Origin of the sequence: Nitratireductor sp. CH_MIT9313-5 (assembly GCF_037029545.1) — a bacterium.
Classification (GTDB): Bacteria; Pseudomonadota; Alphaproteobacteria; order Rhizobiales; family Rhizobiaceae; genus Chelativorans.
Genome location: NZ_JAYMER010000017.1, coordinates 75073 through 132358 on the forward strand (window position 1 = coordinate 75073; position 57286 = coordinate 132358).

Annotated in this window: 57 protein-coding genes and 1 pseudogene (1 of these 58 cut by a window edge); 43 read left to right on the plus strand and 15 right to left on the minus strand. The window is 59.7% G+C overall.

Annotated elements, in window-relative coordinates; all coding sequences use genetic code 11:
* The 25 genes from WA367_RS14385 to WA367_RS14505 form a co-directional block, all read left to right on the plus strand.
* Positions 1-676, plus strand: a 676-nt coding sequence (locus tag WA367_RS14385) for a flagellin (RefSeq protein WP_336057469.1), incomplete at its 5' end; no start/stop codon positions are given.
* A 261-nt stretch (positions 677-937) separates the two neighbouring features.
* Complete coding sequence (locus tag WA367_RS14390) at positions 938-1858, plus strand: flagellin N-terminal helical domain-containing protein (RefSeq protein WP_336057470.1); 921 nt, start codon at positions 938-940, stop codon at positions 1856-1858.
* Between the two features lie 184 nt (positions 1859-2042).
* On the plus strand, positions 2043-2915 hold the full coding sequence (locus WA367_RS14395) for a flagellin N-terminal helical domain-containing protein (protein WP_336057471.1): 873 nt from the start codon (positions 2043-2045) through the stop codon (positions 2913-2915).
* A gap of 120 nt (positions 2916-3035) precedes the next feature.
* Positions 3036-4685 carry a flagellar basal-body MS-ring/collar protein FliF gene (gene fliF, locus WA367_RS14400; protein WP_336057472.1) on the plus strand — a complete coding sequence of 550 codons (1650 nt, stop codon included), beginning with the start codon at positions 3036-3038 and terminating at the stop codon, positions 4683-4685.
* On the plus strand, positions 4685-5221 hold the full coding sequence (locus WA367_RS14405) for a hypothetical protein (protein WP_336057473.1): 537 nt from the start codon (positions 4685-4687) through the stop codon (positions 5219-5221). The genes fliF and WA367_RS14405 overlap by 1 nt, the downstream gene beginning before the upstream one ends.
* 77 nt (positions 5222-5298) lie before the next feature.
* Positions 5299-6603: a MotB family protein gene (locus WA367_RS14410; protein WP_336057474.1), complete on the plus strand. Its 1305-nt coding sequence runs from the start codon at positions 5299-5301 to the stop codon at positions 6601-6603.
* Complete coding sequence (locus tag WA367_RS14415) at positions 6603-7829, plus strand: chemotaxis protein (protein ID WP_336057475.1); 1227 nt, start codon at positions 6603-6605, stop codon at positions 7827-7829. The genes WA367_RS14410 and WA367_RS14415 overlap by 1 nt, the downstream gene beginning before the upstream one ends.
* Positions 7826-9139, plus strand: a complete 1314-nt coding sequence (locus WA367_RS14420) for a flagellar hook-length control protein FliK (protein WP_336057476.1) — start codon at positions 7826-7828, stop codon at positions 9137-9139. The genes WA367_RS14415 and WA367_RS14420 overlap by 4 nt, the downstream gene beginning before the upstream one ends.
* Positions 9105-9656 carry a transglycosylase SLT domain-containing protein gene (locus WA367_RS14425; protein WP_336057477.1) on the plus strand — a complete coding sequence of 184 codons (552 nt, stop codon included), beginning with the start codon at positions 9105-9107 and terminating at the stop codon, positions 9654-9656. Before WA367_RS14420 ends, WA367_RS14425 begins: the two co-directional genes overlap by 35 nt.
* A 139-nt stretch (positions 9657-9795) precedes the next feature.
* Positions 9796-10467: a response regulator transcription factor gene (locus WA367_RS14430; protein ID WP_336057478.1), complete on the plus strand. Its 672-nt coding sequence runs from the start codon at positions 9796-9798 to the stop codon at positions 10465-10467.
* A gap of 87 nt (positions 10468-10554) precedes the next feature.
* On the plus strand, positions 10555-11790 hold the full coding sequence (locus WA367_RS14435; RefSeq protein ID WP_336057479.1) for a flagellar hook protein FlgE: 1236 nt from the start codon (positions 10555-10557) through the stop codon (positions 11788-11790).
* 44 nt (positions 11791-11834) lie between these two features.
* A complete protein-coding gene (flgK, locus tag WA367_RS14440; protein ID WP_336057480.1) occupies positions 11835-13292 on the plus strand; it encodes a flagellar hook-associated protein FlgK in 1458 nt (485 codons plus the stop codon).
* A gap of 2 nt (positions 13293-13294) precedes the next feature.
* On the plus strand, positions 13295-14341 hold the full coding sequence (locus WA367_RS14445; RefSeq protein ID WP_336057481.1) for a flagellar hook-associated family protein: 1047 nt from the start codon (positions 13295-13297) through the stop codon (positions 14339-14341).
* A 23-nt stretch (positions 14342-14364) separates the two neighbouring features.
* Positions 14365-14712 (plus strand): flagellar biosynthesis regulator FlaF, encoded by a 348-nt coding sequence (gene flaF, locus WA367_RS14450; RefSeq protein WP_336057482.1) that lies wholly within the window; start codon positions 14365-14367, stop codon positions 14710-14712.
* Positions 14709-15146, plus strand: coding sequence for a flagellar biosynthesis repressor FlbT (gene flbT, locus WA367_RS14455; protein WP_336057483.1), 438 nt, complete (start codon positions 14709-14711; stop codon positions 15144-15146). The genes flaF and flbT overlap by 4 nt, the downstream gene beginning before the upstream one ends.
* Before the next feature lie 4 nt (positions 15147-15150).
* Positions 15151-15540 (plus strand): flagellar hook assembly protein FlgD, encoded by a 390-nt coding sequence (gene flgD / locus WA367_RS14460; RefSeq protein ID WP_336057484.1) that lies wholly within the window; start codon positions 15151-15153, stop codon positions 15538-15540.
* Positions 15541-15549: 9 nt separating this feature from the next.
* A complete protein-coding gene (gene fliQ / locus WA367_RS14465; RefSeq protein ID WP_336057485.1) occupies positions 15550-15816 on the plus strand; it encodes a flagellar biosynthesis protein FliQ in 267 nt (88 codons plus the stop codon).
* A gap of 113 nt (positions 15817-15929) precedes the next feature.
* A complete protein-coding gene (gene flhA / locus WA367_RS14470; RefSeq protein ID WP_336057486.1) occupies positions 15930-18020 on the plus strand; it encodes a flagellar biosynthesis protein FlhA in 2091 nt (696 codons plus the stop codon).
* Positions 18021-18266: 246 nt separating this feature from the next.
* Positions 18267-19028, plus strand: coding sequence for a flagellar biosynthetic protein FliR (gene fliR / locus WA367_RS14475; RefSeq protein WP_336057487.1), 762 nt, complete (start codon positions 18267-18269; stop codon positions 19026-19028).
* Complete coding sequence (locus WA367_RS14480) at positions 19028-19420, plus strand: hypothetical protein (protein WP_336057488.1); 393 nt, start codon at positions 19028-19030, stop codon at positions 19418-19420. The genes fliR and WA367_RS14480 overlap by 1 nt, the downstream gene beginning before the upstream one ends.
* A gap of 71 nt (positions 19421-19491) precedes the next feature.
* Positions 19492-20076, plus strand: a complete 585-nt coding sequence (locus WA367_RS14485) for a rod-binding protein (RefSeq protein WP_336057489.1) — start codon at positions 19492-19494, stop codon at positions 20074-20076.
* Positions 20077-20120: 44 nt separating this feature from the next.
* On the plus strand, positions 20121-20525 hold the full coding sequence (locus tag WA367_RS14490; protein WP_336057490.1) for a hypothetical protein: 405 nt from the start codon (positions 20121-20123) through the stop codon (positions 20523-20525).
* Positions 20522-21007, plus strand: a complete 486-nt coding sequence (locus WA367_RS14495) for a hypothetical protein (RefSeq protein ID WP_336057491.1) — start codon at positions 20522-20524, stop codon at positions 21005-21007. The genes WA367_RS14490 and WA367_RS14495 overlap by 4 nt, the downstream gene beginning before the upstream one ends.
* 241 nt (positions 21008-21248) lie before the next feature.
* Positions 21249-21812: a MarR family winged helix-turn-helix transcriptional regulator gene (locus WA367_RS14500; protein ID WP_336057492.1), complete on the plus strand. Its 564-nt coding sequence runs from the start codon at positions 21249-21251 to the stop codon at positions 21810-21812.
* Between the two features lie 114 nt (positions 21813-21926).
* Positions 21927-22208: an SCP2 sterol-binding domain-containing protein gene (locus tag WA367_RS14505; RefSeq protein WP_336057493.1), complete on the plus strand. Its 282-nt coding sequence runs from the start codon at positions 21927-21929 to the stop codon at positions 22206-22208.
* A 62-nt stretch (positions 22209-22270) separates the two neighbouring features.
* Here the strand turns inward: WA367_RS14505 and WA367_RS14510 are convergent, their stop codons facing one another.
* The gene (locus WA367_RS14510) at positions 22271-23167 is read right to left on the minus strand and encodes a LysR substrate-binding domain-containing protein (RefSeq protein ID WP_336057494.1); all 897 of its coding nucleotides are present in this window, start codon (positions 23165-23167) and stop codon (positions 22271-22273) included.
* A gap of 117 nt (positions 23168-23284) precedes the next feature.
* Between WA367_RS14510 and WA367_RS14515 the strand changes: the two genes are divergently transcribed.
* Entirely contained in the window at positions 23285-23956 is a 672-nt protein-coding gene (locus tag WA367_RS14515) for an FMN-dependent NADH-azoreductase (RefSeq protein ID WP_336057495.1), read from the plus strand.
* A gap of 39 nt (positions 23957-23995) precedes the next feature.
* On the opposite strand, the gene WA367_RS14520 is transcribed toward WA367_RS14515, so the two are convergent.
* Together WA367_RS14520 and odc2 are read right to left on the minus strand one after the other, a co-directional pair.
* A complete protein-coding gene (locus tag WA367_RS14520; RefSeq protein ID WP_336057496.1) occupies positions 23996-24574 on the minus strand; it encodes a GNAT family N-acetyltransferase in 579 nt (192 codons plus the stop codon).
* Between the two features lie 71 nt (positions 24575-24645).
* Positions 24646-25779, minus strand: a complete 1134-nt coding sequence (gene odc2 / locus WA367_RS14525; protein WP_036478780.1) for an ornithine/lysine decarboxylase — start codon at positions 25777-25779, stop codon at positions 24646-24648.
* A gap of 610 nt (positions 25780-26389) precedes the next feature.
* Here odc2 and map point away from each other — a divergent pair.
* From map to WA367_RS14550, 5 genes are all read left to right on the plus strand, one after another.
* Positions 26390-27145 (plus strand): type I methionyl aminopeptidase, encoded by a 756-nt coding sequence (gene map, locus WA367_RS14530; RefSeq protein WP_336057497.1) that lies wholly within the window; start codon positions 26390-26392, stop codon positions 27143-27145.
* 66 nt (positions 27146-27211) lie between these two features.
* Positions 27212-28423, plus strand: a complete 1212-nt coding sequence (locus WA367_RS14535) for an amidase (protein ID WP_336057498.1) — start codon at positions 27212-27214, stop codon at positions 28421-28423.
* Positions 28411-29316 carry a LysR family transcriptional regulator gene (locus WA367_RS14540; RefSeq protein ID WP_336057499.1) on the plus strand — a complete coding sequence of 302 codons (906 nt, stop codon included), beginning with the start codon at positions 28411-28413 and terminating at the stop codon, positions 29314-29316. The genes WA367_RS14535 and WA367_RS14540 overlap by 13 nt, the downstream gene beginning before the upstream one ends.
* A gap of 66 nt (positions 29317-29382) precedes the next feature.
* Positions 29383-30045: a DUF1007 family protein gene (locus WA367_RS14545; RefSeq protein ID WP_336057500.1), complete on the plus strand. Its 663-nt coding sequence runs from the start codon at positions 29383-29385 to the stop codon at positions 30043-30045.
* A gap of 1 nt (position 30046) precedes the next feature.
* Positions 30047-31096 carry a nickel/cobalt transporter gene (locus WA367_RS14550; protein WP_336057501.1) on the plus strand — a complete coding sequence of 350 codons (1050 nt, stop codon included), beginning with the start codon at positions 30047-30049 and terminating at the stop codon, positions 31094-31096.
* A gap of 1 nt (position 31097) precedes the next feature.
* Here the strand turns inward: WA367_RS14550 and WA367_RS14555 are convergent, their stop codons facing one another.
* Together WA367_RS14555 and WA367_RS14560 are read right to left on the minus strand one after the other, a co-directional pair.
* A complete protein-coding gene (locus tag WA367_RS14555) occupies positions 31098-31301 on the minus strand; it encodes a hypothetical protein (RefSeq protein WP_336057502.1) in 204 nt (67 codons plus the stop codon).
* 47 nt (positions 31302-31348) lie between these two features.
* Positions 31349-32032, minus strand: coding sequence for a GNAT family N-acetyltransferase (locus tag WA367_RS14560; RefSeq protein WP_336057503.1), 684 nt, complete (start codon positions 32030-32032; stop codon positions 31349-31351).
* An 82-nt stretch (positions 32033-32114) separates the two neighbouring features.
* Here WA367_RS14560 and WA367_RS14565 point away from each other — a divergent pair, with 82 nt between their 5' ends.
* Both WA367_RS14565 and WA367_RS14570 read left to right on the plus strand, forming a co-directional pair.
* The gene (locus tag WA367_RS14565; protein WP_336057504.1) at positions 32115-33287 is read left to right on the plus strand and encodes a pyridoxal phosphate-dependent aminotransferase; all 1173 of its coding nucleotides are present in this window, start codon (positions 32115-32117) and stop codon (positions 33285-33287) included.
* A gap of 69 nt (positions 33288-33356) precedes the next feature.
* Positions 33357-33758, plus strand: coding sequence for a DUF1801 domain-containing protein (locus WA367_RS14570; protein ID WP_336057505.1), 402 nt, complete (start codon positions 33357-33359; stop codon positions 33756-33758).
* Positions 33759-33763: 5 nt separating this feature from the next.
* Here WA367_RS14570 and WA367_RS14575 read toward each other — a convergent pair whose 3' ends face one another.
* From WA367_RS14575 to trhO, 6 genes are all read right to left on the minus strand, one after another.
* Entirely contained in the window at positions 33764-35545 is a 1782-nt protein-coding gene (locus tag WA367_RS14575; protein ID WP_336057506.1) for an SLC13 family permease, read from the minus strand.
* 275 nt (positions 35546-35820) lie between these two features.
* On the minus strand, positions 35821-37440 hold the full coding sequence (locus tag WA367_RS14580; RefSeq protein WP_336057507.1) for a TRAP transporter large permease: 1620 nt from the start codon (positions 37438-37440) through the stop codon (positions 35821-35823).
* Positions 37441-37443: 3 nt separating this feature from the next.
* A complete protein-coding gene (locus tag WA367_RS14585) occupies positions 37444-38139 on the minus strand; it encodes a TRAP transporter small permease (RefSeq protein WP_336057508.1) in 696 nt (231 codons plus the stop codon).
* 112 nt (positions 38140-38251) lie between these two features.
* The gene (locus WA367_RS14590) at positions 38252-39247 is read right to left on the minus strand and encodes a DctP family TRAP transporter solute-binding subunit (RefSeq protein ID WP_336057509.1); all 996 of its coding nucleotides are present in this window, start codon (positions 39245-39247) and stop codon (positions 38252-38254) included.
* 211 nt (positions 39248-39458) lie between these two features.
* Complete coding sequence (locus WA367_RS14595) at positions 39459-40154, minus strand: tellurite resistance TerB family protein (RefSeq protein ID WP_336057510.1); 696 nt, start codon at positions 40152-40154, stop codon at positions 39459-39461.
* A gap of 77 nt (positions 40155-40231) precedes the next feature.
* On the minus strand, positions 40232-41179 hold the full coding sequence (trhO, locus tag WA367_RS14600; RefSeq protein WP_336057511.1) for an oxygen-dependent tRNA uridine(34) hydroxylase TrhO: 948 nt from the start codon (positions 41177-41179) through the stop codon (positions 40232-40234).
* A gap of 133 nt (positions 41180-41312) precedes the next feature.
* Here trhO and WA367_RS14605 point away from each other — a divergent pair, with 133 nt between their 5' ends.
* Both WA367_RS14605 and WA367_RS14610 read left to right on the plus strand, forming a co-directional pair.
* Positions 41313-42212 (plus strand): N-acetylmuramidase domain-containing protein, encoded by a 900-nt coding sequence (locus WA367_RS14605; protein WP_336057512.1) that lies wholly within the window; start codon positions 41313-41315, stop codon positions 42210-42212.
* Between the two features lie 73 nt (positions 42213-42285).
* Positions 42286-42930 (plus strand): 2-dehydro-3-deoxy-phosphogluconate aldolase, encoded by a 645-nt coding sequence (locus WA367_RS14610; protein WP_336057513.1) that lies wholly within the window; start codon positions 42286-42288, stop codon positions 42928-42930.
* Between the two features lie 76 nt (positions 42931-43006).
* Here WA367_RS14610 and WA367_RS14615 read toward each other — a convergent pair whose 3' ends face one another.
* Positions 43007-44926, minus strand: a complete 1920-nt coding sequence (locus WA367_RS14615) for a DUF882 domain-containing protein (protein WP_336057514.1) — start codon at positions 44924-44926, stop codon at positions 43007-43009.
* A 257-nt stretch (positions 44927-45183) separates the two neighbouring features.
* Complete coding sequence (locus WA367_RS14620) at positions 45184-46686, minus strand: sigma-54-dependent transcriptional regulator (protein ID WP_336057515.1); 1503 nt, start codon at positions 46684-46686, stop codon at positions 45184-45186.
* Positions 46687-46805: 119 nt separating this feature from the next.
* Between WA367_RS14620 and WA367_RS14625 the strand changes: the two genes are divergently transcribed.
* From WA367_RS14625 to WA367_RS14635, 3 genes are read left to right on the plus strand one after another with little or no spacing between them, the layout of a single operon-like run.
* Positions 46806-48686 (plus strand): M3 family oligoendopeptidase, encoded by a 1881-nt coding sequence (locus WA367_RS14625; protein ID WP_336057516.1) that lies wholly within the window; start codon positions 46806-46808, stop codon positions 48684-48686.
* Positions 48679-49836, plus strand: coding sequence for an aminodeoxychorismate synthase component I (locus WA367_RS14630; protein ID WP_336057654.1), 1158 nt, complete (start codon positions 48679-48681; stop codon positions 49834-49836). The genes WA367_RS14625 and WA367_RS14630 overlap by 8 nt, the downstream gene beginning before the upstream one ends.
* Before the next feature lie 19 nt (positions 49837-49855).
* Positions 49856-50140 (plus strand): YciI family protein, encoded by a 285-nt coding sequence (locus tag WA367_RS14635; RefSeq protein WP_336057517.1) that lies wholly within the window; start codon positions 49856-49858, stop codon positions 50138-50140.
* A gap of 1 nt (position 50141) precedes the next feature.
* Here the strand turns inward: WA367_RS14635 and brnA are convergent, their stop codons facing one another.
* Together brnA and WA367_RS14645 are read right to left on the minus strand one after the other, a co-directional pair.
* The gene (brnA, locus tag WA367_RS14640; RefSeq protein ID WP_336057518.1) at positions 50142-50357 is read right to left on the minus strand and encodes a type II toxin-antitoxin system BrnA family antitoxin; all 216 of its coding nucleotides are present in this window, start codon (positions 50355-50357) and stop codon (positions 50142-50144) included.
* Entirely contained in the window at positions 50344-50607 is a 264-nt protein-coding gene (locus tag WA367_RS14645; protein ID WP_336057519.1) for a BrnT family toxin, read from the minus strand. The genes brnA and WA367_RS14645 overlap by 14 nt, the downstream gene beginning before the upstream one ends.
* 161 nt (positions 50608-50768) lie before the next feature.
* Here WA367_RS14645 and WA367_RS14650 point away from each other — a divergent pair, with 161 nt between their 5' ends.
* From WA367_RS14650 to hemH, 5 genes and pseudogenes are all read left to right on the plus strand, one after another.
* A complete protein-coding gene (locus WA367_RS14650; RefSeq protein WP_336057520.1) occupies positions 50769-52214 on the plus strand; it encodes a homospermidine synthase in 1446 nt (481 codons plus the stop codon).
* Positions 52215-52292: 78 nt separating this feature from the next.
* Positions 52293-52667 carry a hypothetical protein gene (locus WA367_RS14655; RefSeq protein ID WP_336057521.1) on the plus strand — a complete coding sequence of 125 codons (375 nt, stop codon included), beginning with the start codon at positions 52293-52295 and terminating at the stop codon, positions 52665-52667.
* Between the two features lie 120 nt (positions 52668-52787).
* Positions 52788-54041 (plus strand): phenylacetate--CoA ligase family protein, encoded by a 1254-nt coding sequence (locus WA367_RS14660; RefSeq protein ID WP_336057522.1) that lies wholly within the window; start codon positions 52788-52790, stop codon positions 54039-54041.
* A gap of 240 nt (positions 54042-54281) precedes the next feature.
* Positions 54282-55976 (plus strand): annotated as a pseudogene (locus tag WA367_RS14665) (bifunctional metallophosphatase/5'-nucleotidase); the annotation flags it as partial.
* A 917-nt stretch (positions 55977-56893) separates the two neighbouring features.
* Positions 56894-57286, plus strand: partial view of a ferrochelatase gene (hemH, locus tag WA367_RS14675; RefSeq protein WP_336057523.1) — the start only. The gene runs 672 nt beyond the window's last position; only the first 393 of its 1065 coding nucleotides appear in the window; it begins with the start codon at positions 56894-56896; its stop codon lies off the right edge, out of view.

Genomic DNA, 57286 nt, shown 5'->3' on the forward strand with positions numbered 1-57286 from the left:
GATGAACGACGCCATCGGCGTTGTTGACCAGATCAAGGAAAAGGTTCTGCTTGCAAAGACGGCAAGCACGGAAGACCGCGCCAAGATTCAGACCGAAATTTCAGCGCTTCAGTCCCACCTGACGGACTCCATCGGCAGCGCTTCTTATGCCGGCGAAAACCTGCTTCAGACGGACCCGGCTGGCGCGACCAATCTCAGCGTCATTTCTTCCTACAACCGTGACTCCGCCGGTGCGGTGACGACCGGCACGATCGACGTGGCACTCTCAGATGTTCGCCTGATCGATTCCGTTGGTGACACCGGCATTCTAGACACCACCTTCACCACCACCGGTACCGGTGCAGTCACGCAGTCAGTCCTGACGCTCGACGTCACGGCAGCAAATCTCGACAGCACCGATTTTGATGAGATGCTGACGGGTATTGAATCCGCACTCAGCGACATGGCCACGGGTGCTGCTTCGCTCGGTGCCGCAAAGTCGCGCATCGACCTGCAGAAGGAGTTCGTCTCCAAGCTGTCCGATGCGATCGACCGCGGCGTCGGCACGCTTGTTGACGCTGACATGAATGAAGAGTCCGCTCGCCTTTCTGCTCTGCAGGTACAGCAGCAGCTTGGCGTCCAGGCACTCTCCATCGCCAACTCGAACGCACAGAACGTTCTCTCGCTCTTCCGCTAACAGGATTGAGCTGCAACACGTTCAGAAGGGCCGCATCTGCGGCCCTTTTTCGTTCGCCGCTCATATCAGGCGGTTGTATTCAACTCGCCTATAACGGGAAAAACCTAATAGTTTTCGTATGTTAGCACTTTGATAGGAACTTGCCCCCAAAGTGCTCCTGCATGACGAAGTGACCAAAGCAGTCATAGGCATGATGCCTTCCTCGTCAAACCGGACGGCCCGGTATGTCCTGTTAGTTTCAGTAAAAGGACGTATGCCAAAATGGCTAGCATCAACACCAATGCGTCGGCGATGACCGCGCTGCAGACCCTCAACACCATCTCCAAGAACATGGCGACGACCCAGTCGCGCATTTCGACCGGTCTGCGCGTCGCAGAGGCTTCTGACAATGCCGCTTACTGGTCGATTGCAACGACCATGAAGTCGGACAACAAGGCCAACTCGGTCGTTCAGGACGCAATGGGCCTGGGTGCGGGCAAGATCGACACTGCCTACACCGCCATGAACGACGCCATCGGCGTTGTGGACCAGATCAAGGAAAAGGTTCTGCTTGCAAAGTCTGCAAGCACCGAAGACCGCGCCAAGATCCAGTCGGAAATTTCCGCCCTTCAGTCGCACCTGACCGATAGCGTTGCCAGCGCTTCCTATGCCGGCCAGAACCTGCTGCAGACGGATTCCACCGCGACCGCGACCGACCTCAGCGTCATCTCGTCCTACAATCGTGACTCGACCGGCGCTGTGACCACCGGCACCATCGACGTCGCCTATGACGACGTGCGCCTGATCGACACGAATGCTGCAGACGCTGGCATTCTTGATAAGGTTGGCACCGCCTCCGGTGTTTCGGTTCTGACGCTCAACGTCTCCACACTGGCAGGCGTGACGGGTACTACGGAAGATGCCCAGTTCAACAACCTGCTCACCGACATCGAAACCGCGCTTGGCGACATGGCCACGGGCGCAGCTTCGCTTGGTGCCGCAAAGTCGCGTATCGACCTGCAGAAGGAGTTCGTCTCCAAGCTGTCCGATGCAATCGAGCGCGGCGTTGGCACGCTTGTTGACGCTGACATGAATGAAGAGTCCGCTCGTCTTTCCGCTCTGCAGGTTCAGCAGCAGCTCGGCACGCAGGCACTCTCCATCGCCAACTCCAACTCGCAGAACATCCTGTCGCTGTTCCGCTAAGAGTAGCGGCCGGCACGCCGGCCAGCTGAAAGCATTGAAGGCCGCTCGGGAAACCGGGCGGCTTTTTTCGTTAATGCCCATTAACCAGTCGTTAACCATAGGTTTCTTAACTAAGCTTAACCAAAGGTTGAGGCGATTCTCTCTTTAGCCTTTGGAACCAAACTGGGGTTAAAGGGGCAGACACGTGTCGAGCATCATGACAAACGCATCCGCAATGGTTGCGCTTCAAAGCCTGAAGATGACCAACAAGGCGCTGGATGTAACGCAAGGTCGGATCTCGACCGGTTACCGTGTGGCGGAAGCAAGCGACAATGCCGCCTACTGGTCCATTGCGACAACCATGCGCTCGGACAACAAGGCGCTCTCCGCTGTCCAGGATTCGCTTGGTCTGGGTGCAGGCAAGATCGACACTGCCTACACTGCCATGAGCAACATCATCGACCAGGTCGACGAAATTAAATCCAAGGTCCTGAGCGCACGCGGTGCAAGCGGCGAGAACCAGAAGAAGATCCAGTCCGAGATCGCGGTTCTTCAGGAGCATATCCGCAGCGCCGCCATTGGCGCCAGCTATGCGGGCACCAATATACTGGCAACCGATTCCACGGCTGACCTCGAGATCGTGGCCGGTTACAATCGTGCCTCCAACGGCACTGTCTCTGTCAGCTCCATCACGATCTCCAACACCAATATCCGCCTCTTCAGCGCAGACGGCCTGACCGGCACCACAATCACCACGGACATCATGGCCATCGATGTCGACGGCGCCACCGACGCCACAATTGACGGCTTCCTGACCGATGTTGAAGCTGCCATGAGCGCGATGGCCAATGCGGCGGCAGAGCTGGGTGCAGCAAAGACACGCCTTGATCTCCAGACGGATTTCATCTCCAACCTGATGGACTCGATCGAACGCGGTGTCGGCCAGCTTGTTGATGCGGACATGAACGAGGAATCCACCCGCCTTCAGGCCCTGCAGGTCCAGCAGCAGCTTGGCATTCAGGCGCTGTCCATCGCAAACCAGAACGCACAGAGCATCCTGTCCCTGTTCCAGGGCTAAGCTCTACCCCACCCAGTGTAATTTCAGATGGGTCGCCCCTCACCGGGCGGCCCATTACATTTTCGCACAAGCTTCAGCGCCTATGGTCGCTTCGTAACCTGCCGGGGAGCTTGTAGACTTTTGCCTGAGCAACTGCAGACCGTAGTCGAGAACCTGAAAACTCTGGGACCGCGCCGCCTGATGATGATGGGCGGCATGTTCGCACTTGTCATGGCGTTGATCGTGACCGGGGCCATCTATCTCAACAAGCCTGCCTATGAGACGCTTTATGTCGGGCTGGAACGTTCCGACGTGAACCAGATCGGCCTCGTTCTGAACGAGTCGGGCATCTCCTTCGACGTGGACTCAGGCGGTACCTCCGTGCTTGTGCCTGCCGGAACGACGGCACGCGCCCGCATGCTGCTTGCTGAAAAGGGCCTACCGACCTCTACAAATGCGGGGTATGAGCTTTTCGACAATGTCGGCTCCCTCGGCCTGACGACCTTCATGCAGGAAGTCACCCGCGTCCGCGCTCTTGAGGGCGAGATCGCGCGCACGATCCAGTCCATCGCAGGCATCAAGGCCGCGCGCATTCACATCGTGATGCCCGACCGTGGAAATTTCCGCCGCGAGGAACAGGAACCTTCCGCCTCCGTCGTAATCCGAGCGCAGGGCATTGATGCCACAGAAAAGGCCGCCTCGATTCGTTACCTGGTTTCTGCTGCTGTTCCGGGACTGAACGCCGAGAAGGTTACCGTTCTGGACTCCTCCGGCACCTTGCTTGCAGCCGGCGATGATCCCGCCAACAATTCCGCCCAGCGCTCCATCGGCATTGAGCGCACCGTGGAGTCGCAGGTCGAAGAGAATATCCGCCGCGCACTCGCACCTTATCTTGGGCCGGAAAACTTCCGCGCAAGCGTCAAGGCCAATGTAAACACCGACGCCCGCCAGGTCGAGGAAGTCATCTTCGATCCGAATTCGCGTGTCGAGCGCTCGGTGCAGGTGGTCCGCTCCAGCGAGAACGCGACCCAGGAAACGGCGACGAGCCCGACCACCGTGCTTCAGAACCTTCCGCAGGAAGAACCGGCCTCTCCCGATCGCCCCCGGTCCTCCGAGGAGAGTGAACGGCGTGAGGAGACCACGAATTACGAGCTGAACACCAAGCGTGTGGCCACCACCAGCAATGGCTATCAGGTGACAAAGCTCTCCATCGCAGTTGTCGTGAATGAAGAGCGCATCAAGAGCCTTCTCGGCGAGAATGCAACGGCAGATCAGGTCAATGATCGCATCGCCGAGATCCAGTCTGTTGTCGCATCCGCCACGGGATATGACGAGACACGTGGCGACGTGATCAAGGTGGCCGCAGTGGAGTTCATTGATGGCCTGGATGGCGTGGAGATCTCCGAGCCCGGCATTCTCGACAGCATGTCCACTCACATCGGCACTGTCATCAATGCTGCAGCATTTGTGCTGGTTGCCTTTCTTGTTACCTGGTTCGGCCTGAAGCCCATGAGCCAGGCACTGCTCGGCAATGCGGCAGCCAATGCCGAAGCCCAGATGCAGGCGGCCCTCCCCGCCCAGTCCGGTGCCCCGCAGATCGCGGCTGCTGGCGGTACCGGCGTTGAACAGGCTTACGCCGAAAACGACGAGGATGAAGAGGGTGCCGACGAACCGCTCAAGCTGCGCCCCGCTCCGCAGGACCGGTTGGCCCGCATGGTCGACCTTTCCGAAGAGCGGACGGCAGAGATCCTGCGCAAATGGGCGCGCGCTGAAAGCGAGGCACTCGGCTGATGACACCTCCATCCCTGGCAGATGCACTTCCCGACTTCGCACATTCCATTCCGGTCGCAGCACCTGCTCCGGCCTTGAAGGTGCCGCAGCCGGTACGCAACGAGGCAGCACTGGCCGAAAAGCGCCTGGAGGAGGCCGTAACAAAGGCGCGCGAGGAAACCGCCGCCGAATTGACCGCAAAACACGAGGCGGAACTTGCCGCCGCGCGCGCACGCCATGAGGAAGAACTTGCCCAGCTCCAACAGCAGCTTGGGGCGGAAATGGCCGTGGCTCTCATCAACAGCCTGCAGACAGCAGAGCAGCGCGTCATGGATGCCGCTGGCGAAATGACCGCGCGCATTCTCGGGCTGGCGCTGACCGACAAGCTGCAGGAAAAGGCGCTTGAGGAGTTTCTGGCGCGCCTTCAGGACGCACTGAAGGATGACGACACCCTGCGCATACGCATCGAAGGAAATGCGGTCATGCTTGAAGCGCTACGCACCCGCCTCGGCAAGCGTGCGCACCAGTTCGAACTGGTTCAGACAACCAGCCCTTAGCTAACAGCCGAAATCAATGAGACCCTGCTCGAAACGCGGCTGCATGAATGGTCGCGCCAGTTGGCGGAGCTTCTGGCATGAGCGCGGAAGATACCGAACGCCCCCAGGAAATCATCATCGTACGACGCGGTGGTGGCGACGAGGATGATGGCCATCACGGCGGTGCATGGAAGATCGCATTCGCTGACTTCATGACCGCGATGATGTGTTTCTTCCTCGTCATGTGGCTGATCAATGCCTCCAACGAGGAAACACGTGCGGCGCTTGCCAGCTACTTCAATCCGGTGAAGCTGATCGATCGGAACACCAACCGCAAGGGGCTGGAAGAGATCGGTCAGGGGCCGCAATCCACCTCCACCAATGAAGAGGTAGAAGACGGCAGCGCCGCACCGGCTGGTCGCAACGACAAGACCTCCGGTCCGGCAGATTTCAAGAACGCGACCGAAATGTCCGAGGTGCAGAAGTTTTCAGACCAAAACTTCTTCGCCAACCCCTATGCGGTTCTGGCCGAGATCGCTGCTGATGTCGGCCGCGATCAGAACATCTCCGCCAAGGGCGAAGGCGGCGCACAGCTTTCCGGCCCCTCCTCCGGCGCATCAGGCGGCGAAGCCTATCGCGACCCATTCGCACCCGACTTCTGGTCGCAGCAGGTCGCTGAGCCAAAGATCGGTGTGGAAGGTGATCCGGACAATGTCCGCCAGCAACCCTCCGGCGCAGACCAGCGCGCGATCGAGACCGGAGCATTCGAGCTTGCCGAGAATGGTCAGGTCGAGCGCATCGAAGGCGCAGACAGCGACAAGCCGGATAAGCCCGCTTCCGCGCCCCTACGCCGCGACGTGGCAGAGCTACAGCCCCTTGAACCCGTAGCCGAGCCTGAACCGCAACCCGCGAAAGCGCAAGAGACTCAGGACACGCCGCAGCCCGAAATACAGGAAGCAGCAGCGCGCGTGCGCCAGGAACTTGCTCGCGCCCTTGAAGGCGAAGGTCTGGCGGCATCGGTTTCAGTGACTGCAGGGCAGCAGGGCGTTCAGATCTCCGTCACCGATGATCTGCGGGAAGCCATGTTCGACATCGGATCGGCAGTTCCCCAGCGCACTCTTGTCTCAGCCATGGAAAAGATTGGCCGCACCCTGGCAGCCCAGGGCGGATCCATCCGCATCCACGGACACACCGACGGCCGACCGTTCCAGGCAGGCGACTATGACAACTGGCGTCTGTCCACCGCCCGCGCTCACGCAGCACAATACATGCTGGTTCGCGGCGGCGTACCGGAAGACCGTATTTCCGAAGTGGCCGGCTTCGCAGACCGCAAGCTCAAATTGCCCGACGATCCCTACGCGGATGCAAATCGGCGGATCGACATTTTCCTGGAGGTTGAGTGATGCCGCGCAGTGCGCAGCGCATTGCAGCTCTTCTTGGATGCGTAGGCGTAGCGGTACTGGCCGGACGCCTTCCCGCCCATGCGTCGGGGCTTGAGCCCTATCAGATGATGCGCTCGCTGCAGGTCGTGCAGGACAGGATTGCCGATGGCGATCATGCAGCACTACCGATGCAGACCAAGCTTTTGAACATCATCGACGCGCGCTTGCGCAACGCCCCGCGCGAAGCTTATTCCGATGCGCGCAATCTGAATGCACTGCTCGCCTATGCATCCAGCGGCGGCAATCCGAGCACGATACGAGACGTGTTTGCCACCCTCAGTCTTGAAGGCGACATGCGGGCCATCGCTGATGGACTGTTGAGCTATGCGCTGGGTGATCATGCCCGCGCGCGCGCAGCTCTCGGCGGTGTGAGCCCGCTTGACCTGCCTCCGGCAGTCGGTGCGCCTTTGGGGCTTGTATCAGGCTCGCTTCTGATGCGCGATACGCCCCTGCGTGCACTACAGCTATTTGACGAGACGCGCCTTGTTGCACCGGGCACGCTTCTGGAAGAAGCAGCTTTACGGCGTACATTGGATGCGACAGCAATATTGGGCGATGCCGAACGCTTCACCCGCGCCGCACGGCAATATGTGACCCGATTCATCCATTCGCCCTACGCCAGCCAGTTCGCCGAAAGCCTCGTCGCCGGCATCGTCACCATGCGCGACAAGATTGATCTTGATGAGGTTGCGCAGATCGCCGACCGCATGAGCGATGAGCAGGCGCGCGTCATCTATCTGCGCATTGCCAGGCAGGCGGCGATTGATGGTCATGACGGCCTCCTCGCATTCGCTTCTGAGCAGGCCGCCAAGAAGCCCTCCGATCCGCAACAAGCCGAACCGCTGGACCCGCGGGCCGTGCTTTATGCCAGCGCAGCGTCAGTGACCAAGGAGAATGTCACCGAGGTCCTTGAGACCTTGCGATCAATCGATGAAAAGCGCCTGTCGGCAAGCGACAAGGAGCTTCTCAGAGCGGCGAAAGCCATAGCACGCAGCGTGATAGAGCCGCCTGTTATCACCGTCGAAGCAGAACGGGCTGCCGAACCGGCCGTGCTGGGCGATAGCGGGCAGATCACCCCTGCCACCGCTGCGACCGAGGCTCCAGCGACTGATAATGAGGCCAGTTTCGTGCAGAGCGCGCGTGAAAAACTCGAGGCGGTTGATCGCCTTCTGGAGGCAAAGCGATGAACTCCCTGATGTCCACTCTCCTTGGCAACCTCCCCTCCAGATCGGCAAAACCCGCCATCGCACAAGATGCTGATGGCAAAAGTGCAAGACAATTATTTCAGGACGCACTGAAGCTGAAAAGCGATGATGACGCAGCCGCTATTCCCGTCGATCTGGCACCGGCCAAAGGCGCTGATATTGTCGGCGAGTCAGGCGACGCAGGCGTCAGCACGCGCCTGAGCGATATTCTTGACCGGCTTGCCGCGAAGATCGAAGCGGGGCCGCTGTCGGGGCATGGTCCTGAAGGGCAGAAGGACGTGATGACGCCGGACTTGAAGCCGGAGACGCCGGAGGGCGCGGCAGAAGGAGCGGAAGAACCCGCGCAGGGCCTGCAATCTGCTCCTGCCGCAGCGCCAGCCGAACACGCTTTGCAAACCAAGACCATACGCGGCAAAGACAATGCCACCGGCGACCCCATGCCCGATCCGGCGGACGCTGCCGATGAGCAGGCGCCCCGAACATTCGCTGCTTCCGCACCTGGCGAAGTGAGCAAATCCGAGATCGTCCGTGAGGGCGAAAAGCAGGCAACCACACAGGCCCAGCCCGCACCGCGCGAGACCGCGACCGCGACCGCGAAACAAGGTGCAGCCGTGGCGGAGAAACCGTCTGTTGCACAGACCGCTGATGCGTCTGCTCGAAATGACAGCGGCGAAATGGGCGGCGGCAAGCGCGATGAACAGGCCGCAAGGCCCTTCAAGACCGTTAGCGTAAGCACCTCACCACAGCCCGTGATGGGCAATTTCGCCAGTCATTCTGCCCTGGGCGACCAGGTGACATCCGCACTTTCCAGCGACAAGGCATTCCAGGCTGCTGCTTCGGCCGCGCCTAGGGAAATTTTTAAGGCAAATTCAAGTGCACCAGATGTCTTGCACACAATTAAGATTCAGCTCCGTCCTGCCGAACTTGGCAATGTAACCGCAGTCCTGAGAGGCAGCGGAGATCAACTATCAGTTGAACTTCAGGTGGAGACGGAAGCCGCAAGAAACAAGCTCTCGGCCGACGGGGATTCGATTGCGAAGGCACTGCGCTCGCTGGGCTATGAGGTCGACCGCATCACCATCCAGCAAACTTCTGCAAGCGGCTCCACAAACGCACAGCATTCCTCCACTCACGGACGAGGTCAGGGGTTTGAAAATGCGTCACCTGATGGCCGTTCAGGCTCCGGAAACCAGGGCAATTCCCACACAGGCTCCGACGGTTCCGGCCAGCGCTCGTCTTCCGCGCAGGGCCCGCAAAATGCTGCTACGGATACTGACAGCATCTATATTTAGCATCACTGCCTCGGGCGCATTTGCCAGCCCAAATCCATGCGAAGGAGAAATCCTGGCAGCAGCGGAGAAATATGCGATTCCGCCAGGGATTCTCTACGCTGTAGGCCTTACCGAAACCGGCGTGAAAGGCAGCCTCCAACCCTTTGCCCTCAACATTGAAGGCAGGACTTTCTACGCCCGGAACCGCACAGAGGCCGTGCATGCTTTCCATACTGCGCGCAAGCAGGGAAAGAAGCTGATCGATCTCGGCTGCATGCAGATCAATCACCATTACCACGCGGCCGAATTTGACAGCGTCAGCGACATGCTCGACCCGCATCTCAATGTCGAATACGCCGCCCGTTTTCTCAAGCGCCTGAATGACCGTCACAAGAGTTGGTCCATGGCCGTCGCCCGCTATCACGCAGGACCCGACAACGACCCGGCTCAGAAGCGATATTTGTGTAGGGTGATAACCAATCTTGTGGCTACAGGCTTCGGCAGATGGACACCGGCCGCACGATCCTTTTGCAACTAATTGGTGCATGATCGAATGGGTAGCCGTGCAGATGAGTCACAGCTGCTCCTGAAATATTTATAATTGAAAATATATGTTGTCAGCGATTCCGCCCACCGGTTACTTCTTGGTTAACAAGTGATTCGGAAGGGGGCTCTTCATGATCGTTGTGGTGGACGAGCGTGAACTTGTAACCCAGGGGTATAATTCTCTTTTTGGCCGCGAAGGTGTGGCTACGGCGGGATTTGGTCCGGGCGAGTTTGGTGAATGGGTAGACAGTGCGGCAGATGACGACCTCAAGGCCGTCAGCGCATTTCTGCTCGGCAAATGCGACCAGGCCGAAATGCCTGCAAAGCGCATTCGTGAGCGATCCAATGCTCCGGTAATTGCGCTTGCCGAACAGCAGTCGCTGGAAGACACGCTTCGCCTCTTCGAGGCCGGTGTCGACGATGTGGTGCGCAAGCCGGTGCATGTTCGCGAGATCCTCGCCCGCATCACCGCAATCAGCCGCCGCGTGGCCCAGCAGCAGCCAAGCTTCACCCAGATCGGGCCGATGCGCATCTTCGCTGATGGCCGGGACCCCGAGATTGACGGCGAACCGCTGCCACTGCCGCGCCGCGAGCGCCGCATTCTTGAATATCTGGCGAGCAACGCATCCCGCCGGGTGACAAAGTCGCAAATCTTCAACGCGATCTACGGCATCTTCGATGAAGACGTCGAAGAGAACGTCGTGGAGAGCCATATTTCCAAGCTGCGCAAGAAGCTGCGCGCGAAGCTGGGTTTCGATCCAATCGATTCAAAGCGCTATCTCGGCTACCGGCTGGTGGAGTAGCGCGCGACGGCAGGCGACAGGCTCGTGACCAGCTTCGCGCAAGTCACGACGGTTATCCTCCCATCAGCGTAACGAGGAGAAATCCGCATGAGCCTTTATGGAATGATGAGAACCGGCGTGTCGGGCATGAATGCCCAGGCCAACCGGCTCTCCACCGTCGCCGATAACATCGCCAATTCCAGCACCAATGGATACAAGCGGGCGAAGACGGAGTTCTCCACGCTGGTCATCCCCAGCACCCAAGGATCCTACAATTCCGGTGGCGTGCAGACGACGGTGCGCACCTCCATCTCCACCCAGGGCGTACTGCAATACACGACTTCGGTCACGGATCTGGCAATCAAGGGCGATGGCTTCTTCGTCGTCCAGAACCCATCGGGACAGCCACTTCTCACCCGCGCCGGCTCCTTTGTCCTCAATTCCGAGGGCGAGATGGTGAACGCCGGTGGCTTTCGGCTACTCGGCTACAGTTACGCAAACGGCGACCCCGCAGCGACTGCCAACGGCTATGCGGGCCTTGAACCGGTAAAGATCACCCAGGCGGAGCTGATCGCAACACCGACAGCCAACGGGTTCCTGAAGGGCAATCTGCCCGCGGATGCTCCAGTGTTGACCGGCGCCCCGAGCGCCACGAACTACACGCAAAAGACCTCCCTTGTCGCCTATGGGACGATGGGCGAAGAAATGCTCTTCGACGTCTATATGTCCAAGACAAGCGCGTATGATTCCTCGACCGGCACGGGCGTCGATGAATGGCAGGTTGAGGTCTATGACCGCGCCACGGGAACCCTCGTTCCTGGCGGTACGGCGACAATGACCTTCGACAATACCGGCGCGCTAACGGCTCCCGCAACGGCGAGCCTTGCTCTTGCGTCCGGACAGACGATCGAGCTTGACTTGAATGACATGACACAGCTCGGCGCTCCCTTCGACATTGCGGATGCCGCAATGGACGGTGCACCGCCAAGTACGATCGAAAGTGTCGAGATCGGCACCGACGGTGTTATCTACGCTCAGTACGCAGACGGCTCATTCAAGCCGCTCTACCGCATCCCGGTGGCAAGCGTGACAAGTCCGGACCAGCTACAGGTTCTGGCGGGCAACGTCTTCACTGAAAGCCCCAATTCCGGCCCGGTGCGTATCGGCTTTGCCGGCAATGGCGGCATGGGCGACATCGTTTCCGGTGCCGTCGAGAATTCCAATGTCGATATCGCGCAGGAGCTGACCGAGATGATCGAGTCCCAGCGCAGCTACACCGCCAATTCGAAAGTGTTCCAGACCGGCTCCGACCTGATGGAGCTTCTGGTCAATCTGAAGAGATAGTGACCGTTCATTGATCGGCTCGTGGGGGGCCGGAAAGAGGAGTAATGTCGCTTACATCTGCACTCAGTATCGCTCAGTCTGCGCTGTTCAACACATCGCGCCAGACGAGTGTTGTTTCGCGAAACATCTCCGACGCATCCAACCCCGATTACGCACGACGGACGTCAATCTATTCAAGCACCAATGGTGGCGCGCGCATCAGCGAGATCAGGCGTGCCACCAATGAAGCCCTTTTCCGCCAAAATCTGACCGCCCTCTCCGGATGGCAGGCGCAGGCTTCAATGTCGGGTGGGTTGGATACGCTGCAATTGCGTGTCAACGGGCCAGACAATGCCACCTCACCTGCGGCGAAGCTGGGTGTCCTGCAAGAGGCACTTCAGACCTTCGCTGCAACACCATCCAACGTGACGCTCGGCGAAAATGCCGTGGAGGCGGCACGCGGTCTCGTTCGCTCTCTCAACAATGGCACCCAGGCCATCCAGAGCTATCGCGCCGAACTGGACGCAGAGATCAAGGTCTCGGTCGATGATCTCAACCGCCTGCTGGCGGAGTTCGAGACCGTCAACAAGGAAGTGGTCAAGGGCACGCGCGCAGGCTCCGACATTTCTGATGCGATGGATGCGCGCGACAGTCTTCTAAAGAAGATTTCCCAATATGTTCCTGTCTCGACGGTCAACCGTCCGGACAATGACATGATGGTGCTGACTGCTGACGGCGCAACCTTGTTTGAAACCATTGCGCGTCCGGTCACTTTCACCGCCAACACGACCTATACCGCCGCAATGACCGGCAATGCCATCTATGTGGACGGTGTTCCGCTTGCAGCAGGCACCGGCGGCAATACGACAGCCATGGGCAGCCTGGCAGCGAAGCTGCAGATGCGTGACGTTGTGGCTCCCCAGATGCAGCGTCAGCTTGACGAGACAGCGCGCGGACTTATCGAAGCCTTTGCCGAAACCGACTCTTCTGGCGCCAATCCTCTGGCTGGCCTGTTCACGTGGCCCGGCGGCCCGGCGCTGCCGACATCCGGCACTCTCGTGGAAGGTCTTGCAGGACGCATCACCGTCAACGCGGCGGTCGATTCGGAGAAAGGTGGCGATCCCAAGCTTCTCCGCGATGGCGGCATCAATGGCGCGGCCTATGTGAAGAACACCTCGGGGGCAGCGTCCTACTCTTCGACGCTCATCGCCTATACCCAAAAGCTCGACGAACCGATCGCCTTCGACCCTGCAGCAGGCATCGCTTCTCCACGCAGCCTGACGGGTTACACGGCCGATTCTATCGGCTGGCTGGAAGCATTGCGCCAGGATGCTGCGCGCGGTGCGGAAGCCAAGGAAGCGCTTTCGGTTCGTACCGCTACAGCACTTTCCAACGAGATCGGCGTCAACATGGACGAGGAAATGGCGCTGCTGCTCGAACTAGAGCATTCCTATGAAGCGTCCGCACGCCTGATGAGCGTCGTAGACGAGATGCTGGCCACCCTGATGTCGATTGCGAGATAAAGATGAAGACCTCCTTCATTTCATCCAACGCCATAGCCCAGACCATGCGCAACCACATGATGCGCATGCAGGTGGAACTGGTGCAGCGCCAGCAGGAAGTTACAACGCAGCGCCTGGCCGATCCCGGCAAGACGCTTGGCGCGCGCGCCGGTTTTTCCTTTTCCATGGCGCGGGATATCGAGCGGCTGGAAAACCTACTGGATTCCAACGGTCTTGCGGCCAACCGCCTCAGCGCGACACAGAACGCGCTCGAGCAGTTCTCGAATGTGTCGCAGGACCTGCTTTCCACGCTGACCGCCGCGGTCTCGGGTGTCAGTGATACCAGCATCGTTCGGGCGGCCGCTACGCGCTCGCTCGAATCCGTGACGAGTATCCTCAACACCAATATGAACGGCGAATATCTGTTCGCCGGAATAAACACCGACGTGAAGCCGGTGAACGAATTCACCGCACCGGGCTCGCCCAACCAGGCGCAGTTCGACAATTACTTCCAAACCCATTTCGGCTTCACGCAAACCGATCCCGCGGCTGCCAACATCACGGCTGCCCAGATGAATGACTTCATCGACAACACCTTGATCCCAGGCTTCATGGGCACGGATTGGCAGGCAGCCTGGTCGAATGCATCCGATGAGACGATCACCAGCCGTATCACGCTGAATGAGACGGCTCAGACCTCCACGACCGCCAACAGCATCGGCATGCGCAAGGTGGCGCTTGCCACGGCCATGACCTCGGATCTCCTGAAAATACCGCTCTCGGAAGAAACGCAGAAAGCGCTCTACACCAAGGCCACCTCTCTCGTGGGTGAGGCCGTCGCCGATGTGGCGCGCATCCAGTCGGAAGTCGGCGTTTCGGAAATCCGCGTGAAGGACGCCACCGATCGCGTGGAAGCGCAGATCGACCTCTCGAAGTTGTTCGTCAATGAAATGGAAGGCGTGGACCCATACGAAGCTTCAACCAAGCTCAATGAGCTTCTGACACAGATAGAGACGTCTTACGCTCTGACCGCCCGAATTCAGCAGCTCAGCCTGCTTCGCCACCTCTGATTAAACGAGAAGACAGCCGGCCCATGTATCAGTTTTCCTACAGCGAGGTTCAAACGGACTCCATCGCCGACGCCAAGGATCGCGAGCAGCAGCTTCTGTCCCGATCCATCGATCTTCTGATCGAGGCGCGCGATGCCGGTCCGCAGTCGCGAGAGGCCATTGAGGCGGTTCTTTTTATGAACCGCGTCTGGACCGCGCTGATCGAAGATCTCGGAGACCCGGAAAACGAGCTTTCCCAGGAGCTGCGCGCCAATCTCATCTCCATCGGGCTTTGGCTTCTGCGCGAGGCAGAGGAAATCCGTCAGGGCCGCTCCAGCAATTTTGACGGCCTCATCGAGGTATCGCAGATCATCAGGGACGGCTTGAGATGAAGAACACGCTGAAAATCTCGCTCAAGGCCGGCGAGAAGATCTATGTGAACGGCGCTGTCATAAAGGTCGACCGCAAATGCCAGCTGGAATTCCTGAACGACGTACAGTTCCTTCTTCAGAACCATGTGCTGCAGCCTGAAGAGGCGGTCACCCCGCTGCGCCAGCTTTATTTCGTGGTGCAGGTCATGCTGATGAACCCGGAATCCCGGGAGCAGACCATGGGCCTTTATCGCACCACCATGAACAACCTGCTCAGCGCCTTCCGCAACGAGCAGATTCTGGCAGGCCTGAAGCATGTGGATGAAATGGTTGTCGAAGCGCAGGTCTATGATGCGCTGAAGGCCATCCGCCAGCTCTATCCGCTCGAGGAAGAGATCGTGGGCAAGCCGTCCACCTCACCCGTCACCGAATTCAAGAAGGCCGTGGGAGCCTGATATCATGATCGTGAATAGCGCCACAGCCGCCACGACCAATCCGACCGCAGCCTCCTCGGGCACGGCGGTGGACTACCAGTCATTCCTGAAGCTGCTGGTCGCGGAAATGAAGAACCAGGACCCGACAAGCCCGATGGAATCCACCGACTATGTCGCCCAGCTCGCCACCTTTTCGCAGGTCGAGCAGTCGGTGCAGATGAATGCGAAGCTAGACCAGCTTCTCGCTGCTTCCTCTCTCGCACAGGCCGGTTCTCTGGTCGGTCGTGAGCTGACCTCCGCCGACGGAACCGTTACCGGCACTGTGAAAGAAGTGAAGCTGTTCTCAGACGGTATCGTTGCAGTTCTCGGGTCGGGCAAGGAAATTGTCGTGGGGCCAGGCGTCTCGGTACGCTAAACTATACCCATGAATGAAGCCGACGCCCTTGATCTCGTTCAGTTCGCCATCTGGACCGTCCTCATCGCCTCCGGCCCTGCCGTCTTCGTGGCGATGGTCGTGGGCGTGGGCATCGCATTGGTGCAGGCCCTGACGCAGGTGCAGGAAATCACGCTCACTTTCGTGCCCAAGATCGTCGCCATCCTGCTGACGGTCGCGCTTTCCGGTCCATTCGTCGGCTCGCAGATTTCATCCTTCACCACCGTGATCTTCCAGCGCGTGCAGGACGGGTTCTAGGGCGGCCTTCGCCAAATATCTGACGCAGCCCCCTCCGCGCGCCGCGCCTCTCCCCCCTCCCCACCTTCGCACAAGTTTCACGCCCTATTCTCCGCACCGATACGGAGGCATGAATGGCGCTGAGTGAAACGACACCGGTTGGATTGGTCCCACGCAAGCATGGCCGCGACATCGGCTTTGCCCTGGGTATCGTGGCGATTCTTGCGATTCTGTTCCTGCCGATCCCGGCATTCCTGATTGATATCGGCCTGGCCTTCTCTATCGCCTTTTCGGTTCTGATCCTGATGGTGGCGCTGTGGATCCAGAGGCCGCTCGACTTCTCGTCATTCCCGACGATTCTGCTGGTCGCGACCATGATGCGGCTTTCGCTGAATATCGCGACCACGCGCGTCATTCTCTCCGAGGGTCACGAAGGCACGAATGCCGCGGGCTATGTGATCGGCGGCTTTGCCAAGATGGTGATGAGCGGCGATTTCGTCATCGGGCTCATCGTCTTCATGATCCTTGTCGTGGTGAATTTCGTCGTTATCACCAAAGGCTCGACCCGTATCGCGGAAGTCGGCGCACGCTTTACGCTGGATGCCATTCCCGGCAAGCAGATGTCGATTGATGCCGATCTGTCCGCGGGTACCATCGACGACAAGGAAGCCCAGCGTCGCCGCCGCGAGCTGGAAGAGGAAAGCTCCTTCTTCGGCTCCATGGATGGTGCCTCGAAATTCGTTCGTGGCGACGCCATCGCCGGTCTCATCATCACCGCGATCAACATCGTCGGTGGCATTGCCATCGGTGCAACCCGCCACGGCATGAGCATCGGCGAAGCTGCTGACGTTTTCACCAAGCTGTCGGTGGGTGACGGTCTCGTCTCGCAAATCCCGGCCCTGATCGTCTCGCTGGCAGCTGGCCTTCTTGTCTCCAAGGGCGGCACGCGCGGTTCGGCAGATCAGGCCGTCTTCGGTCAGCTGGGTGCTTATCCGCGCGCCCTTTTCGTGGCAGCCATGCTGCTGATGGTGCTTGCGCTGACGCCGGGTCTGCCAGCCCTGCCCTTCATGGCTCTGGCTATCGTCATGGCAAGCCTTGGCTATGCACTTCCACGCCGCGCAGCACGTGAGCAGGCTGAATTGGAAGCTGAGGAAAAGGCCAAGCAGCAGTCGAAGGTGGAGGAAGAACAGGATTCGGTGAAGGCATCGCTGCGCACGGCAGAGATCGAACTCCTTATCGGCAAGCAGCTTTCCACGCGCCTGTTGTCTTCGCATCAGGAACTGGCCTTCCGCATGAACAAGATGCGCAAGAAATTCGCATCTCAATATGGTTTCGTCGTGCCGGAAGTGCGGCTTGCGGACGACTTTTCGATCCAGCCGAAAAACTACCAGATCAAGATCCACGGCACCGTCGTGGCCGAGCATCAGTTGCGCGTCGGAGAACTCATGGTGCTTCTGGGCGCCAAGCCGATGCCGGACCTGCCCGGCGACGAGGTGAAGGAACCCGCCTTCGGCATGCGCGCCTTTTCGGTGCCGGAAATGTTTGCCGAAGACCTGAAGCGCCTGCAACTGCCGCACGCCGACAACATGTCCGTGCTTCTCACGCATCTGTCTGAAGTCATCCGCAACAACCTGCCGCAGCTTCTTTCATACAAGGACATGAAGGCGCTGATCGAGCGGCTTGACCCGGAATACCGCAAGCTGACGGAAGAGATCTGCACGTCGCACATTACTTATCCGGGTCTGCAGGCCGTTCTGAAGCTGCTTCTGGCGGAGCGCATCTCGATCCGCAACCTGCATCTGATCATTGAGGCCATCGCAGAAATCGCACCCCACATCCGTCGTACGGAGCAGATCGTGGAACATGTGCGCATTCGCATGGCGCAGCAGATTTGCGGCGATTTGAGCGAAGGCGGTGTCTTGAAGGTGCTGCGTCTTGGCAACCGCTGGGACCTCGCTTTCCACCAGAGCCTCAAACGCGATGCCAAGGGCGAGGTGCGCGAATTCGATATCGACCCGCGCCAGCTGGAAGAATTCGGCAAGGAAGCAGGCAAGGCCATCCAGGCACAGCTTGATGCTGGCGAGCGCTTCGTCCTCGTCACCGCGCCTGAGGCTCGCCCCTATGTTCGCATGATCGTCGAGCGGCTCTACCCGACCCTGCCTGTGCTCTCTCACGTGGAAATCGCCAAGGGCGTGGAGCTCCGCGTGCTCGGCGCGATCTCTTGAGAGTGATGGGGTGAGTGTTCGTGCCACCCATCGTCGTCGCAGATGGAAGCGTTCCTTCGCGCCCCCCTCTGCCCTTCCGGGCATCTCCCCCACGAGGGGGGAGATCACGCGCGACAATAGCGGTGCGCAGATTTTCTGGGCAAGCGGAAGCATCTATGAGGGCCAATCTCCCTCCTTGTGGGGGAGATGTCCGGCAGGACAGAGGGGGGTAGGCACGCGCATGCAGTGGCCCACCGCAATCATCCCATGCTAAGCGCCGTCGTTCTCAACACCGCGATCCTGACCGCCTTCCTTGCATTCTGTCGCATCGGGGCCTGCTTCCTGTTCCTGCCCGGCCTTGGCTCCGCGCGTGTGCCGATGCAGGTGCGCCTGTTCGTTGCCGTGGGCGCGAGCCTGGCGCTCACGCTCCCGCTTTGGGATGCAATCGCGCCCCATGTGGGATCGAGCCCCACGCGCCTTCTCTTCCTCATCGGTTCGGAACTGTTGATCGGCGCGCTGATTGGCCTCGTTGCCCGCTTCTACCTCTTGTCGGTGCAGTTCATCGCCGCGGCAATTGCCATGATGTCAGGCTTCGGCATGGCGGCCGGCGGCGTGGCGATCGAGGAGAACGAACCGCAACCCGCACTCTCCGCCCTGATTTCCTTCTCCGCTCTGCTTCTGCTCTTCGTGCTGGACTTTCATCACGCAGTGGTCCAGGCGCTCGCGGCCTCCTATCGCGTCGCGCCCGTGGACGCGCTCTTCAACGCGCAGACAGCACTGATCGATCTGACGGATACGCTGGCCGAATCCTTCTTCATCATGCTGCGGCTTGGCAGCCCCTATCTCGCCTATGCGATCTTGGTGAATCTGGCTATCGGCCTCCTGAACAAGCTGACGCCGCAGATCCCGATCTACTTCATCTCCCTCCCCTTCGTGATCACCGGCGGGCTGATCCTCACCTATTTCGGCATTACGACCTTCCTCTCACTCATGGCCGACGGCTTTCTGCCAACCACATTGGGACGCTGATGGACAAGCGACGCGAAAAGCGCCTGGCGCGACTGGTCGATCTGCAGGGAAAGCTGAAGCGCCTGCACGAAACCCGACAGGCCGCGCATTTGCGCGCTGCCGATGCGGCGACCAGCGAGGCTGCTGAAATCGCGAAACATTTCGAAGCTGAGGATGGACTGTCCAACCTCTTCCCCGAGCTCTACCACCGCCGGATTGGCGCGGCGCTTGACAGGGCCGGCAAGGCCAAGGCAGCGGCACAGGTGGAAGCTGGCCATGTGGTGACGGCAAAGACGCGCGCACAGACGGCCGAGAAGAACCGGCGCGTTATCGCAGCCCAACTGGATCGTGATGATGAAGAAAAAGCGCTGCTCGAACTGCTTCAGACGCTCGAAACCGGGAAAGCCGGCTAGAGATGCTTCGCAAGCCTGCCACAAGCTTTCCCTGCCATAGTGTTTATCAGCAACAACAGGATTGAATATCCGTGGCCATTAAACCACCCGGCGACATTCTGATGGAAGTGGCAAAGGCTGCCGATCCGGCCAAGCTTCAAGCCGCGCGCGAAAAGCTGCAGGCGCAGTCGTCGCAGCGCACGGCACGCAGCAGCCAGGCAAGCGCTTCCGCCTTGAGCTTTGCCGCCGATTTCCGCGCCAATTCGATGTCCGCCAAGCCGGACACTTCAACAGACAAGGTTGCAACACGGCCGCCGGAGCATTTCGTCAAATTCGAGGCAATGGTCCTGCAGAACTTCCTGAAGGCCATGATGCCAGAGGATACGCAGAGCGTTTATGGCGAAGGACTGGCCGGAGAGATGTGGCAGGGACTGCTTGCCCAACAGGTGGCCGAATCCATAGCGACCCGTGGCGGCATCGGCATCGCCGAGCGCGTTCTCTCCGCCCATTACATGGATGGAGAGAAAAAAGTGGCCGTGGCTGGAATATCCGGCAAGTCGGAAGATGCTCGCCTGCAGGAAGATCTTTCCGAAGCACTGGTTGAAGAGATTGAACGCCAGGCTGCGAAAGCGCTGGATATGGACATGGCGGCGAAGGCCAACAGCGCCAAGCCCTGAGACTTTGAGAATTGGAACCCGCAATGAATCAGGACAGATTTCCAATGAACGCTGGCAACGCATCCGCACCGGTCGACACCTCTACCGGACCGGAAGCCGGTTTGCTCAATCTCGTCGCCCGCATTGAAAGCTTCATTGATGAAGAGACGGCGGCCATCAAGGGCAATCCGCAATATGACCTAAAGACGTCGAACACCCGCAAGAGCCGCTATCTCTACGAGCTTGGAAAAGCCTTCCGCGCGCTCGGCAGCAGCGAGCCGTCTCAGGCGGTTGTGGATGCGGTGACGCATATGCGGGAGCGCCTGACCATCAACGCCCGCGCCATCGAGATGCATCTGGGTGCTGTCGGCGAGATCGCCGAACTGGTTCAGGATGCTATCGAGCGGGCGCAGGCAGACGGCACTTACTCAGCGCGTGAATTCGCCAGCGCGGCACCGGCAGGCGCATGATCAAGTTTGCTTTTGCCGCATTGTGGATCTGTGCCGCTTCGCTGGGAGCCGTCTTCTACGGCTTCAAGACGGCGCAGGCTGAAAAGGTGGCCGAGCCCCCGCCCGCATTTTTCGGCGGTCTGGACTACGTCAATACGGGTGTGATTTCGGTGCCGGTCATCAAGGAAGGGCAGGTATCGGGCTATTTCCTGGCGCGCCTCGTCTACACGGTTGAACCGGAAAAGCTGAAGAAGCTCTCGGTCCCGCCGGAGGTGCTGTTCGTCGACCAGCTACACGCCCACCTCTACTCCAACCCACAGATCGATTATTCCCAGCATAAGGAACTCGATCTGGATGCCATGCGCGCAGGCATCCGCGACAGCATCAATAAACGCGTTGGCGACAAGCTGGTGCATGATGTGCTGGTGGAGCAGATCGACTATCTGGGCAAGAACGAGATCCGCGACAACGCGATGCGCCGCCGCATCGGCCCCGACGAGTAGCGGTTTCGGCCCGGCCTTCTGCCGGGCCCTTCACGTTTCTGCCTCCCTCAAAGCAGCATCATTGCCAAGGACCATATGTCGCGCTGCAGATTATTGCGGCGCGCGCCCAATCGCACATAATGATTATGACTCGGTCAGCGGATTGTTTTGAGCGCTAACGAGCCTGGTGGCCTGCCACCGATTTTTTGCCCAATGCCGGGTTATCCGGTGCCTTTTTATGACGCATGATTTTGGAGCTTCCATGATTGAACCTTCCGCACGGGAAAAGAGTGCTTGCTGTAACACTGGCGCAAGCACCATCGCCAATCAGGGCCAGACAGGTCAGTCCGGCCTGCCCTGCATGACCTCGATCCTCGACCACAAGCTGCGCCGCGCCCAGCTTCTCGTCTTCCAGGACTTTATCGAGACCTTCTCCACCAGCCGCTTGCGACCGGCAGAGTTTTCCGTCCTTGCAATGATCGCCAACCATCCGGGCCAGAAGCAGACCACCATCGCCGAGGAACTGGGCATCAAGCGTGCGAATTTCGTTGCCCTGATGGACAGTCTCGAGACCCGTGGCTTCGCCGAACGCCGGAAGGGCGAGAATGATCGCCGTTCGCATTCGCTCTATCTGACGGAAGCCGGTGAGGAATTCGTCTCCCACATGTGCAAGCTGTGGAACGAGCACGAGGAGCGCATGGTGGAAAGGCTCGGCGGTGAGGAAAACCGCGACCAGCTCGTCATGCTGCTCGACCGTCTACTTGTTGGCAATAGCGCCGCGCATGGAGTGGACCAAGCCTCTGGTGCCAATCGCAATTCCCATTGACGTGTACGTAAAAGTCCTGTTAGTTCCGAAACGCTCGATGCTGGCATAGGCTGGCTGCTTGGGCACGGGCGAGCCCGCCCGTCAGGAACGCAAATCGGATTTGGGAGTGGCCCGATGGGAATGGATGAAATCGCCGGCAAGATCGGTCAGCGCGTGGAAGGCTCGAGCTTCGACAAGTCGGTCAAGTTCGATTGCGGCAGTGAAGGCGTCATCGTCATCGACGGCAGCAAGGTCAGCCAGGAAGACCAGCCGGCAGACTGCACGATCAGCCTCGCCAAGGATGATCTGGAAAGCCTCGTCTCCGGCGACCTCGACCCGACCGCCGCCTTCATGCAGGGCAAGCTCAAGGTCGATGGCGACATGAGCGTGGCAATGCAGCTGAGCCAGGTTCTCTAGGTCGCAAGGCAGACACCAAGTTCAAGAAGCCCTCGTATCACCCAATGCGGGGGCTTTTTCTATCAATCTACGATATGCGACTGCCGCATCCACTCGATAAGCCGGTTGATCTCGGCCTGGCGTGGATGGCTGGAAAGATGCACCGCCCAACAAGAGGGACCGGGCAATTCTATTGCGGCAAGCTGCACCAGCTGACCGCTTGCGAGAAGGTCGCTGACCAGCACTTGGGAAGCCAGCACGGCCCCCTGCCCCGCAACGGCAGCATCGATTGCCAACACCTCTTCAGAAAACTCCTGCGCCACCGCAATCTGGGTGCGTGCCTTGATCGCGAAGGAGAACCATTTCTGCCAGTCGGGTGCGTCCAGCGTCTGGTTCTTCCACCTGTAGTGGATCAGGGGCAGTTTCGCGATGTCATGCACAGCCAGCTCTTCTACACCGGCGGGACACAGCATTGGTGCGGCAACCGGGATGAAGTGATCCTGAAACAGCCTCTGCCAGCGCCCTCCGCTTGATGGACTGGCGCAATAGCGGATCGCCAGATCGACCGTATCGCCATGAAGATTGGCAATGCGATCATCAGCCTCGACGGTGATACGAAGCCCCGTCTCATTTTGTAGCCGCTGCAGGCGCGGCATCAGCCAGCGACTGGCAAATGCCAGTGTGACGGAAACCACCAGCGGATCTGCATCACCGCTTTTCGACAACTCGGCAATCTTGGCTGCGATCTCGTCGAGCGCATCACGCAGCACCGGATAGAGTGCTGCACCATCAGCAGTGAGCCGGACCGGCCGCGGATAACGGTGAAAGAGCTGAACACCCAGCAGCGCCTCCAATTGCCTGACCTGATGGCTGATAGCGGTAGGTGTAAGAGCCAATTCCTCGGCAGCCTTGGAGAAATGCAAGTGACGCGCTGCAGCTTCGAACGCGCGCAGTGCATGCAAAGGCGGCAATCGACGCATGGTTCTGATCTCATGATGAATCTCATTCATCTTATGGCTGAGATATTCGCTTTGGCCAAGTGTCCTGCCGATGCGTAGCACAAGCCCAGATCCTCAAAGCCGCGAAAGGACCTGCGCATGACGACATTGCTGCACATCGATTCAAGCGCACAGCTTGAAGACCGATCCCTGACCCGCCAACTGACCAAGACCTTCATGGATGCCTATCTCGGCACCCATGCAAGCGCCCGCGTCATCCGTCGTGATGTCGGCCAGACACCACCGCCCGCCATCACCAGTGATTTCATTCACGCTGCCTTCACCCCAGCAGATCAGCGCGAGAACTGGATGCGAGAGCGACTGGCGCTGTCGGATGAACTCGTCGATGAGGTCGTGGCTTCGGACATCATCGTGCTGGGTGCACCGATGTACAATTACGGCATGCCGGCAGCACTCAAGGCCTGGGTGGACCATGTCGCCCGCATCGGCCGCACCTTCTCCTTCGACCTCGCGCGGGGAGACTTCCCCATCGAACCCATTCTGAGCGGGAAGACCCTCGTCGTTCTGTCAGCCCGCGGCGAGTTCGGCTTCGCGCCCGGCGGAATACGCGCTCACCTCAACGCACTCGACCCCGCCATTGCAGCCTGCGCCCATTATTGGGGCGTGGCGGCGAAAGATATCCATACGATCGCCATCGAGTACCAGGAATTCAAGGATGACCGCCACCGCCGTTCCGTCGAAGACTCACACCAGAAAGCACACGCGCTGGCTATAAAACTGGCCGCCTCCGTCGCCGCGGATGCTGCCTGAAACAATACGGCCCGGAGCATATTCGCTCCGGGCCGTGCCTCACCCCGCCTTTCGCAGATCAACGCGCCCCCGCGTCTTGTTTGATCTACGCCCCGAGGGTTTGAGGGTGCCTTTTGCACCCGCCAGTGCGCCCGGCACGAGTTCCAGCGCAAGAAAGCGTTCGCGCTCATATGGACCAGGCATGGAAAGACCCGTCGTCAATGCGGCGCTGAAACCGAAGCGATCGTAATAGGCTGCATCACCGACCAACAGAATGGCGGCATGGCCGAGGCGGCCAGCTTCCGCGATGGCATGGCGCATGAGAGCCGAACCGATGCCGCCGCTCTTGCAGGCGAGGTCGACAGCCAGCGGCCCCAGAAGCAACGCGGCGCGGCCGTCACCGGTTGTCACGTCCCAAAGACGCACGGTACCCACAAGCGCACCACTCTCGCTGCGCGCGACAAGCGCCAGGCCTTCAGCAGGCATGCGGCCGCGACGCAGCTTCTCCGATGATTTGCGACGACGGTTCGGACCCATCACGCGGTCGAGCAAAGCTTCACGTGCAGCGATATCCGCAGGCGATTCGGCATGAATGGAGATAGCGCCCGCCGGGACAGGCAGGAGAGCAGAATGGACCATGGCCCAATCCTCAAACAACAGATGATGGAGAATGGGCCGGGCTTCTCACCCGGCCTTCGTTTCGTCTCGCGTCAGATGACGTAGGCGCGCAGTGGCTCGAAACCGTTGAACGCCACAGACGCATAAGTCGTCGTATAGGCGCCCGTGCCCTCGATCAGAACCTCGTCGCCGATGGTCAGAGAGACCGGCAGCGGATAAGGCGTCTTCTCGTAGAGCACGTCGGCGGAATCGCAGGTCGGACCGGCCAGAACGCAAGGCTCGGTCTCCGCACCGTCGCGCGGCGTGGAGATGGGGTAGCGGATTGCCTCGTCCATCGTCTCGGCCAGACCGCCGAACTTGCCGATGTCGAGATAGACCCAACGCACATTATCATTGTCGGCCTTCTTGGAGATCAGAACGACTTCCGACTTGATGACGCCCGCATTGCCGACCATGCCCCGGCCCGGCTCGATGATGGTTTCTGGAATACGGTTGCCGAAATGCTTGCGCAGCGCGGAGAAGATCGCCTGGCCATAGGCCTGTGCAGCAGGCACGTCGCGGAGATAGCGGGTCGGGAAGCCACCGCCCATATTGACCATCTTCAGGACAATGCCTTCTTCGGCAAGACGCGCGAACACGGCCTGCGCATCGGCAAGAGCACGATCCCATGCATCGAGATCCGTCTGCTGCGAACCCACATGGAAGGACACGCCATAGGGGTCGAGGCCGAGTGTCTTTGCGTGGCGCAGCACATCAACCGCCATAGCCGGTACGCAGCCGAACTTGCGCGACAGCGGCCATTCGGCACCTGCACCATCGGTCAGCACACGGCAGAATACGCGGCTGCCCGGTGCAACGCGGGCGACCTTCTCGACCTCTTCGACGCAATCAACCGCAAACAGGCGAATGCCGAGTTCGAAGGCACGCGCAATGTCGCGCTCCTTCTTGATGGTGTTGCCATAGGAGATGCGGTCCGGCGTGGCACCGGCATTCAGCGCCATCTCGATTTCGGCAACGGAAGCAGTGTCGAAGCTGGAGCCGAGCGTGGCAAGCAACTTGAGGATTTCCGGCGCGGGATTGGCTTTCACCGCATAGTAGATGCTGCTGTCGGGCAGCGCCTTTTCGAAGGCCTGATAGTTTTCGCGAACAACGTCGAGATCGACCACGAGGCAGGGACCTTCGGGACGTCGGGTGGCGAGGAAGTCGAGGATGCGCTGCGTTGCCATATGTTTTCCCCTTTGGCACCCGGGCGGATTCTCCGCGCAACGGGCAGCCGAACTGAAGCTTGCAATCGTGCATGAGGGACAGCCGCCCGCCATGCGATGGACAAAGGCGCAACACGCGTGAACTCCACGAGCCGGAGGGTGGAATGCACCGGCCATGGTGCCATGACGCACCGCGTTGGATCACCGCTTGCGAGAAGCGAAAATCCGCTCTGTCTGCCTCAGCTTTGGATGGGAAAACCGTCCGCACTGCCGGCAATGAAGGTGTGCCTCTTCAGTAACCCCGGTTTATGGACAACCGGCAGACACCAGAAAGGCCCGCACCGTCGTTGCTTCAAGATGTCCTCGATTCAGCGGGTGGCCGTAGAATCGACTGGAGCGGTTAGGTCCAGGTACCGTACCGATTTCCTCGCCATTTCCGAGGTTCGGCGGACACCCACAGGCACGTGCGACTTTGGGCAAGCGCGCATATAGGCGCGTGCACTGTCACAATCAACGATAAAATTGCCCTTCCGCAAAATAATTTCCGGGGGCGCGGGTTCGACCCACCAAGGGCGACATTCGCGTAAGAAAGCTATAGGGTTCGCAGCACGAAAGCGGGGCTGGACGGCTGATGACGATCACCAATGAGGACGAACTTGCAGGCCTGAGGCACATCGGCAGGATCGTTGCCGATACGATGCAGGCCATGGCAAAGCGCATGGAACCAGGCATGACCACGCGCGAACTCGACACAATCGGCCGCAACCTTCTGGAACGAGAAGGTGCAGTGCCTGCACCCGAAGCTCTTTATGGCTTTCCAGGCGCCACCTGCATCAGCATCAATGACGAGATTGCCCATGGCGTTCCGGGCGACCGCGTCCTGCAGAAAGGCGACCTGATAAATATCGACGTCTCTGCCTCCAAAGATGGTTTCTACGCCGACACCGGTGCTTCTTTTCTGGTGCCGCCAATCACACCAGCTCTGGAGCGGCTCTGCCGCGACGGCAAGCGCGCCATGCGGATCGGCGTGTCTCAGGTGAGAAGCGGAAAACCGATTTCCGCAATCGGCGATGCCATTGGTCAATTTGCCAGGAAGAACCGCTACACGCTGGTTGAGAACCTCGCCAGCCATGGCGTTGGACGGGCATTGCACGAATATCCCGAGGAGATCGCGACCTGGTCCGGCAGCGGCGACAAGCGGCGCATCAGCAAGGGTCTCGTTCTGACTGTTGAACCTTTCCTGTCACGTGGCGCACGAATTGCCATGGAAGGCGACGACGGCTGGACACTCTACAGCACGCCTGATGCACCCACCGTGCAATATGAGCACACGGTTGTCGCGACAGATAACGGCCCCATCGTGCTCACTTTGCCCAGCGCTGCCTGATGATGAAGAAACTGTCATTTGAAGCAAAACTCTCCCTTTGAGATAAGGGTGCGGAAGGGAGATTGCATGACCGGTACACGTGACGCGCTGAACGCATTTCTTGACTACCCGACCGATGTTGACATCCGCAGCAGCGACAGCGGCCCCCTGGCCGGGCTGACACTCGGCGTGAAGGACATTTTCGACGTTGAAGGCCTTCCCACTGGCGGCGGCAATCCGGAACGCGAGCGCGAATATCCCTCCGCTGAAGCGACCGCGACACCGATCGCTAGGCTTCTAGAGGCCGGTGCGCAGTTTCTCGGCAAGACGCAGACCGAGGAACTGACCTATTCCATGATCGGCCTCAACGCCCACTTCCCTGCCCCGGTCAATCCAAGGGCGCCGGAACGGGTAACCGGCGGCTCCTCCTCCGGTTCGGCGGCGGTAGTGGCCGGCGGACTGTGCGACATCGCCGCCGGCTCCGACACCAATGGCTCCATTCGCGCTCCCGCCAGTTTCTGCGGCTTGATCGGCCTGCGCACCACCCATGGCCGCATACCGCTCGACCACACCATGGCGCTCTCGCCCAGCTTCGACACTTTCGGCTGGTTTGCAAAGGACGCGGACATCTACGAGCGTGTCGGCGCTGTGCTTCTTGGAGAGGATGACCACCGGGAAACACTACTGCGTCCCATGCGTGTGGCGGAATTCGAGGCCTTGCTGTTCGGTGAGGCTGAGCGGGCGGAATATGCGCGCATGTTGTCACTCGTTACCGACTGCTTTGACAGGAAACCGGGCTTCCTCGCCCTGCCGGGTGATACCGCCGAGCTCTTCGAGCGTTTCAAGGAAATGCAGGCCTATGAGGCATGGCAGGTGCATGGATCCTTCCTGAAAGCCAAGGACCGAAATCTGGGTCCGGGCGTGAAGGAACGCTTCGACTATGCACGCGCGATCACGCCGGAGCAGGATGCCCGCGCCCGTGAACGCATGGCTGCTTTCCGGGGCGATTTCGGCGCCCTGATGAACCCGGACATGGTTGTTGTGATGCCCTCGCAACCATCGGCAGCGCCCTTGAAGGACTCGACCCATGAGGAACTGGAGCGATACCGTGCAGAGGCGCTGACGCTGACCTCCATCGCCGGACTTCTGGGCTGGCCGCAGATCACGATACCGCTGGGCGAAGTGCATGGCGCACCCTTCGGCATATCGCTGCTTGGGCCGAAAGGCTCCGACCGCCAGCTCATCGCGATGGCGAAAGATATTCTGCAGGGAAGGAAAATCGGCTCGTGGACACGCTGACGCGCATGCGCGCATTTGTTGATGTGGTTGAGGCGGAAGGCTATTCCGCCGCGGCTCGAAAGATAGGCCGCTCCAAGGCGCTTCTGTCGAAATATGTGCGAGAGCTCGAGGACGAGCTGGGCGTCCTTCTGCTCAACCGCACCACACGCCAGTTTTCTCTGACGCAGACCGGCCACGAATATTATCGCAAGGTGATCGAGATCCTGCGCGAGATTGACAGCCTTTCCGAAAGCATCAGGGATGCGACCGGCGATATTCGCGGGCGCATCAAACTGTCCGCGCCGCGCTCTTTCGCCGATGCAGCACCGGGCCGGTCCCTCATCGACTTCGCCATTGAGCACCCCGATATTGAACTCGACATTCACCTCGACGACCGCTTTGTCGACATGGTGGAGGACGGCTTTGACCTGGCCATCCGCATTACCCGTCTGGACGATTCATCTCTGATCGCCCGCAAGCTGGCACCCTTCTCGGTACCGCTTGTGGCATCGCCCGAACTGATCGAACGGGTCGGCATGCCTGAAAGGCCGGAAGACCTGCAGAATCTGCCCTGCATCATCGACACCAACAGCCGCTATCGCAACAATTGGCGCTTCCTGGATGGCGAAGGTGGCACGACCACCGTTGCGGTGAATGGACGGCTTGAGGTCAACAGCCCGCTTGCCGTCTGCGCTGCAGCCAAGGCAGGGCTGGGTTTTGCGCTGTTGCCCGAATTTGTGGCGACAGCGGAAGTGGAAGCGGGACACTTGATGAGGCTCTTCGATGACCGCCTGACCGACGGTGCGGGCATCTATGCGGTTTATCCGCACCGGCGCTATCTGCCTGCCAAGGTTCGCACCCTTGTTGACTACCTGGCCCACTGGCTCAAGAACAATTGCGGCGGTGACAGGTAATGTCCAATTTTCGCCCGGTTCATGTTATCTGGTAACAACCATTCACAGCTGAACGGATCGACGCGCATGCACGCCTTGAACCGCCCCAAGACGATTGCCGCTGCTGCGATCATTGCACTTGGCGGCTCCTCCTCCTCAATCGCTCACCCCCACGTATTCGCAGAAGCCCGGCTTGATGTCGTTGTTGAAGGCGGAAAGGTGCAGGGACTGCGCCATCTGTGGCGCTTTGACGATCTCTTCTCTTCCACCGTTCTCGTGGAATTCGACGCCAATCAGGATCTCACCTTGGACCGGGAAGAGCTCGAGGAGGTTGCCAGTGTGGTGAATGCGTCGATTGCCGAGTTCAACCACTTCCAGATCGTGACGTCCAACGGCAAGGATGTCGACATGATCAAGCCCGATACGATGATCGCGGATTTCAAGGACAGTCAGCTGATCATCATGTTCGAATCGCGTCCCGCATCGGCCATTCCGCTGGACAATACGGTAACCTTCGGCGTTTACGACCCGACCTTCTATACCGCCATCGACTTCACCGAGGACGAGTATCTTTCGGTCGAGAACATGCCTGACAATTGCACCAAGCAGGTGATCCGCCCCGACGCCGAAGAAGCGATTGCAGAGAACCAGCAGTCCCTGACCGACGCCTTCTTCGACGAGCCCGGTGGAAATGACCTGAGCAAGATTTTCGCGACCAAGCTGCAGATTGAATGCGGAGCCAATGGCTGACATGAAGAAGAGCAGTATCGCTGCGGGCGCGCTGAGCGCGCTCGCACTTGTTCTCCTTGTTTCCCCCGGCCTTGCTCAAAGCTCACTTGGCATTGGCACCGCTGAGCCTTCGATCAGCCCGTCCGGTCCTTTTGCCGGTCTTCTGCAATGGGTGAACACCCAGCAGCAGGATTTCTACCGTTCCCTGACCGGCGCGCTCAAAGCCATGCGCGAAGATGGCTCGAAGCTCTGGTTCCTGATCGGTCTTTCCTTTGCCTATGGCGTATTTCATGCAGCAGGCCCTGGCCACGGCAAGGCAGTCATCTCCTCCTATATGGTCGCAAATGAAGTGGCCCTGCGACGCGGCGTGATCCTGTCCTTTGCGTCTGCGATGCTCCAGGCCATCGTTGCAATCGCTGTCATGGGCCTCGTTTTTCTGTTTCTGCGCGGAACATCGGTCTCGATGACCGATGCAACGGGATGGCTGGAGACGGCAAGTTTCGGACTGATCGCGGCCTTTGGAGCGTGGCTCCTGTATCGGAAGGTTTCCGCCTTGCTGCCAGTACGCAGGGCCCACAGCCTGTCAGCCGCGGAAGTGCACGCCCATGATCATCACCATCATGGCAGCTCCTGCAGCCACACTCATGACGACCATCACCACCACCATGAGCATGACCATGTTCATGACGATGGCGTTTGCCCCTCCTGTGGACATTCGCACGCCCCTTCACCCGCTACGCTTTCCGGCGACAAGCTGGATTGGAAGACCGCCGGCTCGGCCATTGCGGCGGTAGGCTTGCGCCCGTGCTCGGGCGCTCTGATCGTGCTGACCTTTTCCTTCCTCAACGCCTTGTGGCTTGGAGGAATAGTTTCGGTCTTCGCAATGGCTCTGGGCACGGCCATCACCGTATCCGTGCTGGCCACGCTCGCGGTTACCGCGAAAAACGTCGCACTTCGCATCGCCGGTGATGGAAGCGTTGGCGGCTTCGTCCAGCACACAATCGAGATCGGCGGAGCAGCTTTGGTGCTGATACTCGGCCTAGTGCTTCTGGCCGCATCACTGACCGCTTGAATTAGCGGTCCTTGCGTCGCTGATAGCGGCCACGCAGCCAGAAGATCATAAAGAAACCGAGGACGAAAGCCAGCGCGATCGCTCCGGCCGCCAGCGTGGAGAACTCGCCCACCGCCAGAACCAGACGCGGCATGAAATAGGCGATGATGCCGAAACCGATAATGATGAAGGCGGCGGCGATGATGGCGTCGCGATTGTCCTTCATGGCCTTCTCCGCTGAGTGACTGTACGGTGAAACCCGTACCTCGAGAATCAGATGGCGCGACCTTCGCGCATTTCAACCAGCCTTTTCAACTGCTGTCCCTGATCATCAATGTTCCCTGGTGCAAGCCAGGCCTCGAACGCCTTGCGCAAGGTAGGCCACTCACCGTCGATGATCGAGAACCACGCCGTATCGCGATTGGCGCCCTTGGCAACCATATGCTGACGGAAAATGCCTTCGAAAGTGAAGCCGAAACGCCTTGCCGCCGCCTTGGAGGGCTCGTTGGCGTTGTTGCACTTCCACTCGAAGCGGCGATAGCCAAGATCATCGAATAAATGGCGCGCAAACAGGTAGACCGCTTCGGTGGCTCCTGCCCTGCGCGCAAGCTCTGGCCCCCAATAGATGCTGCCGATTTCGGCTGCCCCATTCGCCGCATCCATGCGCATCAGGGCCTGTCGGCCAAGCGCTTTCCCCGTCTTAGCATCGCAGACAGCAAAGAACAGCGGATCGCTGGTCGCCGAAGCCTTGTCCAGCCAGCGCTGGAACTCTTCCCTATTCGCAGGCGGGTGCTCGAACAGCCAGCGAAACCGCTCATCGGCGTCAATAATATTGGCTGCCTCGTAAAGATCATCTCCGTGACGGACAGGATCAAGCGGCTCCAATGTGACGAAGCGGCCTGGGAGCGCTCTGCGCTGTGGAACGGGTCGTGTTTTCCATTGATCCAGGTCACTCATCGCAATGTCCTGCAATTGACGAAATCAGTCGCAACCCTCACAAAAGCGCCGCGACGACAACAGCACCAGGGGGGAAATCGACATGCTCCAGACCGTAGAAGCCTTCGACCGTATCGGGGAGGAAAACGCGTTTGCGGTTCTGGCACGTGCAACGGAACTGGCGCAGCAAGGCCGGGACATCATCAATCTGGGCATCGGCCAGCCGGATTTTCAAACGCCTGATCACATTGTCGAGGCGGCCATCAAGGCATTGCGCGACGGCCATCACGGCTACACGCCGGCTACCGGCATCCTGCCCGCGCGCGAAGCTGTCGTCCGCCGCACGCTGACCACGACCGGCGTGGAGGTTTCGCCCGACAATGTCATGATCCTGCCCGGCGGCAAGCCGACAATGTTTGCCGCAATCACCATGTTCGGCGAGCCGGGTGCAGAAATTCTCTATCCTGATCCGGGTTTCCCCATCTACCGGTCCATGATCGAATTTACTGGCGCAAAGCCCGTACCCGTACCAATCCGCGAAGAAAACGGTTTCGCCTTCTCGGCAGAAGAGACGCTCTCCCTCATCACGCCCAAGACACGCCTGCTCATCCTGAATTCGCCCGCCAACCCGACCGGCGGCGTGACCCCGCGTGAGGAGATCGAGAAGCTGGTGAAGGGGCTTGAGGCGCATCCGCAGGTCGCGATCATGTCGGACGAGATCTATGACGTGATGACCTATGACGGCGAAAAATCCACTTCGCTGCTGACATTCCCTGAAATCCGTGACCGCCTGATCGTGCTCAATGGCTGGTCGAAGACCTGGGCCATGACTGGCTGGCGTCTCGGCTGGTCGATCTGGCCGGACCGGCTTTATGAAAATGTGCGCAAGCTTGCAGTGAACTGCTGGTCCTGTGTCAACGCACCGGCACAATATGCCGGCATTGCAGCAATCGACGGCCCCCAGGACGATGTGGAGAAAATGATGCAGGCCTTCGACAGGCGCCGCAAGGTGGTGGTTGAAGGACTGAACAGCCTGCCCAACATCACCTGCCGCACGCCGAAGGGCGCGTTCTATGCCTTCCCCAATGTCAGCCAGACCGGTTGGAAGGCCAAGAAGCTGGCATCCGCACTTCTGGAAGAGGCTGGTGTTGCCTTGATCGGCGGCCCGGATTTCGGCGTGTGCGGTGAAGGCTATATCCGCCTCTCCTACGCCAATTCCGAAGAAAATATCCGCCGCGCCATCGAGCGCATGGGAGATTTCCTCGCCAAGGGTTGAGCTTCTTGTTTGCCGCGGTCAGGTGTGGCTCGCTTCGTAGCAAATGTCAGCACATCTTGAGAGGGCAAAATGAGCGCGGGCGACGTGGAAGCGGAGATCACGCGCAAGTTTGAAGCACTTGGCGGCTGGCGCGGCGAAATGCTGAAGCATTTGCGCCAGCTGATCTTGGCCGACCCGCGCATCAGCGAGGCCATCAAGTGGCGCAAACCTTCAAATCCGTCCGGCGTGGCCGTATGGGAGCATGCAGGCATCATCTGCACAGGCGAGGCCTACAAGGACAAGGTCAAGCTGACCTTTGCCCATGGCGCCTCCCTGCCGGACCCGCATGGTCTGTTCAATGCGAGCCTGACCGCAGGCACCCGCCGCGCCATCGACCTGAAGCAAGGTGCCACGGTTGATGCGGACGCATTTCAGCAGCTGATTGCCGCGGCGGCCGATTTCAACGAACGGCGCAAACCCGCTACAGGTTGACGCCTTCACTCCATCGGAAAGAACCAGGCGATGGCCAGGACACTTGCGATGCCGACGACCACATTCATCGGGATGCCGATCTTCAGGAAATCGGTGAAACGGTAGTCGCCCGCGCCATAGACAAGCGTGTTCGTCTGGTAGCCGATGGGAGTGGCAAAGCTGGCGCTGGCACCGAACATAACTGCGACCACGAAGGGACGTGGGTCCAGGCCCATTTGTTGCGCAAGGCCGATCACGATGGGGGTCAGCAGGACCGCGATGGCATTGTTGGTGACGAGCTCCGTCAGAAGGGAAGCGAGGAAATAGACGGCCAGCAGCGCGACCAGCGGCGACATTTCTTTTAACACCGGGGCGACGGTATCTACGATCAGTTTCACACTGCCGGCATTTTCAAGGCCCTTGCCGACGATCAGCATGGCGAAGATGAGAACCAGGATCGAACCTTCGATCGAATCCCATGCCTCATCCGCATCGATGCAGCGCAGAAGCAGAATGGCTGCGACCGCGATCATCGCGAGTATACCGATATCGGCAAGCCCCCATGCGGCGAGGATGACGACACCGGCAAGGCCCAGAATGGCAATCGGTGCCTTGCGGCGGCGGAATGCCCGGCCTGCCGGACGTGACACCGACACAAGGTCGGCTTCTTCCGCCAGCGCATCAAACCCGCTTGGAGGGCCTTCCAGAAGAAGCTTGTCAGCGGGGCGCAGCCGGACATTCTCAAGGTCAGGTCCCGGAATATGCCGGTGACGATGCGCGCCCAGCACGCGTACGCCGAAACGGCGACCAAGAATAAGATCTGCAATCCGCTGCCCGCTGCTGGCTTTGCGCGGCGCCACGATGGCTTCAACGACGACCGAGTCCGCCCCCTGGTCGGCACCGCGCCGCAAGCCGACGCGCAGATCCGCTTCATCGTTGAGGGTAAGAAGCTCGGAAGTGGTCGCCATCACGATAAGTGTATCGCCCTTCTTGAGCGTGCGCTCGGCGAGCTCGCCGCGATGGGTGGTACCCCCGCTGCGCAGTCCGATGAGGCGCAGACCGGGCCGTTTCAACTCGGCGATCTCCCCGATTGGGGCACTGGTAAAGTCCCCTTCGTTGCGAACGGTGACTTCAGAGAGGAACTGGATCTCCTCTTCGCCTGTGCCACGACCGGCCACACCGCGATCTGGCAGGAGTGGCCGCCCGAGAAGCGCCAGCATCCCAAGCCCCACCACCGCTACCACGATGCCCACCGGAGTGATCTCGAACACGGAGAAGGCTTCGAGACCGGCCTGGCGAGCAACACCATCAACCAAGAGGTTGGTCGAGGTACCGACCAATGTGCAGGTGCCACCAAGTATCGAGGCGTAGGAGAGCGGGATCAGAAAGCGGGTCGGTGCGATCTCGAGCGCGGCTGCGAGCTTGATGACGATGGGAATGAGAATGAGCACGACGGGCGTGTTGTTCATGAAGGCAGACGCAAGCACCGTCACCACGACAAACACGATTACGGCCATTGCAGGCCGGCTTTCTGCCCGACTGATCACGGCATCAGCCAAAGCCTCCAGCACGCCCGTTCGAATGAGTGCGCCCGACAGGATGAACATCGCCGCGATTGTCAGCGGCGCGGGATTGGAGAACACACCCATCGCCTCGCTGGGCTGCACAAACCCCAAAAGGACAAAACCGGCCGCACCGCCAGCAGCAGTCACTTCCGGCGGATAGAGTTCCGAGATGAAGAACGCAAAAACCAGCCCCAGCAGCGCCAGCGCGACATAGGCTTCGTAACCCGACAAAATTTCCAGCATGGGACCTGCGATCCTGAGGTGCCGAGCGGACGCCCGGAGGCGGTGAAACCACTTTTCATGAAGAAGGTTCCGCCGCACTCATCGCGATCGCTCCAATGAGATCAAGGCGAAATTCAGGCGGGATGTGAGCGCCTGAAAAAAGGGCGGCGCTTGAAGAAAGCTGCCGCCCATTCGAACCGTGCTTGGGAGGAGGAAAGCCGATCCGACTGTTCCCCAATTATGATTCGCAATTGTTAAGAACAAGTTAGCGAACCATTAAAATCTCCCCGAAAATTCTACCGTGTCACGATTTCCGGTCCCATCAGGCTGTATGGCAACCAGGTCGAGAGCATCGGCACATAAGTTACCAGGATCAGGAAGGCGAAGAGCACGGCCACAAAAGGAAGTGCCGCCTTCACCACCTGCAACAGGCTCATGCCCGTGATGCCGGATGTGACGAACAGGTTGAGCCCGATCGGCGGTGTGATCATACCGATCTCCATATTCACCACCATGATGATGCCCAGATGAACCGGGTCGACGCCAAGCTCCATCGCGATGGGGAATACCACCGGTGCCACGATCAGCAGCAGGCCAGACGGCTCCATGAACTGTCCGCCCAGAAGCAGCAGCAGATTGACCGCGATCAGGAAGGTGAACCAGGTGAAGCCTGCACCGATCATCGCGTCGGTGATGGTCTGCGGAATGCGCTCCGAGGTGAGCACATGGGCGAAAAGCAACGCATTGACGATGATGAACATCAGCATGATCGTCGTGCGCGACGCTTCCACCATCACCTTGCGCGTGTCTTCCGCAAAGAATGCAGGGAAGAAATTTCGCGCGGTTAGGCCCAGATTGCGACCCCAGACGGGCAAGCTGTCGCGCAGCGCGCCCAGGATCGACACGTCGCCATGGGGACGCCCGCGCCAGATGATGTAGGCGAACATCACGCCGAGCGAGAGCACGAGCCCCACGAGTGTGCGCCCCTGCAGCGTCACGCCATCCATATCCGCTGTGGCGAAGAAGGACAGGATCATGAAAACAAAGAAAAAGGCGACGGCATAGACCGTCCCGGAAAAGCCGATGCGTGCGCTGGGGCTTGCATCCTCGGCGATCCAGGGCTGCCCTTTCATCGGTCCCATGTCGCGATAGACGAAGAGAGCGACCGCAAAGGCATAGACTGCGGCAACGGCAGCAGCTTCGGTCGGTGTGAAGACGCCGCCATAGATGCCACCCAGAATGATGATGATGAGGAACAGGCCCCACCCGGCTTCCTTGCCGCCAGCCACGATCTCGCCGAAGCCTTTCCACTCTTCAGCAGGCAGGTTCTTCACCCGAGCCATCACATAGATGGCGATCATGAGCATGAGCCCGGCAACGATGCCCGGCACCACGCCTGCCAGGAACATGCGGCCAACGGACACGTCCGTTGCAGCCGCATAGACGACCATGACGATGGATGGCGGAATGAGAATGCCGAGCGTGCCCGCATTCGCGATGATGCCGGCAGAAAAGTCGCGCGTATAGCCGACCTGCCGCATGCCCGCGATGGCGATGGTGCCGATGGCGACCACGGTTGCAGGCGAGGAACCGGAAAGAGCTGCAAACATCATGCAGGCAAGCACGGAAGCCATGGCCAGCCCGCCCTTGAAATGCCCCACCGAGGCAATCGCAAAGCGGATGATGCGCCGCGCCACGCCGCCCGTTGACATGAAGGCGGAAGCCAACACGAAGAACGGGATTGCCAGCAATGTGTAGTTCTGTGATGCCTTGAACAGTTGCAGGGCGACCGACGAGACGGAGTCGCTTGAGAAGAAGATGATGATGATCAGCGATGACAGGCCGAGGGACACGGCCACCGGCACGCCGAGAAAGAGAAAGGTGAGTACGAGCAGGAAGAGAATGGCCGAGATCATGGTCTATTCCTTCAGCGCGTCACGATTTTCAGCCACGAGATCTTCCGCTTCGTGGCCCGCGATCAGAAGCTCGCGCTCGCCGCGCCAGATTTGCATGAAACCCTGGGCGGACCGGAAGGCCAGAAGTGCAAGGCCAATCGGCAGCATCAGATAGGCGACCCAACGCTGCACGCGCTCCTGAAGGCCGAATGTGTCCTGCATCCAGACCGGGTAGCGCAGGTCATCCAGACCGGTGCCGCGGTCGAACATGAAGGTCCAATAGCCAATCGCCCCGGACTGGCGCCAGTTGGAGGAGATGTCGACACCCACCCATGCGAGCCAGCCTGCGTAAAGAAGCAGAAAGGCATAGGCGAAGGTGGCGAAGGCCCCGAAAAGTGCCGCCAACCTGAAAAGACGCGAGGGAAGAAGCTTTACGAAGGCATCGACACCCAGATGCACACCATTCTTCACGCCATAGCTCATGCCGAACAGGATCATCCAGGCAAAGACGATGCGGGTGAACTCGAGCGCGCCGCCCCAACCGCTGTTGAAGCCGTAGCGGGCAATCACCTGCACGAAGGAAACAAGCGTGATGATGGCAAGCAGGCTGGCGATGAAATTTTCTTCCATCCGCGCCACGGCGGCCGGATAACGCCGTTCTGCCAGAAACAGAAGCAATACCAGCACAACAAGTGCCAGCGAAGGCCAGAGCAAGGCCATGAACCCCTCTCCAATGGGTCAATTTCCGCGCCGGATATACTGATTTTCTTGACGGGCGGAAGAGGCTGGCGCACCCGCGAAGAAGCGGGTGCGCCCGATTTTCAGATCAGGATCAGGAATTACTGCCTTCCGCAGCCTTGATCAGATCCGCACCGATATCGTCCTCAAACTGCTCCCAGACCGGCTTCATGGTCTCAAGCCACTGTGAACGCTGCTCTTCGGTAAGCTCACGGATTTCACCACCTGCATCCAGAATGTTCTGGCGGCAGGTTTCTTCCTTCTGAGCGACATCGTCATTGGCCTGCTTCGTCACATCCTCGACGATGGAAACGAACTGGTTGCGAACCTCTTCATCAAGGCCTTCCAGCCATTCGGTGGACGTCACCAGCAGATAGGAAAGGAGCTGGTGATTGGTATTCGTGATGCCATCCTGCACCTCGAAGAACTTTTGGGTGTAGATGTTGCACCAGGAGTTTTCCTGACCGTCCACGACACCCGTCTGCAATGCGCTATAAACTTCGGAGAAGGCCAGCTTCTGGGCCGATGCGCCCATGGCCTCGATCATGGCCACGGCCACATCGGACGTCTGCACGCGGAACTTTAGACCCGACGCATCCGAAGGCACCTCAAGCGGCTTGTTGGCTGAGAACTGCTTCAGGCCGGACATCCAGTAGCCCATGCCGGTGTAACCCTCATCTTCCATGATGGTGAGCATGCCCTTGCCATCTTCGGAATTGATGAAGCTGTTTACCGCATCAAGGCTGGAGAACAGGAACGGAAGATCGAAAAGGCGGTACTTCTTCGTGTAGGCCTCGAACTTCGACAGCGAAGGCGCTGCAAGCTGCACGTCACCGAGAAGAAGCGCTTCCATCACCTTGTCATCGTCATAAAGCGTGGTGTTTGGATAGACCTCCATGCAGGCGGTACCGTTCATCTCATCATTGATGCGCTCGGCGAGCATGGTTGCCGCATCGCCTTTCGGATGGCCGCTTGCCGCAACGACGTGAGAGAACTTGATGACCATCTCGCCATCATCGCACTGCGCATAGGCGCTGGATGCGAAAAGGCTGAGCGCCAGGGCAGACACCGAACCGATAAGATATTTCATGTTGGACTCCTCCACATATGTTTTTGCCGCGTCATCCACGGAAGGCACAAGCATTCTCATGCAGCGCACAGGGCTGACCTGTGTAGCGGGCGGCTTGGATTGCTCGCAAGTACGACCAAAGTCTAACCCGCGCCACATCGGTCCATATGCAGAGTAATCGGTGGGAAGGCCCGCGCAAGATGAAATCTCGAGCGCGGGTGAGGAACCGTGTCTAGGCAGAAGCCTCGGCAACCGTTGCCTCGATATGATCCACGAGTGGATCAGGAAGGCGAAGGCGACCGGCAAGCATGTCCAGATAGCCGCGCTCTGCCCGGCTGTTCGGCTCGATGGCCAGGCGCGATGCAGTGTAGAGCTCGATCTTCTGCGCATCGGTCTTGGCAGAGTCGATGATCGCATCAAGATCAACCGGCTTTTCCAGTTCCGCAACGAGCCAGGCCTCGGCCTCGGCATCCATGCCGGCCTGATTGAGGCGGCCCGCAATCCGCTCGCGCTCGGCCGCATCGATATGACCATCGGCACGTGCGGCAGCAATCATGGCGCGCACCAGATCCAGCGCGAATTCGTCCTCGCCCTGCGGTGCCTGTGCTGGATGAAAGGTGGTGTCGGAGGGTGGCGGCAGAAGATCGCCATCCTCACGGGCAGCTTCCGGAGCCTTGCCGCTCTGGTAATTCTGGTAGGCCTTGTAGGCGAGACCGGCAACAGCCGCCAGGCCACCAAGCTTGATCGCACTGCCCGTAAGCTTGCGCCCGGTCCCGGTGCCCAGAAGAACAGCGGCAATCGCACCAGTTGCAATCGGATTGTCCTTGGCAAGTTGGCCAAGCTGGCCGGCCTTGTCGCCGACAGTTCCCTCGCCGCCCGGCATCTGCGTACCCAACAGACCGTCCAGAAGCTTCTTGGGGTCGATCATCGTGTTCTCCTCGTTGTTACACCGCCCATTTCGTGCCGCGGGATGGGTAAGCGACACAACGATAAATTGCAACCCGCCTAGGCGTCTGCATCCAGAGGATCGCCGATGGGAATCGGCCTGCCTTCCTTCAGCGCCTGCTCGACCTGCCGCTGGCGCTGTCGATAACGCTCACGATCGGCATCCGTGCGATCGTGATAACAATGCGGGCAAGACACGCCCTCCTCGAAGAGGTTCGATACACGATCTTCGGCAAGAAGCGGATGACGGCAGGCGCGGCAAAGCTCGGCCTCCCCCTCCTCAAGACCATGCCCCACCGACACGCGCTCGTCAAAAACGAAGCATTCGCCCTCAAAGCGGCTTTCCTCGCGCGGAACTTCTTCCAGATATTTCAGGATGCCACCCTTGAGGTGGAAAACATCTTCAATGCCCTGCTGGCGCAGATAGGCGGTCGCCTTCTCGCAGCGGATTCCGCCGGTGCAAAACATCGCCACCTTGCGCCCCCGCAATTCGTCCAGTCGCTCCTGCGTCCATTCGGGGAAGGACCGGAAGGTGTCTGTCTCCGGATCGATCGCGCCCTTGAAGGTGCCAATGGCCGTCTCGTAGCGATTGCGCGTGTCGATGATGACGGTATCCGGATCGGAGATGAGCGCATTCCAGTCTCTCGGCTCGACATAGGTGCCGGCATGGACGCGCGGGTCGATACCTTCGACCCCCATAGTCACGATTTCCTTCTTCAACCGCACCTTCATACGGCGGAAGGGCATTTCGCTGGCGTGGCTGTACTTGTAATCCGGCTGACCAAGTCCCGGGATCATTGCCAGATGAGCAACAAGCGCCTCGATCGCTTCGGCGCTTCCCGCCACCGTGCCATTAATGCCTTCATGTGCCAGAAGAAGCGTGCCTCGAATGCCCTCGCGCTGGCACAGCTCAAGAAGCGGCTCGCGCAGCGCCTCATGGTTTTCCAGGTGAGCGAAACGATAGAGCGCCAGAACCGTATAGCGCGGGGATTGTGATGCAGCAGTCATGTCAAGGCTCGTATGCAGCAAACGTGGCAAAGACAAGGGTTGAGGGCGATAAAGCACCTGCAATACGCCGTGTTTTATCCCCGCCTGCCCGACTTCAGCAAGAATAAGCGCTGACAACACAGGAGCCAGCGCAATGTTCGACCAGAAAACGAGACGAGCGATTTCAGATATCGCGGGATCGGCAGAACTCGAACCAGCACTTCTTGCTGCACTGATTGAGGTCGAGAGTGCCGGTCGCATTTTTGCCGAGGTAGATGGCCGGCGCGAACCCCTGATCCGCTTTGAGGGGCACTATTTCTACAGGCGGCTCACACACGACAAGAGGGTTGAAGCCCTCAAGGCCGGACTGGCCAGTCCCAATGCAGGCGGCGTGCGCAATCCGCGAAGCCAAGCGGCAAGATGGGCGCTGCTAGAGCGCGCCGCCAAACTCGACACGGAGGCAGCTTATGAATCCTCCTCCTGGGGCGTGGGGCAAGTCATGGGTGCAAATTGGCGTGCGCTTGGCTTTGAGAACGTGTTTGATTTCGTCTCGGAAGCCCGAAGCGGCCTACGCGGCCAACTTCGCCTGGTTCTTGCATTCCTTGAGACCCACGATCTGCTTGAGCCCTTGAGGAATCGAGATTGGCAGCGCTTTGCCCGCGGCTATAACGGCCCGGCCTATGCACGCAATGGCTACCACCTGAAACTTGCCCTCGCCTACAGGCGGCAGCGACGCATACAGGAAGCGAATGAGGGCAGCGTTGGGCTGTCCCGCGCAGAGGTCTTGCGCCTGCAACGAAGGCTGAACGAAGCCGGAGCGCATCTGCAACCTGATGGTCTCTTCGGCCCGGCAGCACGACGTGCCCTCATTGCCTTTCAGTCTGACGCAGGTTTGTCGGCAAGCGGCCGTCTGGATGAGGCGACGCGCGCAGCTTTGACGCGCAGGCCCGAAGCGCTGCCAGCCAGCATATTTCCGCTGGCAAGACTGATCCATAATATGGGGCGGGTTCTCAGGCGCGTGACGCGGCATCAGCGTGCTTTGCGCGCACAATAGGCCCACCGGCAATTGTAATCATACAGGGTTTCAGCTTATAGCCTTTCACGAAATTCGCGCGCAGGAGGCGGTATTGAACAAGAAAACCGAAACGCTGCTGGAGATCCTGACGGGTCAGCCGGTGATCCCCGTTCTCAAGGTTGAGCGTGTGGCCGATGCCGTACCGCTGGCATGCGCATTGGCAAAAGGCGGTCTGCCTGCGATCGAGATCACCCTTCGCACGGAAGCCGCGCTCGACGCGATCCGCCTTGTGGCCGATGAAGTGCCCGAGGCCATTGTCGGCGCAGGCACGATCCTCAACGGCAAGGACTTCACCCGTGCCGTATCCGCCGGTTCGAAATTCATCGTTTCGCCGGGCACAACCCAGGAACTATTGGACGCAGCCAGCCAGTCCAGCGTGCCGCTGCTTCCCGGCGCGGTAACTGCCAGTGAAGTCATGGCCATGCGCGATGAAGGCTATCGGGTCCTGAAATTCTTTCCCGCCGAGCAGGCCGGTGGCGCAAGCTATCTGAAGTCGCTGTCTTCCCCGATCGCGGATATGCGCTTCTGCCCCACCGGTGGCATCTCGCCGAAAAACGCGAACGACTATCTGTCGCTGCCCAATGTCGTGTGCATCGGCGGCAGCTGGGTTGCCCCCGACGATCTCATCGCGAAGGGTGACTGGGATGCGATCGAAGCCTTGGCTAAAGAAGCAGCCAAGCTTGGCGCTGGCTCCTGACGGAACTGCATTCGTCAATGACAAACGCCCGGTCGATGACCGGGCGTTTTTTTTTGTTTCTGCCTGTTGGAGCAGATCAGTTTGTGGCGAACTTCGCCACCGACAGGAAGGTGATCGCCTTGCCGGTCAACCGGTTGGGGTTCTCGCTGTCCAGCGCCTTCTGGAAGCCGGTCGTGTAGACCGCGCTCGGAGCCTGTGCGATCTGCGGCGTGAAGGATGGTGCCTGAGTACGCTCAACCTTGCGGGCCACCGGCTCCGGGCTCAACACGTGGCGCGCGCTGACCGTCTGTACCGGCTTTGCAATGGCTCGCGGTTGCGGCGGCACATCGCTCGGGCGCGGCTTGGCTGCCTTGGCTGTTGTGCGGGCGCTTGAAGCAAGCGCACGCTGTGCTGCAGCACTGCCGCCGCTGTTCAGCATGGCAAGGCGCGGTGAAGCGATGACGCTGTTTTCAGGTTTGGACGTGCCCGAGGTCTTGGCCGCAGCCAGTGCCGCGGGCTTGACCGCCTCCTGCGCGACGGCAACTCCCGTGTCCGCAGCAGCAGCAAGCGTGACTTCTGCCTTCTCCTGAGCTTTCTGAGCCACAAGCTGTTGCGCAGCATTCACCCCTGACGCTGCGGGCGATGGCGCCGGGACCGCGGCAGCAACAAGCTGCGCATCGCCGTTATCCGACGTCTGTGCAAGAAGCTCGTTGATGGCATCCGGCCCGGCTGGGCGACGGGAAGGTGTCGCGAATGCCGTTGTCGGCAATGCACCCTGCTCTGCCTCAGCCGAAGCAAGCTGCACACCGCTGTCCGGTGCCTGGTAGTCGGGGCGGCGTGTGGGAACAGGAATGTTTGCAGCCGTCAGGATCGTTTCCGCGTCAACAGACGCGCCTTCCTCGATTGGCTTTGTCTGGAACGGGATATTGTCGGGTACGTCAGGCTGTACGGCAGCAACCGGGGTCGCGGCTTCCGGTGCAGCCTCGGGCGCAGGCGGCGCGGCCTGCTCCAGAGCAAGCTGGGTACCGGCGGAGAGATTGGCACGCGGAGCAGCCTGCGGAACAGGAAGCGAGCGCGCAGGAAGTGCGGCCAGAATGGTGGCAGGTGTCGGATCGGGTTGAGGCGCAGCCTGTTGTGGTGCTGCCGGCTGAGGTGCAGCCTGCTGCGGAACCGCACGCTGCGGCGTGGCACGTGCTACAGCCCGTGGCGCGTTGGTTTCAGCATTATCCTCTTCCTCGTCGGCACCACCGCCGAACAGAGCAGCCAGGAGTCCCTTGCCGCGATTGCCGCCGTCACGCGCGATCTGGATCGAGCCGCCAGAGCGCTTGCGACGTTCAAGATCCGCCAATGCCTGCTTGTAACCGGGCAAGGGCTTGCCGTCGCTTGGAACGTGGACGGTCTTGCCATCGGGGAAGACGGAAGCCAGTTCCTTGCGGCTCATGCGCGGCCAGTGGCGCACATTGCCGACATCAAGATGCACGAATGGCGAGCCCGAGCGGGGATAATAGCCTACACCGCCGACAGAATATTTGAGGCCGAGATTGCGGACGGTGGAGAGTTTCACGCCCGGAATGTAGAAGTCGATCGCCTTGCCGAGCATATGCTGGCTCTTCTTGGCAACGCCGGACGAGCGCTTGCGCAGCATGGCGTTGGTCTTGGGCGAACGATAGGCCGAGACAACATGGATATAATCTCGCGCACCGGAAGCGCGATAAACTTCCCAGAGAAGGTCGAGAAGCTGCGGGTCCATGTTGGTCGGCTCGTTCTGCCGCCAGTCACGCAGGAAACGGTTGATCTCCTTCAGACCGCTGGAGAGATAGCGGCCATTGCGCTTGTAGGTGATCTCCGCGCGTTCCTTCGTGTGAATGAAATAGAGCTTGAGCGTCCGCGTTTCCGCCTGCGCCGCTGGGGCGAAAGCAACCATTGAGGCTATGGCCAGCATGAAGCCAGCGAGGAGCCGGGTGAAACGGGAAGCCTGAACGCGCCCCTCACGATGTCGTACGTCGATGCTAATCAAGACATGGCCTGTCGGCTTGAGTTGTCCCCTGGGAGACTGGTGTCCCTGGTCCACCGAAGTCTCGACGATAATGGTTAATCGACCCTTATTGGGTAACAAATGCAGTATGAGGATGGCAACAACATGTCGGGCGCAGTTGGCGCTAATGTCAGGGTAAATGAATACTAAATGCGCCGAAGTTGTGGCAAAACTCCGCGACGGCAGCCCAAGGTTTTATTTCGGCTCGATGATGCACTGGGACTGTAGCAGGTGCCCCGTCAGCCGCGTCCGCCCTCAATGCCCAGTTCCTTGAGCTTGCGGTAGAGCGTGGAGCGACCGATGCCCAGCCGTCGGGCAACTTCGCTCATCTGCCCTCCATAATGCGCGATGGCGAAGCGGATCATCTCTGCCTCCAGCTCCTCCAGCTTTCGCACATGCCCATCATTGCCGATAGCTCTCATGAGGCCGGGATGAAGGGGCTGCGTGGCCTCACCGCCTTCATGGCCATCAATGTGCACCACACTTCCGGCACCTGTCTGCAGCGCACGCGAGGCCCGTTCCTCCTCCCCGTCTTCGGCAAGGGCGTCTATGCCCTCGACCTGGGCGAGGATCTGGGGGAAGTCTTCGGCGGTAAGCACATGCCCCTCGCACAGCACCATGGCGCGGAAGACGGCATTTTCGAGCTGGCGGATATTGCCCGGCCAGTCATAGGCGCAAAGCAGCGACAGCGCGCGTTGCGAGATACCCTTGACCCCCGGACCGGTCACCGCATCGCTGAAGCGGGAAATGAAGTGCTGAACCAGCACAGGAATGTCTTCCTTCCGATCACGCAGTGGCGGCACCATGATCGGGAAAACATTCAACCGGTAATACAGATCCTCGCGGAAGGCTCCCTCGCGCACCTGCGCAAGCAGATCGCGGTTGGTTGCCGAGATCAGCCGAATATCCACCCTCTGTGGACCGTTGGCACCGACGGGGTCCACCTCACCCTCCTGCACGGCGCGTAGAAGCTTGACCTGCACTTCAGGTGGAAGTTCGCCAATCTCGTCCAGAAAGAGCGTGCCTTCGTGAGCCTCGACAAATTTGCCGCGGTGCTTGTCGCGGGCGCCCGTGAAGGCCCCCTTCTCATGCCCGAACAGGATGCTTTCAACGAGATTGTCGGGAATGGCTCCGCAATTGACGGTCACGAAAGGCTTCGAACGCCTGTTGCTTTCGCCGCGTATCGCGCGCGCGATCAGCTCCTTGCCAACGCCTGACTCACCTTCGATCAGGACCGGGATATTAGAGGTTGCAGCCTTCCGGCACAGCCGCAGCACGCGCTCCATCGCAGGGCTCTCGGTGATGATGTCCTTCACGGTGAAACCGGCAGCACCCTTCGGTTGCGCACCCTTCTTGGAAGCACCAAGCTGCTCGACCTTCAGCGCATTGCGCAGGGCGCGTCCCAGACGCTCCGGCGAGACCGGCTTGACTACGAAATCGAAGGCACCAGCGCGCATGGCCGAAACGACCGTCTCGATGCCGCCCTTGGCCGTCTGCACAATAACCGGCGCCTGAATGCCGCGCGCACGCAGCTTCTCCATTACCTCCAGCCCATCCATGCCGGGCATCATGAGATCGAGAATGACCGCCTTGAGCGATTGGGGGTGAACCTGCCCCGCCACGTCGAGCGCATGCTTTCCGTCGGAGGCGACGAGTACCGAAAAGCCCATGCGCTGCACGGCCGCCTCGAGCAGGCGACGCTGTGCAGGATCGTCATCGACTATCAGCACCTTGTCCGACATTAAAGCAACAGCCCTCCCCGAAATGGTGCGCGAATTCAAACGCAGGGTGGAAACCTATGCCACAGCCCTCTAAACAGGCTTTCAACAAACCCGGTGAATGAAACCTTATCCAGCCGGTTATGAGCTTCAGGGAGCTATCTATGGCACAACTCTCCGCCTATCCAGCGGCAAACGCCGTCGATGCCGGTTCGCAGAGCGCAAAGAATTCCGAAGCGCTTGGCAATCTTCCCTTGTGGAACCTGAACGATCTTTACCCCGGTATGGATAGTGCCGAGCTGAAACGTGACCTTGAACGCGCAGCCGCCGACTCCAAGACGTTCGAGCAGCGCTGGAAAGGCCGCCTTGCGGAAGAAGCGGCCAAGGGCGCGGATGGCAAGCTGGGGGAAGTGCTCAAGGAATATGAAGCGCTTGATGAGATTTATGGCCGCATCGGTTCCTATGCGGGTTTGCTCTACGCTGACGATACCTCCAATCCGACCCGCGCAAAGTTTTATGGTGACGTGCAGCAGAAGCTGACGGATGCCAGCACCAATCTGCTCTTTCTCCCGCTCGAGATGAACAAGATCGAGGATGCTCTTCTGGAGAAGGCACTGGAAGCCGACCCGGCATTTGCTCGCTATCGCCCATGGGTGATGGATTTGCGCAAGGAACGCCCTCACCAGCTCGATGACCAGCTTGAGCAGCTTCTGCATGAAAGCCACGTCACCGGCCGCTCGGCGTGGAACCGCCTCTTCGATGAAACGATGACGAGCCTCCGCTTCAATGTCGATGGCGAGGAACTGACGCTCGAGCCGACGCTGAACCTTCTGCAGCACGCCGATGGCGCAAAGCGCAAGGCAGCGGCAGAGGCGTTGGCGGCGACGCTGAAAGACAATATGCGCATCTTCACCCTGGTGACCAACACGTTGGCCAAGGACAAGGAGATCAGCGATCGCTGGCGCAAATTCGAGGATGTCGCCGACTCCCGCCATCTTGCCAACCGTGTCGAGCGGGAGGTTGTCGATGCGCTGGCCACTTCCGTGCGCGAGGCATATCCACGCATTTCCCATCGCTACTACGCCATGAAGGCGAAGTGGCTTGGCATGGATGCGCTCAACCACTGGGATCGCAATGCGCCCCTTCCCGAGACACCGCAGGCCGTGATTGGCTGGGATGAGGCGCGCGAAACCGTGCTTTCCGCCTACAGCTCCTTTGCGCCGGAAATGGCCGAGATCGCCAATCGCTTCTTCGAGAAGAACTGGATCGACGCTCCGGTCCGTCCGGGCAAGTCGCCCGGCGCTTTTGCGCACCCGACCGTGCCTTCCGCACATCCCTACGTGATGCTCAACTATCTCGGCAAACCGCGTGACGTGATGACGCTTGCGCATGAACTGGGACACGGTGTGCACCAGGTTCTGGCCGCTGAACAGGGTGCGCTGATGGCGTCCACGCCATTGACGCTGGCCGAGACCGCCTCGGTCTTTGGCGAAATGCTCACATTCCGTTCCCTTCTCGACCGCACCCGGGACAAGCGCGAACGCAAGGCCATGCTCGCCCAGAAGGTCGAGGACATGATCAACACGGTCGTGCGCCAGATCGCCTTTTACGAATTCGAGCGCAAGGTGCATGTGGAACGTCGCGATGGCGAAATCACGGCGGAACGCCTGGGCGAAATCTGGGTGGAAATCCAGAAGGAGAGCCTGGGGCCATCAGTGAAGCTGCGCGAAGGCTACGAGACCTTCTGGGCCTATATCCCCCACTTCATCCACTCCCCCTTCTATGTCTACGCCTACGCCTTCGGCGACTGCCTCGTGAACTCGCTTTTCGCGGTTTACCAGCAGGCCGAGAGCGGCTTTCAGCAGAAATATTTCGAGATGCTGAAGGCCGGCGGCACCAAGCATCACAGCGAGCTCCTCGCACCATTCGGTCTCGATGCTTCCGATCCTGCATTCTGGTCGAAGGGTCTGTCGGTCATCGAAGGCCTGATCGACGAGCTTGAAGCGCTGGACCGCGATGCCTGAGGCTGCGCGGCCACAAAGCCCGCATTCATCAGACGGACAGGCCTACGTCCTGTTCGAAAACGATCTTGAAGGCGAGGTTCTCGCCTTCACGGATCCGCTTGAACATCTGGTAGCGCATGATGCGGACGATGTTCTGCCCATGCTGCAACGCGCGCAGGCTTTGCGCGAGCGCGGCGCATGGATCGCAGGCTATCTCTCCTATGAGGCGGGCTACGCGCTCGATCCCGCACTTCAGCCCTTCATGCCAGACAATCGTCTTCTACCGCTCCTGCATCTGGCAGCATTCGAAAAACCATCCTCGCCGCTGCCCGCAGCTTCAGGGCAAGCCACGCTCGGCGCAGCCGAGCCACGCTGGTTGCTGGACGAATACCGTGAACGGTTCGCGATCCTGCACGACCATATCGCGCGAGGCGACTGTTACCAGGCGAACCTGACTTTCCCGTTTCAGCAGGATTGGTCCGGCAGCCCGCTGTCGCTCTTCGCAACCATGCGCGCTCGCCAGCCCGTGCGCTACGCCGCACTGGTGGAACTGGGCGGTCCCACCATCCTCTCGCGCTCGCCCGAACTCTTCTTCAAGTCCGACGCGGACGGCTGGATCGAGACCCACCCGATGAAGGGAACGATGCCGCGCGGGAAGAACGCGGCGGAAGACAGAGCCAATGTAGACTTCCTGAAGTCCGACGTGAAGAGCCAGGCCGAGAACCGGATGATCGTGGACCTTTTGCGCAACGACATATCGCGCATCACCGAACCCGAAACGCTCGACGTTCCCGACCTCTTTCGCATCGAAACCTATCCGACCGTGCACCAGATGGTCAGCACGGTTCGCGCAAGACTGCTGCCGCAGACCGGCCTTGCCGAAATCATGCAGGCACTTTTCCCCTGCGGCTCCGTGACCGGAGCGCCGAAGATCAGCGCAATGAAGATATTGCGCAAGCTGGAAACTGGCCCGCGGGGCGCCTATTGCGGCGCCATCGGCTGGGCCGCGCCGGACGGCACCGCGCAGTTCAATGTCGCGATCCGCACGCTGTCGCTCTTTGACGATGGGGAGGCTGTGTTGAACGCGGGTGGGGGCATCGTTTTCGATTCCAAGGCAGAGAGCGAATATGACGAAGCGCTTCTGAAAGCCCGCTTCGCATCACTGGGGTGAAACAAGAGAAGGGTAATGCATGTTCATCATCTCGCTGACTTACGAGGTACCGCTGGAAGAGGTGGAACCGCATATGCAGGCCCATATGGAATGGGTGAACCGCTATTACGACCAACGCGTCTTCCTGGCATCCGGCCGGAAGGTACCCCGGACAGGCGGCGTCATTCTCGCGCGCGGCGACCGCGCATCGATCGAGGCATGCATCGCCGAAGACCCCTTCTCCGCCTATGGCGTCGCAAAATACGAGGTGACGGAGTTCCAGCCAACGCGCGCCGCAGAGGGTCTGGAAGCGCTGGTGGAGTAACCTATTCCAGCCGCTCGGCCACCCACATCTTTATCAAAGCCTGTCGGGTGATGCCCAAGCGCTTCGCCTGCCGATCCAGTCCCGCAACAACCCAAGCGGGGAAATCGACATTCACGCGTCGGGTCTCGATATTTGGGCGACGCGCCTTCGACCAGTCCATCATGTCGCTGATGTCTTCGCCCTCGTCAAAACGACGGTCCAGTTCACTCGCCTTCATAAAACTCTATCTCCTCACTGCGTGCACGCCGAACGGATATGATCCGGATTAGTTCGTCGCGGGTGGTGCACATGGCCGCCCAATGCTGCACGCCAATCATCCCGACCACCAGGAAGCGCGGCTCATCGGTGCCACGGGCGGGCACCACGACCACGCGATCGTCCTCCCACAGGGCCTGAGCTTCGTCAAAGTCGATCCCATGCTTCGACTTGTTCGCTGCACTCTTTTGCGGCTCACACTCAAACTGCATCAGACAGTCCTGTTTAGGTGCCATTTTTATACCATATCGGTATAATTGATGTAAGCTGAAACCTCGTTCGGATGCTCCGGCAGGAGAAACCGCTTTATAGTCCGGAGGAACCGTGTAAGGCGTCACCCTGTTGAACAGCTGTGGCTGAAGGAGCACGGTGAATGGCAGAGCAGGAATGGCCGGTCTACGGCGAGATTTCAGGGCCGATCGTCATGATCGGGTTCGGTTCGATCGGACGCGGCACGCTGCCGCTTCTTGAACGCCATTTTCGCTTTGATCGGTCACGTATGGTCATTATTGATCCTGCAGAGACCAACCGTCGATTTGCCGACGAGCGCGGCATTCGCTTTCTCAAGTCAGCCGTCACCCAACACAACTACAGGGATCTGTTGACGCCACTCCTGAGCGCCGGTGAGGGGCAGGGATTTTGCGTGAACCTGTCCGTAGACACATCTTCGGTCGAGCTGATGAAACTCTGCCGGGAGCTCGGTGTGCTCTATATAGATACGGTTATCGAGCCGTGGGCCGGCTTCTACTACGACACGTCTGCCGATAACGCGTCTCGCACCAATTACGCGCTGCGCGAGACGCTATTGAAGGAAAAGCGTGCGGCACCCGGTGGCACCACAGCTGTTTCCACCTGCGGCGCCAATCCGGGAATGGTCTCGTGGTTCGTCAAACAGGCGCTTGTAAACCTTGCAGCCGACTTGAAGCTCGACATTGCAACCCCGGCTGCGGGCGATCGTGAAGCCTGGGCAAGCTTCATGCACAAAACGGGTGTAAAAGGCATTCACATAGCCGAACGCGACACTCAGCGCGCCAGGAACCCCAAGCCCATGGATGTGTTCTGGAACACATGGTCCGTGGAGGGCTTCATCGCCGAAGGCCTGCAACCGGCCGAGCTTGGCTGGGGAACCCATGAAAAATGGATGCCTGAGAATGCGCGCTCGCACGCAGCAGGGTCGAAGGCTGGCATTTTCCTAGAGCAGCCCGGTGCCAATACGCGCGTGCGCAGCTGGTGCCCCACGCCCGGGCCGCAATACGGGTTCCTCGTGACGCATAACGAGGCGATCTCGATTTCGGACTATTTCACCGTTCTTGATGACAGTGGCACACCCACCTATCGCCCCACCTGTCACTACGCCTATCACCCCTGCAATGATGCGGTTCTTTCCCTGCACGAAATGTTCGGCGCAGGCGGCAAGGCGCAGCCTGAACAGCATGTGCTTGAGGAAGACGAACTGGTGGATGGCGCGGACGAGCTCGGCGTTCTTCTTTATGGCCATGACCGCAATGCCTATTGGTATGGCTCGCAACTGACGCTGGAAGAAGCGCGTAAGCTGGCACCCTATCAGAATGCAACCGGCCTTCAGGTTTCCTCAGCCGTACTGGCGGGAATGGTATGGGCGCTCGAAAATCCGCAGATGGGCATAGTTGAAGCTGACGAAATGGATTTCCAGCGTTGCCTGGAGGTTCAAATGCCCTATCTCGGACCGGTCAATGGCTACTATACGGATTGGACACCGCTCGAAGGGCGACCGGGTCTCTTTGCCGAAGATCTGGACGAAAGTGACGCATGGCAATTCCGCAACATCCTGGTGCGATAGTCCCATAAGCAGCAAGTTTTGCTTGCTTTTGTGCCGAAATGGGGCAATCCAAAATATCTGTTCAGTGAGGAGGCCAGCATGGTCAATATTCGCAAGACTGCCTCGATTGCAGCAGTTGTACCGCTCATCGCCGCACTTTCAGCCTGTGTCGCACCGGCGCCGCGCGAGATCGCGGTACGCTCTGGCCCGGCCATCGATGGCCAGTGGATGGATCAGCAGGGCGTGGCCATCTCCACCTTCTCCAATGGCCGCTTTACTTCGGTTGCTACCGACACGGGAGCCAAGCTTTCCGAAGGCAGCTACCAGATGCGCGGCTCCAATGAAGTCTCTATCAACATGACGTCCCTGATCCGCCAGACGCAGACCTCGGTCAATTGCTCGATGGTTTCGAACCAGCAGCTCAACTGCACCAATGCCAGCGGCCAGAACTTCGTCCTGACCCGCCGCAGCTAGTCGAGCGCGGAGCAAGGCTGCCTCGAGCCATGTTGCAGAACCGGTCTGCGCATCATTCGTCTTGCGCAGGCGCTTGAAGCGTTGCGATACTCCCTCCCGCCTCAGGGAGGGGAGAACCGAATGGCAGCTTTTTTCGATCAGAACGAAACCCGCGACCGGACCGCACGCGAAGCGGCACTTCTTGAACGGCTGAGAGGTTTCCTCAATACAGCCACAGCTGCTTCTCCAGCCTGGGCCGAGCGCCTGAACGGGGTGGATGCAGACGCCTTGCGCACCCGCGCCGACCTTGCCCGCATTCCGGTTCTCCGCAAATCCGAACTTCTCGAACATCAAAAGAACAATCCGCCCTTTGGCGGCTTCGCCGCAAATCGGCCTGACACCGGCGGCCGCGTCTTCATGTCCCCGGGGCCCATATTCGAGATCCAGCCGCCTGGAAACGACCCGTATAATGCGGCACGTGCCTTCTTCGCAGCCGGTATCCGTCCGGGCGCACTGGTCCACAACGCCTTTGCCTATCACATGACGCCGGGAGGCTTCATTCTGGATGAAGGTGCGCGCGCCTTTGGCTGCACCGTCTTCCCCGCCGGCATCGGCAATACACTGATGCAGGTTGAAGCTGCTGCCAGCCTGAAGCCCAGCGTCTATTGCGGCACGCCCGATTTTCTCAAGATCATGCTCGACAAGGCGACCGAAACTGGCCACGACCTGACGAGCTTCAAACACGGCCTTGTTTCAGGCGGCGCACTTTTCCCCTCCCTCCGCGAAGAATATGCCTCGCGCGGCGTCAAGGTGATGCAGTGCTATGCCAGCGCTGAATGCGGCGTCATTGCCTATGAAAGCGCCGATGCCGACGGGAACCCTCTGCCCGGGATGCTGGTAAATGAAGACATCATCGTCGAGATCGTGCGTCCCGGAACCGACGAGCCGGTGCCCGATGGGGAAGTTGGCGAAGTGGTGGTAACCACCTTCAACCCGCTCTATCCGATGATCCGCCTGGGAACGGGAGACCTTTCCGCCTTCATGGAAGAGCCAAGTCCCTGTGGGCGAACCAACCGGCGCATCCGCGGATGGATGGGTCGCGCCGACCAGCGAACCAAGGTCAAGGGCATGTTCGTGGACCCCAAGCAGGTGGCCGAACTTCTGCGCAGGCACGATGAAGTCGCTCGCGCCCGGCTGATCGTCACCCGGGAAAATGAGACCGACGCCCTGTCACTGCTTGTGGAAGCGCGTAGCAATACTTCACCCGATATCAATGCGATCGCGGCCAGCATGAAGGATATCACAGGCCTCAGCGCGCGTGTTGAGAAGGCCGGACCTGACGGCTTGCCCAATGACGGAAAGGTCATCGCCGACGAGCGCAATTACGCCGGCTGATTTTCGCAACCCTTTGCCGCAACTGGCGTTTTGCCTCGCATCTTCAACGGGTGCGAGGTTTTTCTTGCATCACCAAGCTGGCAGTGTGAACATGATTTCAGTCTGTAACTCAACTGACATGGTGCCCGACTAAAAACGCAAAAAACGCGCGCCGACAGGACGACAGGATCAACGCTCGTGAACAGCTGAAATTCCTCCTGTCCACTTGTCGAAAACAGATTTGCCCAAGGGAGAACTTATATGAAGAAACTGGCCCTGCTCGCCGCGACGAGTTCCGTTCTGGCTCTTTCAGCGACATCGTCCTTCGCCGACTACACGCTGAACATCCTTCATATCAATGACTGGCACAGCCGCGTTGAATCCATCAACAAATACGACTCCACATGCTCAGCCGAGGACGAAACAGAGGGCAAGTGTTTCGGTGGCGCAGCACGTCTCGTGACGGCAGTGCGTGAGACCCGCGAGGAGCTTGATGGTCAGAACGTCCTCTTCCTGAATGCCGGCGACAACTTCCAGGGCTCGCTTTTCTACACCACCTACAAGGGCGCGGTTGAGGCTGAATTCCTCAATCTGATGGGCACCGACGCCATGGTGGTGGGCAATCATGAATTCGATGACGGCGAAGATGGACTCGCGACCTTCCTCGGCAAAGTTGAGTTCCCCGTTCTGGGCTCCAACATTAAGGCGCAGGAGGCTTCCGCGCTCGGTGACCAGGTCAAGGAATATGTGATCCTCGAACAGGGCGGCGAGAAGATCGCCATCGTGGGTGCCGTGGCAAACGACACTGCCGAACTTTCTTCCCCTGGCGAGCATGTCGATATCATCGAGGACGTAGAGGGTATCACCGCTGCCGTCGAAAAGGCGAAGGCGGAAGGTGCCAACAAGATCATAGCCCTCACCCATGTCGGCTATCCGCGAGACCTGGAAGCCATTGCCAAGATCCCGGGCGTTGACGTTGTTGTCGGCGGCCATTCCAACACGCTTCTGTCAAACACGGTGGAAGGTGCCGAAGGCCCCTACCCGACCATGGTGGACAACCCTGAAGGCTATCAGGTGCCTGTTGTACAGGCAGCCTCCTACTCGAAATATCTCGGCGCGCTGAAAGTCACCTTTGACGATGAAGGTGTTGTTGTTGCCGCTGAGGGCGATGTGAAGCTGATTGATGCCAGCGTCACACCCGACGAGAAGGTTTCCGAGCGCGTCAAGGAGCTGGCCGGTCCGATCGAGGAGCTGAAAGGCAAGGTCGTTGCCGAAACAAGCGCGCCCATCGACGGCAGCCGCGAAAACTGCCGTGCCGGCGAATGCGAGATGGGCAACCTTGTCACCGACGCCATGCTCGACCGCACGAAGGATCAGGGCGTACAGTTCGCGATCACAAACGGCGGCGGCTTGCGTGCTTCCATCGACGCAGGCGAAGTGACCATGGGCGAGGTTCTGGAGGTTCTGCCCTTCCAGAACACGCTCGCGACCTTCCGCCTTAAGGGCAGCGACGTCGTTGAATCGCTTGAAAGCGGCGTCAGCCAGATCGAGGATGGTGCAGGTCGCTTCCCCCAGGTCTCCGGCCTGAAATACAGCTTCGACCCGACCAAGCCTGCCGGCGAGCGCATCAGCGATGTTCAGGTTGCTACCGAGAATGGCTTTGAGCCAATCAAGCCGGACGAAACCTACATGATCGCTTCCAACAACTTCATGCGCGGCGGTGGTGACGGATACGCCCTGTTCTCGGAAAATGCCGAGGACGCCTATGACTATGGTCCGGGCCTGGAGCAGGTCGTGGCCGATTATCTGGCCGACAACACGCCTTACAAGCCGAAGACCGATGGCCGTATCACCAATCTTGCCGAGAATGGCGAGGAAGAAGCTTCGGCTGAAGAAGCCACGGATGAGGCCGGAGAAGAGGCCAAGTCACTGGCCGAGAAGGCCGGCGAGACGGCCAAGGGCGTGGTGGAATCCATGACGGGTGCTGCCTCCCAGACCATGAAGGCGCTGACCGGCTCAGAAGAGGCGGCGGAAGAAGCCCTTGATGATGCAGCCAATGCTGCAGGGGCCGCGACCGATGAAGCCGAAGCTGTAGCCGAAGATGCGGCGGATATTGCAGCCGAGGCCGCCAAGGACGCGACTGCGGCCATGACCGAAATGGCAAAGGACGCCAATGAAGAAGCTGCCGAGGCCAGCGAAGGTGCCGAAGCGGCTGCAGGCGAAGCGGAAGCGATGGCCGACAATGCAGCAGATGCTGCTGGTGAAGCTGCCTCTGATGCAACATCCACGATGACCGAGATGGCCAAGGACGCCAACGAGGCGGCTGAGGATGCCATGGCAGGTGCGGAAAGCGAGGCTGCTGAGGCCGGGGCTGCGGCAGAAGATGCAGCCTCCGACGCTGCCGAAGCCGTCGGTGATGCCGCCGAAACGGCCACTGAGACGGCAACCGAACTTGCTCAGGAAGCCAACGAGGCTGCCGACACCGTGATGGAAGCAGTAGAAGAAGAGCTGGAAGAGGCTGCTGCACCTGAAATGGCGACCGAAGAAGCCGAACCGGCAGCTTCCGGCGAAACCGATGCAATGGCTGAGGCAACGACGGAAGAGCGCAAGCACACGGTTGAGCGTGGCGATTCCCTCTGGAACATCTCCAAGGAATATTACGGCTCCGGCGAGAAGTGGAAGCTGATTGCCGAGGCAAACGATCTGGACGGTCGCTCAACACTGACCATTGGTCAGGAGCTGGTCATTCCCGCAGCGGAATAGTCGTTTCTGCTCAAGGCCGGTGAAACGAGTTTTCACCGGCCTGCGGCCAGAAGTACCATTGTTTTCCCTTGTAACTCCGCTAGCTTTCAAGCGCGGACAAAGGGCAAAACATGAACATTTCCACATCGATCGACAGGGCCAGAGCACGCAGCATAGGCCCTCTTCCTGACACCCACCCACCGGTTAAGATCGGCAAGGTAGGCGTTCTTCTCGTAAATCTTGGCACGCCCGACGGCACGGACTACTGGCCGATGCGCCGCTATCTGCGCGAGTTCCTTTCGGACCGTCGCGTGATCGAGTGGCCGCGTGCCGTCTGGTATCCGATCCTGCACGGCATCGTGTTGAGCAAGCGCCCGCAGAAATCCGGTGCGGCCTATGCCGAGATATGGAACTACGAGCGCAACGAGTCGCCCCTGCGCACCTTCACGCGTTCCCAGGCCGAGAAGCTTCAGGAAAGCTTGCAGGACCACCAGAATGTGCTTGTCGACTGGGCCATGCGCTAC

Excerpts from the sequence above, each read along its gene's own strand:
- WA367_RS14390 (WP_336057470.1), top strand. The coding sequence starts at position 938 with ATGGCTAGCATCAACACCAATGCGTCGGCGATGACCGCGCTGCAGACC.
- WA367_RS14405 (WP_336057473.1), top strand. The coding sequence starts at position 4,685 with ATGACACCTCCATCCCTGGCAGATGCACTTCCCGACTTCGCACATTCC.
- WA367_RS14410 (WP_336057474.1), top strand. The coding sequence starts at position 5,299 with ATGAGCGCGGAAGATACCGAACGCCCCCAGGAAATCATCATCGTACGA.
- WA367_RS14415 (WP_336057475.1), top strand. The coding sequence starts at position 6,603 with ATGCCGCGCAGTGCGCAGCGCATTGCAGCTCTTCTTGGATGCGTAGGC.
- WA367_RS14420 (WP_336057476.1), top strand. The coding sequence starts at position 7,826 with ATGAACTCCCTGATGTCCACTCTCCTTGGCAACCTCCCCTCCAGATCG.
- WA367_RS14425 (WP_336057477.1), top strand. The coding sequence starts at position 9,105 with ATGCTGCTACGGATACTGACAGCATCTATATTTAGCATCACTGCCTCG.
- WA367_RS14430 (WP_336057478.1), top strand. The coding sequence starts at position 9,796 with ATGATCGTTGTGGTGGACGAGCGTGAACTTGTAACCCAGGGGTATAAT.
- WA367_RS14435 (WP_336057479.1), top strand. The coding sequence starts at position 10,555 with ATGAGCCTTTATGGAATGATGAGAACCGGCGTGTCGGGCATGAATGCC.
- flgK (WP_336057480.1), top strand. The coding sequence starts at position 11,835 with ATGTCGCTTACATCTGCACTCAGTATCGCTCAGTCTGCGCTGTTCAAC.
- WA367_RS14445 (WP_336057481.1), top strand. The coding sequence starts at position 13,295 with ATGAAGACCTCCTTCATTTCATCCAACGCCATAGCCCAGACCATGCGC.
- flaF (WP_336057482.1), top strand. The coding sequence starts at position 14,365 with ATGTATCAGTTTTCCTACAGCGAGGTTCAAACGGACTCCATCGCCGAC.
- flbT (WP_336057483.1), top strand. The coding sequence starts at position 14,709 with ATGAAGAACACGCTGAAAATCTCGCTCAAGGCCGGCGAGAAGATCTAT.
- flgD (WP_336057484.1), top strand. The coding sequence starts at position 15,151 with ATGATCGTGAATAGCGCCACAGCCGCCACGACCAATCCGACCGCAGCC.
- fliQ (WP_336057485.1), top strand. The coding sequence starts at position 15,550 with ATGAATGAAGCCGACGCCCTTGATCTCGTTCAGTTCGCCATCTGGACC.
- flhA (WP_336057486.1), top strand. The coding sequence starts at position 15,930 with ATGGCGCTGAGTGAAACGACACCGGTTGGATTGGTCCCACGCAAGCAT.
- fliR (WP_336057487.1), top strand. The coding sequence starts at position 18,267 with ATGCTAAGCGCCGTCGTTCTCAACACCGCGATCCTGACCGCCTTCCTT.
- WA367_RS14480 (WP_336057488.1), top strand. The coding sequence starts at position 19,028 with ATGGACAAGCGACGCGAAAAGCGCCTGGCGCGACTGGTCGATCTGCAG.
- WA367_RS14490 (WP_336057490.1), top strand. The coding sequence starts at position 20,121 with ATGAACGCTGGCAACGCATCCGCACCGGTCGACACCTCTACCGGACCG.
- WA367_RS14495 (WP_336057491.1), top strand. The coding sequence starts at position 20,522 with ATGATCAAGTTTGCTTTTGCCGCATTGTGGATCTGTGCCGCTTCGCTG.
- WA367_RS14500 (WP_336057492.1), top strand. The coding sequence starts at position 21,249 with ATGATTGAACCTTCCGCACGGGAAAAGAGTGCTTGCTGTAACACTGGC.
- WA367_RS14505 (WP_336057493.1), top strand. The coding sequence starts at position 21,927 with ATGGGAATGGATGAAATCGCCGGCAAGATCGGTCAGCGCGTGGAAGGC.
- WA367_RS14510 (WP_336057494.1), bottom strand. The coding sequence starts at position 23,167 with ATGCGTCGATTGCCGCCTTTGCATGCACTGCGCGCGTTCGAAGCTGCA.
- WA367_RS14515 (WP_336057495.1), top strand. The coding sequence starts at position 23,285 with ATGACGACATTGCTGCACATCGATTCAAGCGCACAGCTTGAAGACCGA.
- WA367_RS14520 (WP_336057496.1), bottom strand. The coding sequence starts at position 24,574 with ATGGTCCATTCTGCTCTCCTGCCTGTCCCGGCGGGCGCTATCTCCATT.
- odc2 (WP_036478780.1), bottom strand. The coding sequence starts at position 25,779 with ATGGCAACGCAGCGCATCCTCGACTTCCTCGCCACCCGACGTCCCGAA.
- map (WP_336057497.1), top strand. The coding sequence starts at position 26,390 with ATGACGATCACCAATGAGGACGAACTTGCAGGCCTGAGGCACATCGGC.
- WA367_RS14535 (WP_336057498.1), top strand. The coding sequence starts at position 27,212 with ATGACCGGTACACGTGACGCGCTGAACGCATTTCTTGACTACCCGACC.
- WA367_RS14545 (WP_336057500.1), top strand. The coding sequence starts at position 29,383 with ATGCACGCCTTGAACCGCCCCAAGACGATTGCCGCTGCTGCGATCATT.
- WA367_RS14550 (WP_336057501.1), top strand. The coding sequence starts at position 30,047 with ATGAAGAAGAGCAGTATCGCTGCGGGCGCGCTGAGCGCGCTCGCACTT.
- WA367_RS14555 (WP_336057502.1), bottom strand. The coding sequence starts at position 31,301 with ATGAAGGACAATCGCGACGCCATCATCGCCGCCGCCTTCATCATTATC.
- WA367_RS14560 (WP_336057503.1), bottom strand. The coding sequence starts at position 32,032 with ATGAGTGACCTGGATCAATGGAAAACACGACCCGTTCCACAGCGCAGA.
- WA367_RS14565 (WP_336057504.1), top strand. The coding sequence starts at position 32,115 with ATGCTCCAGACCGTAGAAGCCTTCGACCGTATCGGGGAGGAAAACGCG.
- WA367_RS14570 (WP_336057505.1), top strand. The coding sequence starts at position 33,357 with ATGAGCGCGGGCGACGTGGAAGCGGAGATCACGCGCAAGTTTGAAGCA.
- WA367_RS14575 (WP_336057506.1), bottom strand. The coding sequence starts at position 35,545 with ATGCTGGAAATTTTGTCGGGTTACGAAGCCTATGTCGCGCTGGCGCTG.
- WA367_RS14580 (WP_336057507.1), bottom strand. The coding sequence starts at position 37,440 with ATGATCTCGGCCATTCTCTTCCTGCTCGTACTCACCTTTCTCTTTCTC.
- WA367_RS14585 (WP_336057508.1), bottom strand. The coding sequence starts at position 38,139 with ATGGCCTTGCTCTGGCCTTCGCTGGCACTTGTTGTGCTGGTATTGCTT.
- WA367_RS14590 (WP_336057509.1), bottom strand. The coding sequence starts at position 39,247 with ATGAAATATCTTATCGGTTCGGTGTCTGCCCTGGCGCTCAGCCTTTTC.
- WA367_RS14595 (WP_336057510.1), bottom strand. The coding sequence starts at position 40,154 with ATGATCGACCCCAAGAAGCTTCTGGACGGTCTGTTGGGTACGCAGATG.
- trhO (WP_336057511.1), bottom strand. The coding sequence starts at position 41,179 with ATGACTGCTGCATCACAATCCCCGCGCTATACGGTTCTGGCGCTCTAT.
- WA367_RS14605 (WP_336057512.1), top strand. The coding sequence starts at position 41,313 with ATGTTCGACCAGAAAACGAGACGAGCGATTTCAGATATCGCGGGATCG.
- WA367_RS14620 (WP_336057515.1), bottom strand. The coding sequence starts at position 46,686 with ATGTCGGACAAGGTGCTGATAGTCGATGACGATCCTGCACAGCGTCGC.
- WA367_RS14625 (WP_336057516.1), top strand. The coding sequence starts at position 46,806 with ATGAGCTTCAGGGAGCTATCTATGGCACAACTCTCCGCCTATCCAGCG.
- WA367_RS14630 (WP_336057654.1), top strand. The coding sequence starts at position 48,679 with ATGCCTGAGGCTGCGCGGCCACAAAGCCCGCATTCATCAGACGGACAG.
- WA367_RS14635 (WP_336057517.1), top strand. The coding sequence starts at position 49,856 with ATGTTCATCATCTCGCTGACTTACGAGGTACCGCTGGAAGAGGTGGAA.
- brnA (WP_336057518.1), bottom strand. The coding sequence starts at position 50,357 with ATGAAGGCGAGTGAACTGGACCGTCGTTTTGACGAGGGCGAAGACATC.
- WA367_RS14645 (WP_336057519.1), bottom strand. The coding sequence starts at position 50,607 with ATGCAGTTTGAGTGTGAGCCGCAAAAGAGTGCAGCGAACAAGTCGAAG.
- WA367_RS14650 (WP_336057520.1), top strand. The coding sequence starts at position 50,769 with ATGGCAGAGCAGGAATGGCCGGTCTACGGCGAGATTTCAGGGCCGATC.
- WA367_RS14655 (WP_336057521.1), top strand. The coding sequence starts at position 52,293 with ATGGTCAATATTCGCAAGACTGCCTCGATTGCAGCAGTTGTACCGCTC.
- WA367_RS14660 (WP_336057522.1), top strand. The coding sequence starts at position 52,788 with ATGGCAGCTTTTTTCGATCAGAACGAAACCCGCGACCGGACCGCACGC.